The following is a 43,536-nucleotide window of genomic DNA, read 5'->3' as shown; positions in this document are numbered from 1 at the left end:
AGACCTACTGGGCGTTTCACAAGGCCCAAGAGCAGACGCGCAACCACCTTTCCCGGATGGCGAGCCACGACTTTCGAAAGGCCGCCTGACCCGTCCGCGCGTCGTTCTAAAAGAGCCGCACCCAATTCCCTTTCGTGTTTCTCCTCGTGCACGACCCCCGAGGCCGCCGTCATCCATTGCACATCGCCGGGGCCGATCGTGCCGTGATTTCCCGCGGAATCCCGGTGTTCCAGTACGCCTTGATAGACGATGGTTACCGTTTCAAAACCTCGGTGGGGATGTTCGCCCACGCCACGCGGCTGATTTGTCGGTGGGAAATGGGTAGGACCTGCATGGTCCAGCAAGAGAAAGGGACTGAGCTGTTGGTCCAGGTCGTTGCTGGGGAAAAGATTGCGCACGGGAAAACCGTCGCCGACCCAATGTGTGGAGCCGCTCTGGTACACATGCAATACTGGCTTGATGGATTCCATGGTCATGGCCTCGTCGGTGGGTGGCCTGGCGAGCGGTTCTCAATCAGGTATATCAGACCGGACGGGCGATCCCGAAGCGGTACGACGGCGATCCGTTGGCATTTGAACGAGCTGCTCACGGGCCTGCCTCCTGTAAGTTTAGAAGCATCGCGGACACGCCGCGATGGTACCCCTGTCTACTCGACAGGTCTCCCGCCTCGCCGCGCGGGCGGCTTCGCGTCTCGGGGCTGTGCTTACCCGGCGAGCTCCTGCAGCGGCACAAGGCCGGCCAGGAGCCCACTCCGCTCTTTGCGCGAGACCACCCCACCATCGCGAAACAATCGCCGCGCTCGGGGCCGACCGCGCGGCTCTGCCTGGTGAGTCTGGAGTGCCACCCCTCCGATAATGGCATAACACGCTTCCGTGTCTGCCAGGATCCGAGCAAGGGCCAAGAGGGCGGGACGTTTCGTGCGACTTCATCTCACCTTGCAACCGGAACCACTGACGATCCAGGATGAATCCTGTTTCGAGCCCGGACACCATGGTGGATAGAATACCACCCGCATGTCGTTCATGAAACCGCTTCCGGGTAACGCCCGAGCAGACCGCCTCCGAAATTGCCCATACCTCCAATCCCCCGCCCGCATGGGGGGTACAGTGCTCTGCGACCTTGTGGCACACGAGCGTCGTGATCCCGATGAGCCCCGCCTCGCGGCAGAGATCCAGGACATGGCGAGCGGTGTTGGCTGCGCGGATATCCTCGAGGAGCGCCGCGGAACCGCCCAGCTCGGCGGCCACTGAGGCGAGGAATTCCATAGCACGCGCTCGCGCACCAGCGTCTCGGGCACGAAATAATCGGGCGTGGTCCGCAAGCGCATTTCGCGTTCAGGCACCGGCTACCAAGCCCAGAGCCCCCGCCAGCCCACCGGGATCGCCTCAACCGAGCGCACCTGCCCCGCCACGGACCACTTCCAGACCCCAATCACCGCCCGGCCCGTGCGACGATACATTCCCCGTTGACAACTCGCATTGAAATTCCTAGGCTTAGATGAGCCGGTTCATCACAGTGCTCTCCCGTTGAAAGAGGCGGCGCACCCTATTCGGGGGCCCCTTCAAGTCAACGAGGAGTGGCCCCACTCACGCGAGTGGATCCAAAGGCTTGGATCCCCGAGATTGGACCTCGCAACTACATTTGCCTTCTTGTCGAGAACCTCTCCATGACCGCTCCGATCAGCGATGCGTACCGGAACTCCGCCGCGAAGGTGTTCCGCTATCCGTCGGACAAGCAGAACCACTTCGCCGCGTTCGATTTCAACATCGACGGCAAGCTCACCGTGAAGGAACTCGCCCAGGGCTTCGAGGTGCTCGGGAGCTCATCGCTCGCGTCCAAGTACAAGGCCGCCTTCGCCAAGGTCTTCTTCGGCAGCGATCTGGCCAAGGTCACCTCGAAGGGGGACGGGTTCTACGACATGCAAGGCAACGTCAACACCGACAAGATTCACCAGGTCTTCGCGCGCTACGCCGAGAGGGGCGTGCTCACGAAGGACGACGTGAAGGAGGTCGTCTCCGCGTACGGCTTCTTCGACAAGCTCACCAAGAAGGGTCAGTACGACTCGGCCTTCAAGCTCCAAGACAGCTACACCGAGGACCAGTTCGTCTCCATGCTCAAGGGCAACCTGTTGCGCGACAAGTTCCTCGAGCGGCTCGGCGGCTGACCGTCGCTCCCGCGTTGGTGCTGGCGGCCGGCATCGGGGAAACCCGGTTGCCGGCCGTGCCGTTTCTCGGCTTTGTTCCCGGCCTCTCGTTCGCAACCCGCAGGGGGGAACACATGCCGAATCGCATCGACGCAGGCGCTGACGTCGATGAGCCGCCCGGCGAATAGAAAATACGGGACGACCACGATGCAGGCAGGCGGGCACGGGCCAAGAACTCGATCGCCTCCTCGAAGGACGGTCTGGTGATGCCGATGAAGCCCGGCACGGCCCAGGCGAGGTCGCGGCCCTCGCCGAGAAGCCGCACCATCTTGCCGAAATCACCGTTCGCATCCGGATCGCTCGATCCGCGCCCCAGCACGACCGCGCCGTCTTTCGCGGCGCCTCATCTAAAACCGGCCGGGCACGCGCGTAGGCCAGACCGACCAGGCCCGGGTCCACCCCGAGGGCCCGCGCGGCGCCGAAGCGCGTCGTGGGAACGCCCGCCGGCCCTCGGCGCGGGCCAAGGGGAGGTCGTTCTTGACTGCCCGGCCGCGAACAAAAAGAGCGGCAGCACGACGACCTCCCGGCGCCGGGCCAGCGCGGTAATAGGCGCGACTCAGGCCGAAGGGCAACTTCGCGGGCCTCGACGAACGGGCGGATCTTGGAGAGCGGGGAGGGCGGCGATCTGGATCGTGTCGAGCTCTCGGCCATCTGTACAATCTGAGTGGTCTCGGCACGAGACGCTGCCGCGTGACCCTCACCCGTTTGGGATCGCCCGGACTCCCCAGCGTCCGAGCATCTCGGCCATCCGCTCCGTCCGGCCGCCGGGTGTGATGTGGGCGAGGAACCCTTCGTCGGCCAGGGCCGCGACGACCTCGTTGCGGCGCATTGCCGATCCCTGGGTGACGCGTCTGGGTCGCTCGGTGAAGGGGGAGAGGAAGAGCAGCCGATCCGCCTCGAAGGCGGCGCGGCATTCGGGCGGGATGCGCATTCCCTCGATGGCGCGGGCAGGGCAGACGATGATCGGCTGCGTGCCACGCAGGAGGATGCGCAGGCAGTCCTTCTCAATGGGCGAGTGAAAGCCGCTGATGACCGTGACGCCCTCATCGCGCAATCGCCGGGCGGTATCGTGGGTGCGGAGGATGGCGTCGCCGGGTGTGCGGGCAGAGCAGAAGAGGGCGGTCCTACGGGCGGCGAGGAGCGTCACCGGCCCGATGGCCTGCAACACCCGCGGAGCGGACGCTCCGAGCCTCTCACCCAGTTGTGTCGGCCAGTGCGCGTCCGTGGGCTCGAGCAAGGCAAGCTTGGTCGCAGTCATGCGTGCTAGCCATCCGTGTCGCGACCAAGGCGCTGATTTTGCTGCCTCACCGACAGACTAGTGTCGTCGCTCAACAGGAGGTCCGGTGTTTCCGTTCTGATCTGTCGCGATTTCCCCGGCCGCCCGCCCTATCGGCGAACCAGGGCGGGCGTGGTCTCGAAAAGGAGCTTCCCTGCATCCAGGTTGGGCGCACGCTTGGAAAGTTGAAGGAGCTCGATGCCAACCATCTGATGGTCGGCGTTGTAATCCAGCACCACACCGGGGGAGACCTCCTCCGACTCGATGATCTTGGAATCGTCCAGACGCAGATAGAGGGCGTCGGCTTCGCGGTCAACGTTTAATCTCATGGTTCACCCTATTAGTCAGTCAAGGAGATTCAAACAGGCACGTCATTCCGGCATGGATTGCCGGAATCCAGAGCACATGGATGTCGGTGCTGTGCTGCATCCTGGACCCCGGCAATCCCTGCCGGGGTGACGAATCACTTCGATTTAACATGACTGCCTACTAGCTACAGTCGACAAACGCGGTTACGGCCCGCTCGGCGCGGGCTTCCACATTTTCGGCCAGCGCAGGTTAAACGGCGGCCAGTTCGCGGACGTGCGTAATCTCTCGACTGCCCACGGGTCGGACCTGCGAGGCTTCCAGCGTCACGACAGCGGCGGTCTTGCCCGCAAGGTCGTGAACTCCACCTCAAAGGCGAGTCCGTCCCGGTACACGTGTACCACCGTGCCCACGTCGCCAGCTTCCAAACTTTCTGTGGACGCTGGCGTTGTCAGCACCACTCGGTCATGTTCTTTAATCATGGCTCGCTCTCATTCCTCGTGGGGATGCGCCGTGACCAGTCGCGGTGTGTAGGCTACGTGCTCACGTAGATACCAACTCCGCTTCCAATGGCTTGTCTCTGGTGAACCGGCTGACGCCCATCACGCTAAACCCGACGACCTGCCCCTGTTCGTCTACCCGCTCCATGACCGCAGCATTGGCAGTTTCTTTCATATACCCGGGACTCTCGCGAAACTGCACCTCCAGGTAATCCGCTTCCGCGTCGAACCACACTTTTACTTTTTGGGCCATAGGTTTTCTCCGGCTTTCGGTTTGTCCGTCAAGTAGGCCGTGACGACAAATGCATCATTCTCGCTATATTTCACCACAACGCACAGCCACTTGCCACCGACCAGCGTCTGCGCATAATAAGCGTAGAAGAGCCGCACGGGAGCATCCGTGCGCGAGCGTCGCACCAGTCGCGGCTGCCGCAGCACCTGCTCAATTTCCGCCTGCATCTCCTTCAGTTCGGGATGCTCCAAGATGTGCGCCAATCTCTCATCGGTCAGTCGCGCCCGGTGCCCGAAACAATCGGTGACGACTCTCATTTCACCCGCTCGCCCTCCGCGTCGCGGCCCATGCGGTACTTGATGTCGTAGTTGATGATGCAGTCGAGCTTCTCCCCCTCGAAGCCGTAATGCCGAATATGCGGAGAATGGTCCTACGCAAGCTCGAACACGTCCAATGGATGGTCCTGGCGGGGCGGCCCGCGCCACGGACGATCAGACGGATGCGCTCGGTGGACTCCCGCGAGAATGCCGGCTCACTGCAGCGCGTGCAGACCTGCGCTGGGATATGCTCTACCAACACGCGCCGGCCATCCACTTCCAGCACTTCGCTCACAAACTCGTTCCTGGCGGTTTCCCCGCCGCAGACGTCGCATTGGAACGTTGACATGGTTACCTCCGTTTTCGAAGCTCGACCCACGCGATCGGGTCCGGCTCGTACAGTGCAATGATTCTTGTCAGGTCCGAGTCGCTGCCGATACCTGAATATGCAAAGGGCGCCCGGCGGATGTAAAGCCCAGTAACAAGACGCTGGGCGAATACTTGTCCTCTGGATACTCTTCGATGATCTCCGCGCCCGCGGTACGGATCTCCTGCTCGTTTTCATTCGTCCCCACCCTCCGCGTTGCGGCCCATGCGGTACTTGATGTCGTAGTTGATGATGAAGTCCAGCTCCTCTTCGGTGAAGCCGTAGTGGCGGGCGAGCACTTGGTCGATTTCGTCGATGATGGGCTTGGATTTTGAGGGGTAGAACTCCTGGAACTCGACACCATCGTTACGCTTCCGAACAAGCGAGTGCGTCTTGTAATCGGCCATCAGCCTGGAGAACAACGAAACTCGGTCGCGCTTTCGTCGGTGAAGAGACTGTTTGGTCCCGGAAACGTGGTGACGTCACGTATGGCGACATTGCGGCCGTTACCGTAGGCCATAAACCACGTGTAGAAAGTTGTGCTGTTGATGACGCATCCGACAATGGGAGCGAGGCGCTTGTCCCGAAGCCCGAAGTCCTTGAAGTGATGCACTGACCTCGATGCAGCACCGGAGTCGAAATGCGGAAGGAAGTTCATCGAGCGAATCCAGTATAGGGGGCTTCGGTAATAGTAAACCGCGTCCGGCGAACCGAGCCGATGAACCGACTCCATCGTGCTCGGCATTGCACGCGCCCTTCGGATAGTGCTTCCCAACGCGGGATCTCCAAGCTTCGGGAAGCTCCCAGAAATGCAAACGTCCGAGACGGGTCCAAAGCGAAGCAGTTGAAATACACCATCCCGATATTCGCTATACCACCGCAGAAGATTTGTGGTACAGATATGCATTGCCGTCCCTGCACCATGATGGCTCAGGATTATCGTTGCTCGAATGTGCTCCAGCCCATCGAACAGCTTGGCGGGACGATCGTCGTAGCAGGCTGCCCAAATGCTGGTAAAAGAGCGGCGATACACTACTTGTAGGGGTTGCATCCGATCGGTACAGATGGCGGATAGTTGAACGATCATCCCGACGCGGGCGTTCCCGTTGATCATCCGGCAGCAGCGCTCAAGCACAAGCGCATAGAGATTCCCACACTGCAAACAGGAGTAGGTTGATTCAACGACTCGGTAGTCAGCCTTGACCTTTGCATACTCCACGTATGGCGGATTCCCGATAATCACGTCGAACCCACCGCCGCTCATGATTCCGTAGAACTCCACGAACCAGTGGAACGGCTGATGTGACTTGAGCCACTTGGCATAGGCATCTTTCTTCGACGGTTCCACGCCGTATTCGGTCGCGAGGTAGCAGTCGAGCTCATCACCGAGCGCGTTCAAACGCCTGCGAAGCTTCTGCTTGTCCTCGGTGGGCACCGAGCCGTCGCCCTCAACCTGCCGCGCGCGAAAGGCGTCGAAGGGCTGCTGCAGGTCCGCGGCCGTGATCTTGATGCTCTCTATCGCCTGTTCGCGAACCCAGTCGCCTTCCGCTTGCTTCAGAACCTCGTCATAGGTAGCGTAGCCCACAAGCGTGTTACCGGCGCGGATGTTGAAATCAATGTCCGGCAGCGGCTCGATGCCGAGATTACCGCGTGCCGTGTCTGGTTCGACCTGTGCGGCGAGCTTGAGGAAGAGGCGGAGCTTACAGATCTCGACCGCCTCTTCCATGATGTCCACGCCGAAGAGGTTGTTGAGGATGATACTTTTCAAGATGAAATAGCGGCGGTTGGGATGGGCGGCCACGTGCGCCAGCACCTTGCGGAAGTCGGAGAACTTCTCGGGGCGGTGCTTCTCACCGGAGCGTTCGAGGTCCTCGACGAACGCCTGCATGCGGTCGAGACAGGCTTCGTAGAGAGGCTCCAGGATATTGAGCGCGGCGAAAAGGAACGCGCCCGAGCCACAGGTCGGGTCGAGGATCGTGACCTTCTCAATAGCGTGCCAGAAGGCGCGGAGCAATTCCGGGCCTTCGCAGTTTTCGATCACGTCCTGCGCGAACTGGCGGATGTCGAGGTTGAGGGTGATCAGGTCGTTGACGTCGCGGACTTCGCCGGCCCCAAGCTTGGCCTTGATCTCCTCGTAGCGCCTGCGCCGCGCCACGACCTCGCGCCAGGTCTCAGTAGGAAGGCCGTATTCAGCGGGTGCGGTTTTGTTCCAGCCCTTGCGCAGTTCCAGTGTCTGGACGGGGCCGTCGCCCACAGGCTGCTGCAAGCTGGGGGGGTTGAGCCCGGCTGCGATGTCGAGCGGGAGTTCCAGAGGATGGGCAAGGGGCTCACCCTGGTTGGGATCGCGCGGGATGTAGTTCCAGGTCACGCCGTGACGGACAGGCTCGTATATGTACCGGTCGGGGTCGTCCTTCAATATATCCCAGACGGTCGGGCCCTTGGGGTTTTCGAACGCCACCTTGCACTTGCTGCGGGCGGCGTCGAAGAGGAACGGGACCACGGTGTTCTTGCTGATGTACTCGGTGATGTCCTCCTTGGTGTAGTAAGCCCCCATCTGCTTCTGGTTGATGTACTTCTCGAAGATGTAGCCCAGCACATCCGGGTTGATCTCGTTGTCGGCGCGCAGCGGCCGCTCGTCGAGGTGCCACTGGTACTGGTCGAAGTAGTCGAAGATATGCTCGAAGGCATCATCCGGGATCTGAATGCTCTTGCCGTAGCGATCGGGCCGTTCGAGCTCGTGGACATCGAAGATGCCGCCGTCGAGGTAAGGGATGCGGCCGATGAGCTTTTCGAGTTCGGGACTGCGTTGCCTGCCGCCCAGCCCTTCATGGAACAGGCGCAGTAGGAAGTAGCGATAAAAGGAATAGAACTTGTCCTCACCGTGCGCGTTACGCATCCGATTAAGCCGGTTGCGGAGGTAGTCACGGTCGTTGTCGAGGAAGCCCTTGCGCTGGATGAAGTAGACGAACATCAGGCGGTTCATCATCACTGAGGCATACCACTCATGATCGGCGCGATCGGTGATGCCGGTGATGAATCTGAGGAAGGCAGTGTGCTCTTTCTGGAACCGGTCGTAAAAGCGTTTGGTGACGCGCTCGACGTCGAACCCGGCGCGGGTGCGGCGGGTCACGTCGGTCAGTGAAAGGCGTTCCTCCTCTTCCAGCGTGAAGGCGATCGCCTCGAGCTTCTGCACCAGTGCGTCGCCGGGCTGGGAGCGATGAAAGGTACGCTCGCGGCACGCTGCGGGCTTGCCTGGCTCGCGCTTCACCCATTGCCAAATCTGCGTCTGGTTCGCAGCATCGGTGAAGACGATCAGGTGCTCGTGCGCGGCCTTGCCGACCTGGTGCTCGATCTTGCGGCGTTGGGCATAGTCTGCCAGGGACTGGGCGGAAGGCGTTGCACACTGGTATGCCACCATGCCGCGCTTGTGTGCCAGCGCTGGGAGCGTCAGGATCGAGCCATCGATTGTGATGTCCAGCGGGGTGGTGTAGTGATCCCAGCCAAGCGCATCGATGAAGAGGCTTCGGAGGTCGCCGTCGGCGAGCAGTTGGCGAGCACGAGCCCAGTTCAGGCTCATTCCTGAGCCTCAGCTCCAGCATTCGGGGTGGTGGGGGCGAGCCCCAGCGAACAGATGATCTGGGGCTCGTTTGGCCGTTCCTCTTCATGAATGATGCAGAGCCGGTCATCGTCGCGCAGCGCCATCACCAGCTCCGCCAGCGTGTCGTCGGAGATACCGGCACGGAGCTGGCGGTTGAGCGTGTCCGTGGCCGACTGGCGGAGCGGGGATCGGTAGATCTCCTCGATTGCCTTGCTGAGCTCCGGGGAGTCGAAGAGCGTGCCTTTCACCTGGTCGGCGTAGCGCTTCAAGCGCTCGTACGTGCGAAAACGAGCGCCCGAGGGCCGCCCCAGCTGTCCGCCCACGGATCTCTCCTCGGCAGCGATCAACTCGACGGCCTTGCGGACCAGCTCATGATGGCTTTCCTGCCGGGGGAGCGCCGGTGTGTCGGGTGCACACTCGGCAGCCTTCAAAATCTCGAACTGCGATTCGGTGACGGGATTACCGTCCGTATCGACCCAGGCGAGCGCGTCGTTGTCCTGGGCCGTTCGCAAATAGACGAGCACGCCGTACGGCTTGTTGGCGGTCGCTCGGTGCGGGCGCGTGGAGTAGACGACTGGCGGCAAGGCCGGAATGGTCTTCTGCAGCTCGGGGAAACGGTCAATGGCGTTTTTCCAGATCTGGTAGGCGTAGGATGCGAGGTCCACCTCGGTCTCAGCTTCGCCGTCGAGGATGCCCGCTTTCTCGTGGTAGAGATCGAGAAGCTTTTGCCGCTCGCGTTCGTCCTCGAAGAAGGCCTCGTCCGTGCCGACCACCTCGGCATTCTCGTGGAGACGCTGCCGCACGCGGGCACGAAGACGGATCAGATTCTCGACGCCCTCTGCGGGCAGGAAGGAATAGCAGAGGATCTTTTCGGACTTCTGGCCGATGCGATCCACGCGGCCGGCGCGCTGGACGAGCCGGATGATCGCCCAGGGCAGATCGAAGTTCACGATGATGGCGCCGTCCTGGAGGTTCTGGCCCTCGCTCAGAACGTCTGTCGCGATCAGGACCCGAAGTTCCTGGTGCGGCGTGACCTGGTCGCGCTTGTGGTTGCTCTCGGGGCTGAAGCGCCAAGCGTAGCTGGTCGGATCCTCGGCTTTGCCTGTGACACCCGCGAGCCGCTCAACATCCCTGGCGCGAAGTTGCGCCTCCAGGTAGCGCACGGTGTCAGCGAACTGCGTGAAGACGATGATCTTGTCATCTGGATGATCCTCAGTGAGCAGCTCATGGAGTGCTTCGAGCTTGGCGTCCTTGGCCGGATTCCAGTCTCCACAGCGCGTAAGGAGGGCCAGAAGGCTGGCGGCGTCGTCCGCCAAGTCCTTGGCAAGGGACTTGACGAAGAGGTCGGGACGAAGCCACTTGAAACGGCGCTTGAACTGCGTGGCATATCGCTGGTAGGCGTCGGAAGCCCGTCGAGAGAAGTCGGCAGAAGTGCGGAGCCCCAGCGTTCCAGGGGGCTTCTGTTCCTCCCCGCTGTCCTCCTCGAACAGCTCGGCGCTGGCCGCCTCGTCGTCCACATCCTCATCGTAGTTCCCCGCGTCGAGAAGGCCGGAATCCTGCGTGCCGAGGGGCAGTGGCAAGCCGTGCTCAATCGCATGCAAGAAGATATAGTTGCGCAGAATGTGGCGCTCGATGGACTGCTGAAACGCCTCGCCGCCGCTCTCAAGGCGTTTGAAGAGGTTCGTTCGGCAAAACCCCATCAGCCGTTTGCCAGCGCGAGACAGGTCTTGCAGTTGCCTGGCTTCGGCCGGCGTGGGCGGCTTGTGCGGTGTGGCCGCGACGTAGTTGGCCAATCCGTACCGCGGCAGGTTAAGCGCGTTGATGGCGCTGACGACATCGGGCGCGTACAGGCGGGCGTACTGGTCAGTCGGGTCCTGCTCGTCAATCCTAAACTTCACCGTCTTGGGGGTGCGATCCGGGAAGTAAGAGCGCGTGCCGTCCTCGAACGTGAGGAACCTTCGGCCCGTGGCCTGGTCGGTGGCGGCATAGTTGTCTTGAATGAAGCTCCGCGTCCGGCGGACCATATAGAGCTGCATCAGTTCGCGCCAGTCGTCGGCGTGATCGCACTTCTCGAACGCGGCAAGGGAACGAACCGAACATTGATGGCGACGGATGAACTCGGTCTCACCCAACTCTCTCAGCAGCCGCTCGGGGCGAATGCCCAGGTCCTTGTCTTCGGGCACGAACAGGCGGAGCTGGCTCGATAGATCCATGTACGTCTTGTTGTAAGGTGTAGCCGATAGCAGGATGCACTTGCTCTCGTTCTCCTGGATGTACTCCTGAATGGCCCGGTAGCGCTTGCCCTCGCGATTGCGCAGGTTGTGGCTCTCATCGATAAGCACGACGCGATAGCGGCGCAAGTCTGGCAGCTCGCGCCCGGCTCTCGTCACGGAAAGTACCTTGGCAAGGAGGCGGTACTCCGAAACGTAGTCCTCCCACATCTTCACCAGATTCTTCGGGCAGATAATGAGCGTCTCCGTGAAGTGGTCGTCCTGAAAGATCTTCGCAACCGCGGTCGCCATCAGCGTCTTCCCCAACCCGACCACGTCACCGATCAGCACGCCGCCGCGCTTGTTGAGATGGTGGGCGGCAATCTTGACCGCGGCGACCTGGTAATCGAACAGCCGCTGACCGAACTCCGGCGGGATAAGAAACTCGGACAGCCCGTCGCGAGCTTCCTGCGCCAGGTGATAGGCGATTTTGACGTAGATCAAGTATGGCAAGAGCGCATCTTCACGCGCCCAGCTTTCGTCGATGACCTGCACCAGTTCGGTCGTAATGTCCAAACACCAGCGATCGTTCCACCGATCGTCGAACCACTGGGCGAGCTTGCCGGCCGCGTCGTGGTCGAGGATGTCTACGTTGAGTTCACCCTGATGGGAGAGGCCCGAGAGCGTAAGATTGCTGCTGCCGAGGTAGCCGACGATGGGATTGATGGGATCGGCGCGGAAAAGAAGATAGAGCTTGGCGTGAAGCGGATGACCGAGAAATAGTTTGACGACGAGCTTCCCTGCCTTCAGTTGCGCGGCCAGACGACGCAGACCCGCCTCGTCGGCATTGGTCGGAACTCCGAATGTCAACTGGTCGCGGAACTCCTCGGCCAACTGCTTCTTGAGGCGTAAGGCCGTCTGGTTGTCGAGCTGGTCATTGCCCTGAGTCAGACTGACAGCGGCGAGCAGCTCATCCTGCGGTAGGCGCTGCATGCCCACGAGCAGACGGCATTGCCTGTCCGGCCCACCCGTCCATGGTTCGACAAGGTCGTCAATCGCCTTCCATCCGCGGAGATTGAAGTAGCCGACGCAGAAATCCGAGCGGTTAGCAACCTCGAGGGTGGCCCGAAGCGCGGGGAGCAGGTCGAGCTCAATGTTATCGAAGATGCGGGGCATCGCATTCCTCACGCAATGTCGCGATTACTGAGCACGGAGGCGGTTGCGGTAGAGGGTAAGAAGTTCAGTGCGCTTTCGCAAGGCCGTGGCTCATGGGCGGCACGGGGCGGCTGCGGGGTCGCGATGCGGCCGCGAGGGCTCAATCGCAGTCAGGAACGCATAGACCGCTGCACGCGGGCGAGCGAGCGGGCAAAGGCCGAGCCCGACGAGAGACTGGCGTGGTCGTGGGGGCGGCTTCGAGGCGCTCGCCAACTGGCGCTCGGAGCGAACCCAAGGGCAGGCATGGTTTCGCTGGGGAGGCTCCTGCACCCCGTCGTGTTCAAACCTTGTCTCTCCCGGAGGGGATGCACAGTTGTCGAGACAACCGTGACCGTACATGGGTTGGGCTAGGCCCGAGCCCGATAACGCTCCTCGCGGTAGAGGCGCAGCACGAACTGCCCGGCGCGTGTGTCACGCATCTCGCGGACGATGGACTGCATCTCGGCAGGTGCCTGATCGAGTGTCGGAAGCGGCCCTTGCTGGCCCGGTCGCCGCCGTAGCCCTGGGGCAACACCAGCGGCGCGATTGCCACGGCGAAGGCGATGTCGGCGAGCGTCAGACGATCGCCGGCGAGATAAGGCCGGCCGTCCGCGAGGCGCTCGGATACGGAGGCGAAATAGCACCGCAACACCACCAACGCCTCGGCGGCCCTGGGCCTTACAGCCGCACATCGGGGTCGATGTACATCGGAACGGCGCGACCGTGGTTGATCCAGAGCACGGGCAGGAAAAATGGGGGGGCGTGAGGCTCCTCCCGGTAGGCGATGCCGTAATGATCGAGGACCCAGCGGGCGTTCTCGCAGTCGCTGCTCGGCGGGAAGGTGATGACGCGCGGGACGCTCGGTGCGGGGCCGGGGTCGGCCATGGGGGGTTTCTCCGGGATGGGCGGGTACGATAACAGGCCGACGATTCCGCGATCGAACGTCCCGTCAGGAGTTGAACTCCAGGCGCATGTGTACGGGGAACGGGCCGGCGCTCTGCATCTGCCCTTCCGCGCCGGCGGCGCGGCGCAGTCCCTCACGCTTCAAGACCGCCTTGACGATGCGCGGGATCTGCACGAGGTTGATGTAGTACCCGAAGCAGGTGTGCAGCGCGTAGCCGAAGTGCATGTACACATGGTCGGGCCGGTCCAGCAGGAACTCCTTGGGTGATTTCAGTGCCCGCCAATCCATCATCGCCGATTGCGTCGCCGCCAGGACCGGGCCGCCCTTGGGGATCCTGGTCGCCCAGAGGGTACCGCGGGCGACCACGTAGTCCTCGGCACACACGCGCGCGATCCCGGCCGCGAAGGAGTTGAAGCGCAGGCACTCGAGCACGTACTTGGCCATGAGCGCGTCGTCATCCGCACGCGCCGCCGCCTGGGCCTTGGGCAATAGCTCCGCGTGGCTCAATAGATAGTCGAGCGTCAAGACCGCGCTTTTCGAGGTGGTCGGGATCGCGCCGATGATGAGCCCGATGAGGTTATTGCGGATCGAGAGATCGTCCATGCCCGGCAACCCCGCGTCCTGCATCGCCAGGCACCGCTCGATCACATCATCGCGGTGCCCCCGATCGCGCTTGCGCTCGGCGATGAGGGCGTCGAGATAGGCGCGGGTCTTGGCCGCCGCTTCCAGCGCGAGCCGCTCGACGGCCGGGTCATCTGGATAGAAAAGATACTGGAACATGGCCGTGGCGGCATCCGTGAATTCGTTCTCGTCCCAGCCCGGCGTGCCGAAATAATCCCCGAGGAGGCGCGTCGGGACTACGCGCGTCAAGGTCTGCACGACATCGATGTGGCCGCCGCTCGCGGCCAGGATGTCCTCGGCCGTGCGCGTGACGAAGGGCGCGATGCGCTCATCGACATCGGTACGGCGCACCGCCAGGCGCATGTTGGAGACATCGCGCGTGTACTCCGGGGTGTTCTGCATGCCGAGGAAGAAGTTCTGCCCGGCCGTCACGCGCTCCATTTTCTGCCGGTAAGGGACCTGGAAGACCCAGTCGCGCGACAGCACCTCCTGGACATGATCGAACCGGGTGACGATCGAGAGGCCCTTGGTGGCGAGCACGGGTTTGACCCAGCGCAGGACTCCGAAGAAGAGATCGGGGTGGGCGAAGAGCCAGGCGAATATACGTTCTTGCAATGAGGGTTGCGCTGCCGACGCCATCGTGGATTTCCTCCCGAGTCTGGACTTCGCAATCAGACCTGCGTGCAGTGATCAGACCTGCGTGCACAGGGCCGTGGGACAGTCATGCGACATATATAACCGCCGCCGCTGTGGTCTACGATGTAGAGCGGGGGCTGCCCGTCCCCCGCTGCCGACCCCGGCTTGTGCTGCGCCGTGTTGCGAACCGGAGCGGGGGCTCGTGGCGCTTTCGTCAAGTCTACACGATCTCCGCGCGCCACGTACCTCGATGCCGCGTATCGCGTATCTCGATGCCGCCTATCTCGATGCCGCCTATCTTGATCCGGGCTGGCCTTACGACGGTGGTAACATGGGCCTGTCCACACTGCTCGGCGATACCATCGTGCGATGAACACTACCCCGATCCGTCCTGCACCGGCGAGCATGCTGACCGGGCTGTGCCTGCAGTACCTGTTCTTGCTGCGCGCCGTCATCATCTCGGGGCAACTCGCTGCGGTGTTCGCGTCCAACTATATCCTCGCCGTGCCGCCCGCGGGCCTGCCCGTGGTCATCGTGATCGCCGCGCTCACGGTATTGACCTTGGTGAGCGTGCGTTTCATCAAGCCGGGCGTACCGGTCTCGGAACGCATGATGCTCGGACAACTGTCCGTCGATGTCTTCGGGATGGCGGCCCTGCTGTTGTTCGCCGGGGGCGCCGCCAACCCCTTCGCCTCGCTGCTGCTGGTCCCGGTGATCGTGGCCGCGGCGTTGTTGCGGCCGGTCCTGACCGGGTGCGTAGCCGCGGAATCCGTCCTCTGCTATACGGTCTTGATGTTCACCCATGTGCATCCTCTCTACGTCGAGGTGCACCCGCCGCAGGGCGAAGAGATCGGGCATGACTTCACCATGCATATCTGGGGAATGTGGTGGGGTTTTTTGTTCAGCGCCGGGGTTGTCGCCTATTTCGTCGCCAAGATGGGCGCCGCACTGCGCGTCCATGAGCACGAGCTGGCGGCGGCCCGCGAACGGGCACTCGAGGCCAATCAGCTCGTGGTGCTCGGCACCTTGGCGGCCGGGACGGCCCATGAGCTCGGCACGCCGCTCGGCACCATGGCGATCGTGGCCAAGGAGATGGAGCGCGAGCACCGAAGCGAAGCGGTGCTCACGGCCCGCATCGGGCTCCTGCGCGAGCAGATCAATCGCTGCAAGAGCATCCTCGCTAACATGGCGGCGCGCGCCGGTCAGGCGCAGGCCGATGCCGGCCGGCGGGTGCGGTTGGACCGTTACGTGGAAGACCTGATCGGGGAGTGGCGCGCGCTGCGCCCCGGCGTGCCCCTGGTATCGCGTTTCGAGGGCCCGCTCCCGGCCCCCGAGATCGTCGCGGATCGCACGCTCGACCAGGCGATCTTGAATGTCTTGAACAACGCGGCGGACGCCGCGGCACGCAACGTCGACTTGGAGGTGCGCTGGTCTTCCGACGCACTTTCGATTCAGGTGGCCGATGACGGGGCCGGCCTGCCGCCCGAGATCAAAGACCACATCGGCGAGCCCTTCCTGACCACCAAACCGTCCGGCAAGGGCATGGGACTCGGGCTCTATCTCGCGCAGAGCACGCTGAACCGCCTGGGCGGGGAGCTGACGGTGAGCGATCGGCCCGGCGCCGGGGTGCGTGCCCGCATCAGCGTGGCGCTGGCTCCCTTGCTGGCGTCGCAGCGAGTATGATCGAGGGATGATCTCGGAAGCCCTTCCCGGCCCGCGGCTCCTGCTCGTCGATGACGACGAGACCTTTTGCGGGGTCCTCGGTGAGGCCTTGGAAAAACGCGGCTTCGCCGTCCGCATCGCTCACAACGTCCCCGATGCGCGCCGACTGGCCGAGGCGGAGGCCCCCCACTATGCCGTGGTGGATCTGCGCATGCCCGGTCCCTCGGGACTGGAGCTGGTCTCGGCGCTGTGCCAACCGGGCGGCGCGGCCAAGGTCGTGGTCCTGACGGGATACGCGAGCATCACGACGGCGGTCGAGGCCATCAAGCTCGGCGCCACCCATTATCTGACGAAACCCACCGATGCGGACGAGATCGTGGCGGCCTTCGACCGCGACGAGGGCGATCCGCAGGTCAACCCCGCGCCTCGGCCGATCTCGGTGGATCGGCTCGAATGGGAGCATATCCAGCGGGTGCTTAGGGAATGCGCCGGGAATGTCTCGAGTGCGGCGCGGCGGCTCGGCATGTACAGGCGCACGCTGCAGCGCAAGCTGAACAAGCGCCCGTCGCTCATGTGAGAGGCTGTGAAGTTCGACCTGGATCACGGGATGGGGCGCTACGCGATCCGCGGGTATCGCCAGGGCGCCATCGTGGTGAACGACGAGACCCTCACCCAGAGCTTCATCGTCACGACCGATCGCCTGGTACGCGACTGGCCGCCCCAAGGGTTCGAGGAAATAACGGCCGAACATCTGGACCAGATCGCGGCGCTCGGACCCGAAATAGCCGTGCTCGGGACCGGCGCGCGACTGCGCTTCCCGAGCCGCGAGGTCACGGCGCCGCTCGCCCGGCACCACATCGGTTTCGAGGTCATGGACACGGCCGCCGCCTGCCGTAGCTTCATGGTGTTGAGCGCCGAAGGCAGGCGCGTGGCCGCCGCGTTGCTCATGATCACCGCCTGATCCGCCGGGCGCGTGCCTGGCGGCGCGCCTATCTCAGCACCAGCTTATTCCCTCCGTGGCAGGGGGAGTTGAGGGTGGGGGTTGAGCGTCGCATAGTTCTGAGAGACTCAACCCCCATCCTATCCTTCCCCCTTTCCCCAGGGGAAGGGATGGAAAAGAGCCTACAATTCCAAATATCTTTGGCTAGCTAGTTAAGGCTTGCAGGTTCCCGCGAAGCGAGCACGATGCACACGGGGTTTCGCGCGCGGCTCTTGGCCGGCGATCGATTGATCGGCACGCTCATCAGCCTGCCATCGCCCGAGGTCGCCGAATTGCTGGCCGAGGTCGGTTTCGACTGGCTGTTCATCGATGCCGAACACGGGCCGTTCGAGAGCGCCGGCGCATTGCGGCTCTTGCAGGCGGTCGGGGCCCGTTGCGCGCCGCTGGTGCGTGTCCCTGTCGGGGAGGAGGTCTGGATCAAGAAGGCCTTGGATATCGGGGCGGCCGGCGTCATCATCCCCCAGGTCAACACCGCGGAGCAGGCGCTCCGGGTGGTGCGGCACTGCAAGTATCCGCCCTGGGGGACGCGCGGCGTCGGCATCGCACGCGCCCACCGCTATGGCCTCGGGTTTTCGGACTACGTTGCAGAAGCGAACGACGGCCTCGCGGTGGTCGTGCAGGCCGAGCACATCGAAGCGGTGCGCGACATCGCCGCCATCGCGCGCGTGCCGGGCGTCGACGCGGTCCTGATCGGACCTTACGATTTGTCCGCCAGCATGGGCAAGCCCGGACAGATCACGGACCTCGAGATCGACACGGTGCGAAGGGAGTGTCTCGCGGCTGGGGTGCGGCTTGGGATCTTCGGCTTGAGTGCCGCCGCCGTCCGGCCTTACCTGGAGAACGGATTCACGCTCATCACCGTCGGTATGGATACCGTGTTCCTGAGCCAGGCGGCGCGCGCCGCGCTTGCGGACCTCACCCCTCTAGCAGATTGATCACCTCGACGGACGCGGTGGCCTGTTATTGGCCGCCACGCCCTTCAAGGGGATCACTTTCTGAACAGCCTGGCGGCGTGACGCGATAATTCGTGACATGAGGATGCGTGCGTGGCTAGTTAGCTAGAAGGCATGAGTCACGCTGGGATACGGTCGAATATGGACTTCTAGGCACCTCAAGAGTCGGCGCACTGCTCTCGGCAGTGCAGAGAAGGATTGTGTTAGAGACACCAAAGGAAAAAGGCGGCGAAGCCGCCTTTTTTAATGTCTTTCCTCAGGGCTTGGCACCGTGGTCTCGCCCGGCGTCTTGATGATGAGCGCACCCGACGGATCTTCCGGGTCAGCGGCGCGCTCCGATGCCTCTTCGGGCGTACGCGATTCGGCGGGCGCAGGCTCCGCAGGGGGCCGCGCCGATTTCTGTTTCGCCTTCGAGCTTTCCGACTCGCTCGGCGGTGCTTTTGGAGCAGCCGTTGTCTCGGATTCCGCTGACGGAAGGGTGGTCTCGGCAGCCGACGCCGAAAGACCCGTGCCCGCAATGGCGAAACCAAGGGCCATAACCTGTAGAATCACGCGCATCCTACGATTCCTTGGTACCACCGCTGTCCGCCAATTGCTCGCGTCCAAGCGTCGTCAATTGCAAACCACCTTCGACCAGCTTGATCGCAAGCCCTTGCTCGACCAGCCGCGCCGCGATGGATTCCGGCACCTCCGGCTTGATTGGGCTGTCGGTATCCAGGTTTTTCAACCAACTCAACTCTTCCGCGGTCAGCTTGGGATCCATAATCGTGTCGTCTAGCTAGTTAGCGAGTGAAAGGATAGGACGTTCAACACGGCTTTGCAACCGGTACTGTTGGTCGGACGGGCCGATCGGTGATTGGGTGGTCCGCGTGGGGGCGGCAAGGGGCGTTCGGGCTGGGCCCCGGCCACCGACAGGGGGGTGGTGACGCTGGTGAATCCCGGCACATAGGCGAAATCGCGGTGGATGCGCGCGCTGAGCTCGGCCACGGACCGGATGATGTCGGCCGCGGCCTCGCAGAGCGGCGAGTCCAGGATGAACTGGCGGGCCTCGACGCGCTCGGGGTCGAGGTCCTGGCGCAGGAGCTCGGCGGCCTCTTCCCAGGTGACATCCGGCACCTGTCCGGGCCGCTTTGGCGATCCCACCTCGACCTCCGCTCGTGGCCGTGACCAGAGGTGGCTGTGGCCGCGCTGCATGGAGAAGGAGGCGGTCGGATTGCCGAAGAAGTCCTCCCGCTCCGAGACCAGATCGGGCTCCGGGTCGATCACGAGCGCGTGCGGGAGGCAGCGCTGGTGCGCCACCGCCCAGGGTCTCAGGTGCGTCTCGTTGTGACAGAGGGCGACCGGCTGCACGTACCGGTACTCCGTGTGATGCACCAGGCGGTAGCGCACAGACTACCCCTCAGACCCCTGCGTTACCGGCGGAACGCCGGCCGCCCGTTCACATCACCGGTCTCGCTCCTTCGTTTCCAGCGCATCCAGCCTGTCCGTCACCCGGGCCAGCGCCGCCTGGATCTCGCCGAGCTTGCGATAGGCTTTCACGTTGACTTCGTAATCGAGCTCGGCGCGTTGGTCCTGGTGGGCGTTTTGGCGGTTCTGGCTGATGAGGACGAAGCTCGTGATCAGGATCGCCTCGATGGCGAGGATGAATCCCGAGGAGGCTGTAGGGATAGGCGAGGAACCAGAGGACGTGTATCGTGACGAAATGCGGGCGGCCGGTGAAGGCCGTGACCTTATCGGCCAGGCGTTCCAGCAAGCTGCTCTGCGCCGCCAGCTCTTCAATCACATAGCGAAACTCGCCGAGCGCCTTGTGGCATTCGGCGTTGCCGCAAAAGACCGCATCGTGGGGGTTCTCGCACTGGCAGCCGGGGCAGATGATGGGTGTCGGCGCAGCTTGCACGCTCATGTTCATTTCTCCGCGATGACCTATCGCATTTCACTCGGCTCATGCCCCGCGAGCACCGCGCGCAGGGTACCCACGAAGTCTCGGTACAGCGACGTAGGTCGGCGCAGGCCCGAGGGGTCCAGTCCCTCGAAGAGCGTTCTTCGCAACCCATAACTCAGCTCCAACTGCACGCCGCGACCCGAGACGCAGCGGTTGCAGATGTTCGACGGCGAACGCCCCTGGCGGGTCGGGCTCGGGTCGTCGACGGCGAGGAATCCGGCACTGATCAAGGCCTCGGCGATGCGCTCGCGCAGCACGAAGTCGAGCCCGCCGAGATAGGCGACGGCCTCCCGGCCCTTCGCGCCATGGATTGTGATCAAGGCACGTATCCCGCGCACGAGCCTGAGTGCTTGCGGTTCGTCGAAACGATTGCTGGTCAGATGCAGCACGTGATTACCGACGGATTTCAATCCTTCGAAGGCATAAAACCCATGCTCGCGGCCCGCGATGCCATCGGCCACCTCCGAGGTGCTGCGCTCGATGCCACCGCCGTGTGGCGCCACGATAGCGACACCCGAGCCCCCCATCCGCCAGCGGATGCGGTAGTCGCGGCCTTCGCGCTCACGGCGGCTCAGGTGGGCGAAGCTAGTGTAGAGATCCATACCGGCGAGCTACAGGTGTGCGACGTACGCCGGTCCGCCGAGCCGCCGCATCTGCTTGAGGATCCAGCCTTGACGCGCGCGGACGTAGCGCGAGGGGCGGCGCACGCTCAACCCCGTGGGGTTCGGGAGCACGGCCGCGAGCAGGGCGGCCTCATCACGCCGCAACGCCTTGGCCGGCTTGCGGAAATAGGTGCGGCTCGCGGCATCGATGCCGAACACCCCGTCGCCGAGCTCGACGACGTTCAGATACACCTCGAGGATCCGTCGCTTAGTCCACAGGGCCTCGATCAGCACCGTGAAATAGGCCTCCATGGCCTTGCGCAGATAGCTCCGTCCCGGCCACAGGAAGAGGTTCTTGGCCACCTGCTGGGTGATGGTGCTGGCCCCGCGCAGCGCGCGGCCTTCGCGGTTGTGGTCCAAGGCGCGGGAGAGGGCCTTGAAGTCGAAGCCCGAATGGCTCGGGAACAACTGGTCCTCGGCGGCCACGACGGCGAGCGGGGCGTCTCGCGAGATGCGCTCGTAGTCGACCCAGTCGTAGCGTAGCGGGGGTCCGTCCCGGCCCTCCGTGAGGGCGATGACCCAGTGGCGGAGCATGAAAGCCGTGGTCGGCGGGGCTAGGAAACGCAGCGCCAGGACGGAGATCATGCTGAACAGGATGGCCGCCAAGAGGCCCTTGGCGAGCCACCGCCCGATCCTGCCCGCGGCTCGCTTTTTCAGGCCGCTCCCCGGGGCCTATGAAAGATCAGACGCTCGCGACCGCGAGCGGCACATACAGCTCTTCGCGCGTGAGCCCCCCGTGCACGCCGACATGCACGAAACGCCCTTCGCCCGGCAGCCAGTCCTTGATCACATAGCGGTCCTTCATGAGGAGCGTATAGTCCCCGACCCTTTCGGCCAGCCGCGGGTGTGCGGGACCGATCCCGAAATATCCCTGGTCGATGAGGTCCGCGCTGACGCAAAGCCGCACCTGCCGATCGAGATGGGTGCCGACATAGCGCTCGAACTCGCGCCGGCGGCCCGGGCGGACATAACAATAGGCTACGCGCCCATCGCCGCACAGCGGCAAGCGCATGAGCTCGGCCAGCGCGGGGTGCTCGCCGAGCTCGATGCGGTGCTCGGGCCGAATGTCGATGAAGCCGTGATCGCCGGTCGCGATCACCGCCGTGCCGGTGCCACGCAGGCCGTCCAAGAGGGACCGGTAAGCGGCATCGACCTCGGCCAGCCTGCGACGGGCCTGCGGGCTGTCGATACCGCATTCATGCGCGGTCTTGTCGAGATCGGGATAATAGAGGTAGGCATAGTGCCGCCGGCCGCCCTGGCGAAGCGCCTGGCAAAGCCCTGCAACGGCGCCCGGCAACGAGCGATAGGGTCGCACCACCCCGGCGCCCCGGTGCGCCTCGTTGTAGACCGAGCCCGCGATGCGCTTCGGTACGAACACCGCGGAGCGCGCCGGGATGCGGTTCGGCAGGGGGGTCTGATCGAATATCGCCGGGGCGTCCCAGCGCGATGCGCTCGCCCGGGGCGCTCCGGTCCGCGCCCGGAACGGCAGCACGGCCACGACCGTCCCCAGCTCCTCGAGATACACATGCCAGCCGGTCATGCCGTGCTGCCGCGGCGCCACCCCGGTCAGAAAAGTGGTGATGGCGCTCGCGGTGGTGCTCGGAAACACCGAGGTGATCGGGCCGACGGTATGGCGGAACAACGCCGATCCCGGGCCGGCACGCTTGAGCCACTCGTAGCCGAGCCCGTCGATGATGAACAAGACGATGTTGCGATGCGCCCTGAGCCACGCGCCGTCGAGCGCGTCGAGCGGCGGATAGGGCCCGGGATCACCCCCGAAGGCCCCTGCGATCGAGGCCATGAGGTTGACGATGCCGCCCCCCTGGTAATCGGGCAGCGGGGCAGCAGCGTGTTCCTCGCGGATCTCGGCTAAGGCATAGGCCGGCATGGTGCCATTATATAGCCGGATATAGCCGGATCCCCCGCCGCCCCATGCCCCGGTCGTGGCGGAACCATGCGCGGATCACCCCGGCGCTCGTTACGGGGCCATGACGGCGGGCCGGGGTGGCCCGCCTCGAGGTTCGTACGTCTATGCGGGGGGCCCCGCGTAGTAGTTGCTCCCGGATGCGCGCGCAGTAGGGCGGGAGATTGGCCAGCGCCAGGGCATGGTCCTTGAGCGGCGATTCGATGGGTGGCAAGAGGAGGTTCACGAGAAATCCATACGCCACCGCATCGAACGAGGTCGGGGAATCGCCGAACAGATATGGCATGGGCCCGAGCTGTACCGACAGGGCGGAGAGGTCCTGTCGGCCGAGATCGTAGACCTCGTCGCGCGCATGGCGCCCGGTGCCCTGGAGCCACAGGGTTTCTTCACCCGTGACCGGGCGAAGAGGGGCACGAGGTCGCCCAGGACCGGCGGCAGGCCGCCGAAGAACAACGGTTTGATCACGGCCCAGTTCCGATCTTCCCTCCAGCGGGAATAGACCATGGGCCAGTACAGACTTTCTTCCAGCATGCGGCGCAAGGCGTGACCACGCGCACGCTCCTCGGCCGAGAGCCGGCCGTCGAGGGTATCGCCGTACGTCGCCTTCAGGAAATCGAGGATGAAGCCCGAATCCGGGATGATACGGTCGCCGTCCGTGAGGTAGGGCAGCTTTTTCTTGGGGGCCCTGAACATCGTCGCACACTCGACGCGCTCATAGGGCAGGGCCACCATACGCAAATACGTCTCGACCTTTACACAGAACGGGCTCGGATCCGGCAATCCCCAGCAGGCCTTGAATTTATGCAGTTTGATCATGGGCTCGTTTTCGCAACGTCTCGAAGGATGCGCGTAGACGCCTCTTCCTGCCTGCGAAAACAAGACGCCCCTCAACTAACTTGGATTGCAGCAGGCCTGTCCGTCGAGGCCGTGCGGCGCGATTCCCTTTCCACTATATCCACCGGTGCAGGACCTCGGCGCCCGTGAAAGTGTAGCCGGAGCCGAAGCGGTAGGCCCCCAGCACCTCGACAGGCGCGAGCGGCAGGTGCTCCTCGATCTCCGAGGGGAAGAACCTGAGCCCCCCCTGTCCGGCCCACAGGTCGGGGCCGTAACGCAGGTCCTGCCCGCCGAGCCGCACCAGCTCCAGCACCGCGGCCGGCGCCGCCCGCTCGGCGCTCGGGAAGTGGCGGATGTTGAAGATCGGCAGCCCCATGGGCGCGGGCAGATCCGTCGGGCGGATCCGGCGTTCGATGGCCATCGTGCCTTCGATGAGGCGTTCCCCATGGGCACAGACGTAGGCCTTGAGCCGGGTCCCGATGCCGAGCGGCCCCATGGCCGGGTTCAGGGGGTGGTGTTCGGTGAGATGGGTCACGCCGAGTTTCTTCGGGAAGCCCATGAACCAGCCGCGCGCCAGGGTGAAGTCGTTATCGACCCAGCAAAGGACACAGATCTGGCCCGGCGTGCCCCGAAACGAGCAACCGACCCAGAGGGCGCATTCCCGATACTGCGTGCGCTCGGGGTTGGTGTAGGCCATGTCGCGCTCGCCGTCCCACAGCGACCACCACTTACCGAAGGCCACGTAAGCGCGATCGGGCTCGGGCCCCGGCGCCAGCGGCTCGGGCAGGCAGGCGGCGATGGCCGCGGGATCGGTGCGATAGGCGACGTTGAGATACTCGGTGGCGTAGTGCCAGGGTGGCGCACCGCAGAGCGCCGCGCGACCGGCGGGGGTGAGCGGGTGACAGTAACCCTTGAGGTCTTTGATGCTGGTCATTGCCGTCCCAGCCGGTGACAGGCTGGTACCCGGGCATGATGACGCCCGGCTCTAGCGGTGGCAACCCTCGTACGTTGCAACCACCCGATATTTCCAGTCACATCCAGGAAGCGACCGTCACAGGACGCGCCGGGGCTCCAGCGATTATGATGGCCGGCGCGGTGCCAACCGCGAGCCAGACACCCCCACCGGAACCATGCCGACTTTCGACTTCGCAGCCATCAGCCAGGCGTTTTCGATGGAAGGCGAGTACCGGGATGCCCGCCCCCACGGGAACGGCCACATCCACCATACCTTCCTCTTCACATGCGACGCAGACGGCCGGCGTTATCTGGTGCAGCGGATCAATGAGCGCGTGTTCCCGGACCCGGAGCGGGTCATGCAAAACATCTCGATCGTGACCCGCCATTTGCACACGACGCTCGCCGCCCGCGGCGTCGCGGACCGCGCGCGCCGGGTGCTGACGCCGGTGCAAAGCCGCGAGGACCGGCTGCTCCATCGGGACGCCAGCGGATGCTGGCGCGCCTTTGACTTCATCGAAGGGACTCATGGTTTCGATCGCGCCACAGGCGCATCGATGGCCTACGAGGCCGCGCGCGCCTTCGGCGAGTTCGCGCGCGACCTCGCCGATCTGCCGCCCGAGCGCCTCACCGAGACCCTCCCGGCCTTTCACCACACACCTACCCGTTACGTGGAATTCGAGCGCGCGCTCGGGGCCGATCCGCACGGGCGAGCTCGGCAGGCCGGGCCGGAGATCGCCTTTGCCCGCGCGCGGCGTGCGCTCGCTGAAATACCGTGGCGGTTGGTTCGGGAAGGGCAGATCCCGTGGCGCGTGACGCACAACGACACCAAGCTCGATAACGTGCTGTTCGATGAAAAGAGTGGCGCGGCCCTGTGCGTCGTGGACCTCGATACCGTGATGCCGGGTCTTTCCCTGTATGACTTCGGCGATCTGGTGCGCAGTGCCGCGCACCGGGCCGCGGAAGACACCACGGATCTCGACACGGTCGGGATCGAGATCCCGCTGTTTGCGGCCCTGGTCGCCGGTTATCTCGCCGGGACCGGCGGATGCCTCACTCCGGGCGAGCGCGATCATCTCGGGTTCGCGGGCCAGATCGTCGCATTGGAAACGGGGCTCAGGTTTTTGAGCGATTATTTGCTGGGCGATGTCTATTTCAGAACCGATCGCGAGCACCACAACCTGGAGCGTTGCCGGGTCCAGCTCCGGCTCGTGGAATCGATCGAGGCACGGATGGCGGAGCTGGAGGATGTGGTCCGGCGGGCCGGGGGCTGACGGTTTTGTCGGCGTACGTTAGGTATGGATACAATGGCGCCCCCCAGGCCAATCGGAGGTAATCGCGATGCACGAAACCAGAGGGATCCTCGTCGGTAAGGGCACGACGCCCCAGCACCTGCTCTACGCCATGGCCAATCGCCATGGGCTCATCGCCGGTGCCACCGGCACCGGTAAGACCGTCTCGGTCCGGGTCCTGGCCGAGGGCCTCGCGCACGGCGGTGTGGCGGTGGTCCTGGCGGATGTGAAGGGCGATCTCTCCGGGATCGGCCAGCCCGCGCTCGATGACCCCAAGCTCGCGGAACGCGCGCAGGCCACCGGGGTCGGTGAGCTCGTGCCGGCGGGCTGCCCGGTCGTCCACTGGGACATCTTCGGGAAGCGGGGGCACCCCATTCGCACCACGATCTCCGAGATGGGGCCGTTCCTGCTCGCGCGCCTCTTGTCGCTAACCCCCGCGCAGGAGGCGCGCTCAACATCGCTTTCCGGATCGCAGACGAGGAGGGGCTGCTGTTACTCGACCTCAAGGACCTGCACGCCATGTTGGAGCACATCGCGGCGCACGCCGCGCTGCTGACCGGCCGCTACGGCAATGTCGGCAAGTCCTCGGTAGGCGCCATTCAACGGCAGTTGCTGACACTCGAGCAAGAAGGCGGCGGGGCCCTGTTCGGCGAGCCGGCGCTCGATATCCAGGACCTCATGGCGACAGACGGGCAGGGCTCGATCCACCTGCTCGCCGCCGAGGATCTGATCCACCGGCCGCGCCTCTACGCGACCTTCCTGGTGGCGCTGCTCTCGGAGATCTTTGAGGAATTGCCGGAGGCCGGCGACCTCGATCGCCCCAAGCTCGTGTTCTTTTTCGATGAGGCCCATCTCCTCTTCGGCGATGCCCCGAAGGCCTTGCTCGACAAGATCGAGCAGGTGGTGCGCCTCATCCGCTCGAAGGGGGTCGGGGTGTATTTCATCTCCAGAGCCCGCTCGACATCCCCGAGGCGGTCCTCGGGCAGCTCGGCAACCGCATCCAGCACGCGCTCAGGGCCTTCACGCCGCGCGACCAGAAGGCCGTGCGTGCGGCCGCCGAGACCTTTCGCGCCAACCCCGGCCTCGACGTCGCGGAGGCCATCACCGAGCTGGCCGTGGGCGAAGCCCTGGTATCGATGCTGGACGAGAATGGCGTGCCCACCGCCGTCGAGCGCGCGCGGATCCGCCCGCCCGCCTCGCGTCTCGGCCCCGCCACGCCATCCGAGATCGCACAGGCGATCGCGAAGGGGCCGCTTGCCGGAAAATACGAAAAGGCCATCGACCGCGAATCGGCCTACGAACACCTGAGACGCCGCGCCGAAGCCGCGCTGCCGTCCGCGACTGGCGAGCGCAAAGGCCCCACAGGGCGCCGTCCAGCGCAGGGTCGCGAGACGGCCATCGAGGCCCTCGCCAAGGGCGCCGCGCGCAGCATCGGCAGCACGCTCGGCCGCCAGATCGTGCGCGGGGTGCTGGGGGCGATCCTGCGGAGCAGGTAGCGCTTTCGCGTCAGCTCACGTGGATCGGTAGGGACCATCCCGCCTCGCCGCGCCGCCGGCCAACTCAGGTGCAGCGCCGAATCCAGCAGGTTCATGGACATCCCGGGGCTTCGCCTTCATCGGTTAAAAGGCACCGACCAGGCCCGTTGGTCCGTCTGGGTCAATGGCAACTGGCGACTGACCTTCGAATTTCGTAACGGACACGCAAATGTTCTGGACTATGAGGATTATCACTGATGGCCATGCATGATCCGCCTCACCCTGGCGAATTCATCATTCAGATATACTTGGAACCACACCACATCAGCGGTCGGGAGCTCGCTGCAAACCTCGGTGTGACAGCGTCGACGTTGAATCGTGTCCTTAAAGGGACCAGCAACCTCAGCCCTGAAATGGCGCTGCGTCTATCCAAAGCGCTTGGGCGTTCTCCTGAAAGCTGGTTGGCAATGCAATACAATTATGATCTGTGGCATGCCAAGCAACGTGTGGACCTGGGCGGGGTAAGCAAGATCAGAGCTTACAGCAGCCTGACTCACCCTTACGGGGAACCGGCCCGATCGAATGGCTCGGGTCTAAACGGCGTTGCGGACCCCTGGGGGCTTTGCCCGTTGGCCGGTCGCGAGGCGTTCTCACCGCCGCTCAGCGCTCGCCGTGTCGCGCCATCGTCGAATAGGCCATAAGAGCCACGAGGTAACAGGCCAACGCCAAAGCCAGGAGCGCCGAGAGTCCGAGGTGGATGGCGCATAGCATGGCGAGCACGGCGCCAATCACGGAGGCGCAGGCGTTGATGCCGTAGGCCCAGGGGATGAGCGCGGGCGCGCGATGGCCTAGCAGGGCGAGCGCCGTCGGAAAGGGCCTCCCCATACAGAATGCCAGGGGCGCGATGAGCGTGAGCGCCAAGACGGCCTTGGGCCACATCTCGTGGCCCGATGTCCAGCCGAACACGCCCGGCAGCCCGACCAGGTACGAAGACCCGAGCACCACGATCCCCGCGATCGGCCAGGCCATGGCGAGGCGGGTCGGGCGGCCTTCGCGGGACACGGCCGCGCTGCCAAGGCCGGCGAAGACCAGGAACCCCGACAGCGCCACCGCGACCGCGAGGAGCGGATGGCCCAAGTAGAGGCCAAGCTTCTGGATGAAGGCCATCTCGATAAACATGAAGCCGAGCCCGATGGCGGCGAATAGGACCACTACTCGAAAAGGCAAACCCGGTCCGCTGCCGGCGACCAGCCCCCGCCAGCGGCGCACCCCTAGCGGGGCGAGGATCAGGGCCGCGCTCAGGAACACCGCCTGGGACAAGGTCGCGAGGATCACGGGGTAGCCGAGCTCGAGCAGGGACACGCCCCCCGCGCCGCGCATCGCGACGGCCTCGCGCAGCAAGGGCCATCGGAAGAACTGGAAAAAGTACGGCCGATCGTCGGTGGCCGGGGAGATGTCGAACTTGTAACGCCGCATGAAGTCTTGTCGCTCCGGCCCGAGGAGCGCCTGCGCCCCCTCGAAGAAATACGGCTGCCCCAGCCGGTTGTAACGGTCGCTCTCGGCCGCGGATGCGTCTTCGAGGAAAGCGATGTCGAACGAGCGATTTCGACAAAAATCCCGGATGCGGGACCGGTCTTCGGCCTCGAAGGCGCCGTTACGGAGGAGCAGGGTGTGGGTCTTGAATCCCCGTATCCAGGCGAGCCTCCGCGCCGGCTCCCGCTCGCCTTCGGCCTCCAGGGCCGAGACGGCCATGGCAAAGAGCTTGAGCCCGTCGCGGGGCGGGAGCGTCACGGAGCGCGTGATGGCGAGGATGCCGGCGGGTGTGAGGCGGCGCAGATAGGCCCGCAACGCCTCGACCGTATAGAGGTAGTTCGCGTTAGAGGCCTGCAACCCGGCGCCCGAGGCGCCGCCGGCATCGAGGAGCGATAGCTCGATGAGGTCGAAGCGCTCGCTTGCGCCCGCGACGAAGCCACGGGCGTCGGCGCTGTGGACACGTACCTCGGGGCGGTCGAGGATCCCGCCCGTGAATTCCCGGAAGTCCTCGCGCAAGAGCGCGATGATCTGCGGGTTCAGCTCGACCGCGTCGATCTCCCGCGCGCGGTGGTAGACGGCCTGCAGCACCCCGGCCCCGCCCCCCGCCCCGAGCACCAGGACCGCGGGGCGCTCGACCAGATGATAGGGCAGGGCCGACGGCAGGTAGTCCAGATAGGCGAGTGTCGCGCGGTCCCCCCGGTAACGCGTGATCGCGCTCATGCCGTCGGCATCCTGGAAGAGCCCAAGTTGCTCGGGCGGCTCGCGGGGGGCGTTCAGACTCAGGCCGGGGGCGTGGCGGAACGGCACCCGGGGGCTCTCGATCACCTGCAGGATACCCAAGGGGCTCGAGCGCTCGGCGATGACGCGGCTCCCGAGTATTTCGAGTGCCTGGGGCAGGCCCTTGTAGGGCAGGGGCTCTGGCCGCACCCAGGCCTCGGGCAGGACCAAGAGGCCAGCGATGGCAAGCACCAGGGCGGCGGGGCACCACCTCGATCCGAGGCCGCGACAGGCGATGAGCGCGGCGACAAGGCCGAGGAGGGCGACGACTTTGAGCGCCGTCCCCGGAAAAACAAGGTACAAGAGCCCCATCACCCCCATGGCGCCGCCGCTCGCCCCGACGAGGTCGCAGGCATAGACGTGGTGCAGGCGCTCCCGGTAGTGGCCGAGCGCGAGCCCGATGCAGCACGCCGCGAAGGCGAAGGGCAGGCACAGGAGGAGATAGATCCCGCATAACCTGAACACGTGACCCGGGTCCCAGAGGGCTTCGAGGGGATTGAAACGGAGCGCCTGCGCGGCGAGAAAACACGGGATGGTGGCGATCCCGAAGAGCGCGGCCTGGATGGCGAAGACCGCGCCGAAGCGCGTCTCGAGGCGCGCCGCCCAGAGACTCAGGAAGGATCCGCCCGCGCCATAGCCGAGCAGCGCCACGCTGATGATCATGAACGCGAACTGGTGCCACTGGATGATCGAGAAGAGCCGCACCAAGAGGACCTCATAGGCGAGGGCCGCGGCGGAGACGAGTGCGATCGCGAGGAGGATCCGAGGCGAGGGGGGATCCGTGGCACCCCGCATATTGGAGCTAATGGCCGCCGGTGAGCGGCACGAAGCGGACGGGCAGGAGCTGGCGGGTGGTGAGCGCCCCGTCCTGCCCCTTTTCGACCAGCACCAGATACTGTGTCAGGAAACCGCCGCCGACCGGCATGACCAGCCGGCCGCCGGGTTTGAGCTGGGCGGCGAGCGGTGGGGGGATGTGGTCGGCCGCGGCGGTGACCATGATGCCGTCGAAGGGTGCGTGCTCGGCCCAGCCGTAATAGCCGTCCCCGATGCGTGTCTCGACGTTCTTGTAGCCCAGTTGCGTGAGGCGCTCGGTCGCCTGGCGGCCCAGGGGCTCGATGATCTCGATGCTGTAGACCGCCTTCGCCAGACCGGCGAGCACAGCGGCCTGATAACCGGAACCGGTGCCGATCTCGAGGACGCTCGCCTCGGACGGGAGGTCGAGGAGATCGCTCATGAGCGCCACGATGTAAGGTTGAGAGATGGTCTGGCCGTGCCCGATCGGCAGGGGCTCGTTACGATAGGCATCGTCCACGTAGTCGTCCGGCACGAAGCGATGCCGCGGCACCTGCCCCATGACCTCCAGCACCCGGGGGTCGGGTGCGGTCTGGCCGATCATCGAGGCGGTCCAATGGAACTCACGCTCGATCTCGGCGATGAGGCCGCCCCGCTCCGGCGCGTAGGGGTCGGGACCTTGCGCGTGGGCCAAGGTCAGCCAAAGACCCAAGCCCAGCCAAATAGCGCCCAGCCAAATAGCGAAACAATGTGGCATCGCCTCACGGCACCGAGGCCAGCCGGTGGGCGGCCCTTGTGGTCTCCGGCAGGCGATAGCGGGTCGTGCAGGCCATCACGAACCGCACGGCACTCTCTAGACCCACGCGATGGCCGACCGAGACGAAGAGCGGCCGGACCCCCGCGCGGGTGCGGAGCACCGCACCGATCGTCTCTTCCTTGTCCAGTAGCGCTGTCCAGTCTCCGGGCGCTACGGGCACCGGGCCGTGGCGGCCGATGAGCCGGGTCTTGGCGACGCCTATGGTGGGCAGACCGGCCGCCAGGCCGAGGTGGCAGGCCAGGCCCAGACGCCTCGGGTGGGCATAGCCCTGCCCGTCACAGAGCACGAGGTCGGGCCACACCGACAATCGCTCCAAGGTCTGCAGCACAACGGGCACCTCGCGAAACGACAACAGCCCCGTCACGTAGGGGAAGTCGCAGGGCCGCTCGGCGATGGCCTCCTCGATGAGATCCAATCCGGGGAAGCTCAGGACCGCGATCGCGGCGCGCGCGGTCCGCCCCGCGCCGATGAAAGCGACATCGGCCCCGGCGATCCGACGCACTGGCCCATGAGAATCCTCCAGGACCACGGCATGGCGCAGGGACGTTTGAATCTCCCGCGCCTCGCTCGGCGCCACCGTCCAGGCGTGCCGGAGGGGCCGGGGTCTCGGTCCTCGGACGCTCGGCCCTTCGGCCTCGGTCGTGGCGGGGGCACCACTGACAGCCCTTTGCGAAGCGGCTATCATGGACCAAAGAACGACGCGCCGGAAACCCGCGCCTGGGAGAACAGACCGTGGAAAGGCTCGCGGCCAAGATCCGCAACATCCCCGATTTCCCCAAACCGGGGATCCAGTTCAAGGACATCACCCCGCTCGTCAAGGACCCCGCGACCCTGCGGTTGTGCGTCCATCAGCTCCTCTACCCGTTTCTCGGGGAACGGCTCACGGCCGTCGTGGGCATGGAGGCGCGCGGCTTCATCTTCGGCAGCCTGGTCGCCTGGGAGCTGGGGGTCGGCTTCGTGCCGCTGCGTAAGCCCGGCAAGTTGCCCTACGAGGTGCAGGCGGCGCGCTATGACCTGGAGTACGGTACGGCCGCGCTCGAGGTCCATGTGGATGCGCTGGGGCCGGGCGATCGCGTGCTCCTGATCGATGATCTGATCGCTACTGGGGGCACCGCGGCGGCGAGCTGCCGCTTGATCGAGGGACTGGGCGCCGAGCTCGCCGGATGCGCCTTCGTCGTGGAGCTCGACGAGCTTCAGGGCCGCGCGCGGCTCATGCCGTATCGTGTCCACACCCTGGTGCATTACTGATCCGCTCACGGGGTCTCACCACCGGGTCCCACCTATCTTCATCTATTTTGGCCTTCATCTATTTTGGGGTGCCATGAACCGCCGCGCACGCCTTGTCGCGATCGGGGTCCTGACCCTCGCGGTCGTTGTCACACTCGGTTTCGTGTCGCCCATCCCCCAGGACCCGAGCTATCACGCCTTCGCCGATCGGCGTGCCTGGCTTGGGGTCCCGAACCTTCTCGATGTCGCCTCGAACGCCCCGTTCCTGGTGGTGGGTGCCTTGGGTGTCGGGTGCTTGTGGGGGGGTCGGGCGCGCTTCATCGACCCCCGTGAGCGCTGGCCCTACCTCGTGTTTTACGGGGCGATATTTTTCACCGGGCTCGGATCGGCCTATTACCACCTGGCGCCGGACAATGCGCGGCTCCTGTGGGACCGCCTCCCGCTGGCCGCCGGTTTCGCGGCCGTGCTCGCGGCCGTGATCGCCGAGCGCATCGATGTGCGCGCCGGCCTCCTCGGGCTCGGGCCACTCCTCATGCTCGCCATCGGCAGCGTCTTGTACTGGGACTGGAGCGAGCGCGCCGGGCAAGGCGATCTGCGGCCGTACGGCGTGGTGCAGTTCTATTCGGGCGCGCTCATCGCGCTCATCCTGGTGCTCTACCCCTCGGCCTACACGCGCTCCCGCGATCCGTTCGTTATGCTCGGGCTCTATGCCCTCGCGAAGCTCTGCGAGTGGCTGGACCGACCGATCTTCGCCGCCCTCGGTGGGGTCAGTGGGCACACGCTGAAACACCTCGTCGCCGGCGTGGCGGTCTTCTGGTTGCTGCGGATGCTGCGCCTCCGGGCGCCGCTCACCAGCCGGCCGGGAGCTTTTCCTTGATGCGAATGTGCTTGTGCTGCATCTCGATGTAACCCCCGACCACGAGGTCGCGCATGATGCGGCTCACCATCTCGCGCGAGGCACCCACCATGCTGGCGATATCCTGGTGGGTCACACGCTTTTCGATGACGAATCGACCGGACTGCTCGACGGCCAATCCCTGGAGCGTCTGAGCCACGCGCCCATAGACATCCAGGAGCGCAATGCTCTTGACCCGCTCCGTGAGGGTCCGCACCCGCTGCACGAACGCGCGCATGAGCTTGATGCCGAGGTCCGGATGGGCCGCCAGGCAGCACTGGAAATCGGCCTTGGAGACCACCACGAGCTGCGACGGCTCGGTGGTCATAACGGATGCCGAGCGGGGGGCCTCGTCGACCAGGCCCAGCTCGCCGAAATAGCCACCCGGCCCCTCGAGGGTCAAGGTCACCTCCTTGCCCTGGGCCTCGCTGACGAATACCTTGATCTGACCGGTCACGACGATGTAGAGATCGGCGCTCGGCTGGCCTTCCTGGAACAGCATCGTGTTGCGGGGATAGGCCTTGATGGCACCGCAGCGCGCCAGGACGGCAAGGTCCTCGGGGCTCAACGCCGGGAACAACCCGCGATCCAAGGGTAGGGTCAACATGCCGGTGATCCCCATCGGGCGGTGCGCGAACGACCCGGCGGCCTCCGGCAGGAGAACCCGTGCCGACATCGGGTCCTGGCCTGTGTTACCGTCATACCCATACCCTCCACCGTCCCCATATGGTCATTATCATCCCCGAACCGGATGAGGATTGCTGTGAACAATATCACAGGCGGACGGTGAGATAATTACCCGATCGAAGCATCGATCCAGGCAGACTATGGCTCCATCGCCCATCTTACCGGCTGGTGCCAGGCCATTGCAACCCGGCCGTTGTTCCTCAGGCGGCCTCGGCACGGTGCCTTAGCCCGATCAGGCTAGCGATGGGACGATGGCACAAGGCCTGGCTCCTGGGCGTCGCGACGGCCGTCATCGGGATCGCGGCGTCGGGCTTCGCGGTGAGCAGCGACTGGGAGGCCGACCTCGGCCTGGGCCTGCTGTTCAAGCTCCGGGGCGCGCGGCAGAGCCCACCGGATATCCTGGTCGTCGGCATAGACCGCGAATCGTCGCGGGTCTTCGATGTGCCGAATCGCCCGGACAAGTGGTCTCGTCGGCTGCATGCCCGGCTGGTGGATCGGCTGGCGGCGGCCGGCGCGCGGGTGATCGCCTTCGATGTCCTGTTCCGGGACAGACGCGACAAAGAGCACGACAGGGCCCTCGCCGAGTCCGTGCGCAAGGCCGGCAATGTGCTGCTTATCGAAGACCTGGTCAAAGAGCGCGGGACCAGTCGGGGGGGCGGACCCGCGGCGATCGAGCACCGGCTCCAGAAGGTGACCCTCCCGTTCCCGGAGCTAGCCGCCGCGGCGTTCGGCACCGCCCCGTTTCCGCTGCCCTGGGTGCCGGACAAGCTGAGCCAGTTCTGGCTGTTCTCGCCCGAAGAAGGCGAGCCGTGGGGCGACAAGGCCTGCCTGCCGACGCTCGCGCTCCTCGCCTATGCCACGCCCTTCTTCGATGATCTCTTGCGGCTCGTGTCGGAAACGACGCTGGAGTTCGGGGCCGGCGTCCCGGAAGGGCTCGCGCGGCGCGACTCGCTGGCGGACCTGTCTCTCGGACTGCGGCAGCTCTTGAGGTCGCATCCCGATCTGGTGAACACCCTCCGCGCCCGCGTCGCGGGACTGTCCTCCCAAGAGGCGCGAGGTGTCCTGGATGCGGTGATCTCGGCCTATGGCGGTGCAAGGTCTCGGGCCGTCAACTTCTATGGCCCACCTCGTACCGTGACGTCACTCTCCTACCATTGTGCCCTGGGTGTGGATTGCCGGAAACCACACCCAGGGCACAGCGCCCAGACGGAGGCAGGGCTCCGGGACTGGGTTCACGGCAAGGCGGTCTTCGTGGGCTTCTCGGAATGGGTACAGATGGAGCAAAGGGACGTCTTTCACACGCACTATACGCAGGTTCGCGGGGAAAGACTGAGCGGGGTCGAGATCGCCGCGACCGTGTTCTCCAACCTAAGGGAAAGAAACACCATTCAAGCGCCCGGTGCCGCCGTGCACGTATCATTGATTGCGTTCTTCGGCCTCGTCCTCGGGGTCGGGGCGCGCGGCCTCGGGCCCTCGATGATGCTGCCCCTCGCCGCCGCCGTGATGCTCCTATACGTCGCCGCCGCTTACTACGCGTTTTCCATTCATCACCTATGGCTGCCCTTGGTCATCCCCCTCTTGGTACAAGGCCCCATCGCCATCGGGGGCGGCCTCTATTGGGGGTTTCGGGACACGCGCCGGGAACGCGAGCAGCTCCAGAAGACCTTCGGTTATTACCTTCCGCCCGCGGTGGTCGCGGAACTGTGCGGCGCGGCGGGCCGGATCCCGACCGCCAGCCGGGACGCCTATGCCGTGTGCCTCTTCAGCGATGCCGAGCGTTACACGACGCTTGCCGAAGGTCTCAGTCCCCAGGCCCTGCACGCGCTCCTCAATCGCTATTACGACGCGCTCTTCGAGCCGGTGCGGCGCCACGGCGGGTTCGTCTCCGATGTGGTCGGCGATGCCATGCTGGCGCTGTGGGCCACCGCCGGCCCGGACCCGGAGACGCGGGTAGAGGCCTGCCGCGCCGCGCTCGAGATCATGGCCGGGTCGCCGGGCGACTCCGGCCCGTATCTGCCGACGCGTATCGGGCTCCACTGCGGGGAGGTGGTCCTTGGAAACGTGGGCGCCGGCGAGCACTTCGAATATCGCGCGGTCGGCGACATCGTCAACACCGCCCAGCGCATCGAGGACCTGAACAAACGTCTCGGCACCCGCGTCCTCGCCTCCGCCGACGTCATAGAGGGCCTCGCGGGGGGACTGGGCGCGGTGCTGGTCCGCGAGATCGGTCGTTTTTGTCTCATCGGCAAGAGCCGCCCGCTCACCCTGCATCAACTGTGGCTGCCCGGCACCGAGGCAGCGGACCTGTGCGAGCGCCGCCGCGCCGCCTTCGCGGTGGGCCTCGCCGCTTTTCGCATCCAGGACTTCGGGCAGGCCGGCCAGATCTTCGAGGCGCTGCTCCAAGAGCTTGGCGAGGACGGGCCCGCGCGGTTCTATCTCGCACTGTGCAAGCGCTATCGAAGGACGTCAGCGGCCGCCCCCTGGGACGGCACCGTGTACCTGGACGAGGTCCTCGGGGGCGAGCCCACGCACAAGCGGTGAGGTGCCGACTTCTCTACGATGCCCGCTAGGGCACAAGGTCGATTTTGACCTCCGCCGTGCCCTTGTTGTTGTCATAGAAGAACTTGGAAAATCTCGGCAGCACGAGTACCGAGTCGTTGACGAACAGGAACACCTCCCCGCTCGAGCGCGCCTTGAATGTCGCTTCGACGGAGGTTTTCGGGCCCGACTTTGGCGTGAAGGTGAGCGGCTGCTCGTCCAGGCCGGTCGAGCCGACCCGCACGATCGGCTGGAACCAGTTGACGGACACCAACCGGCGCAGCGGAATTCCGCTGATCATCTTCCACGACATGCTATCCCATCCAAAACCATTTGGCCCCGTTGGGATTCCCGCCTCCTCGGGCTTCTCGTACTTGTGCCCGTCTTCCCAGGGAAGATCGCCCTTACTGAAGGTCACGCGGTAGGTCTTCCCTTCGACCACTTTGACGCCTGTCGGCTGGCACAGGTTTCTGGTGTCGAACTTCACGGGATCGGGAGGGGGCTGCTTGGCCGGCTCGCACACATAGCCAAGCATCGTGGCGGTCGGGAATACGATGCGGGTGACGACGACTGCCAGAACATAGACAAGAAGAACGTAGATCACCAACGCAGCGATGAACGGCAGCACCCAATGGCTCAAAACGTAGAGCAAGCCGCGAGGTAGGGGAGACGTGCGCAGGCGGTAGAGCCAATCAGTCGGCTCCCTTGACGGTCCGACGCAAACTGGGCCGGCGCTGATGATCCCTCCCCAGATCGGCCGCATCTTGTCGAAAATACTACGCTGCAAGATTCCGCCGAGATAGAGCAGCACGATGAGAGCAATTCCGCCGACCGCCAACCGCTCGGGCGCAGCCTTGAACGCATCGATCCAGGGCGACACGAAATTCGGCAGAACGTCGCCGACCATGTCGGCGACCGGAATCAGCATCTCCGCCCAACTTGCCTGGCCAAGCCCGGGCCACTTGGTGTTGATCAACGGAAGCGCGGCCAGATAGAGCGACGCGAACACCGTGGCGAAGTAGACGACGCGGCGGACCCACACCCAGTTCCAAGCCGTCTCCTGGCGGTGCTTGCGCATCGTCGCCTGGGTTGGATGCTCATAGATGCCGCTGCTGATCGCGCCGGCCTTGGTCGTTATCCGATAGGTCTCGGGAAGAACGATCGGCGCATAGCCATCCGTGTTGGCCTCGATGCGCTGGAATACGCTCTCGTGGATGGTCGGGCAGGGCGCGAGATCGCCACGCAGGTGCGCCGCACCCTGGTCTCCCTTGAAAAGGTTTTGCACCCCTTGCATGAGATCACTGATGCGTACGCGCTTGACCGGATCGGCGGCATAGAGGTCGGCGAGCTTGCGCGGCTCGTAGCGATAGTAGCCACCGAGACCGTGTCTGGAGTCATGCAGCTTATCGAACGTGTTGAGGAGCAGGCTCAAGCGTGTCCGTTCCGCCGGCTTGATCAGCAAGTCGCAGGCCGCGGCACGGTCCATCATCCAGTCGAGCGCGACGTAGGACAATCCGTCCTCCGGATAACCGCCGCCGACGTCGGAATGCATGCCGACAAACCAGACTTGGCTCAGGCGCTCGCGGTCGATGGCCGGCAAATTCGGATCGACGGGCGGGGACCAATTGTAGTTCATGTCCTGCCATTGGTCCTCGGAATCTTTGACGTGCTGTTCGTCCCACAACACCGGCCAGAACGCGCGGCGTTCGTCGTTGAGCGCCACCGCGTGGCAGGCACGCTTGATCCGGTGGGACATGAGGCGGTCCGGCGTCGACAACGGCCAAACGAAGAAATCGATGCCGCGCGTGATTTCCTCGAGCGGGCCCCCATAGGCGGCGACCGTTTCCCACAGGCCGAGAAAGTGGATCGCGTGCGGCTCGAGGCGGCGCTGCAGTCTTGGATCGAACTGAGGGATTCCCGACAAACGCCGCCACAGACGAATGGCTTTGTCGCGCAGCCACCGCAGCGGTGTTTCGATACGAGGCATCGTCTTGAAGCGATTGCGGTAGAGCCGGTACGCGTCGCGAGCGTCGCGATCGAGCTGGGCCTCGTCCTGCCCGTACGTCGCCAGACCTTGCGAGGCCACGAGGCCGGCAACGACGCGCATGGTGAACGACCCACGGCTGAACCCGAAACCGTAGATGCGGTCGATCTGCTCCGGAGGCGCGCCGGCTTTGTAATTGTGATTGCGACAAAGGAAACGGTAGATATCGAGCACGTTGCGCTTCAGGCCGAAGCCGAAGATGCCGCCGAGGATCGCGAGCGGCTTGAACGACGAGGTGCCGACACCGTCGTCGTAATAGGCAACCTGCCGATCGGGATCGCTCAGATCGAGCGCTTGGTAGAGCCGCCAGACGTTGGTCGTGAACAGTGTCGCCGACGTATTCCCCGTCCCGTCCGACAAAAGAACAATGTTCTTCGCCATGGCTTCCCCTTTTTTCGCCAATACCTAAGAGCCTATCTCAATAGACCAGTTTGTTGATAAGTATGAGTGCACAAGCAAATGGCGCATCGCCAGATCCCGAGCGGTGACCAGTTCAGGAAGCGCGCGCATCTATGCTCCCCCCGTCGATGTGCGGTGATGCCGCCACTATTGTTACACGATCGCTCCATCGGTTTCTGTGAAAAAAGTTACAGTCTCTCGTCGACGCATTCAGTCGGCCATGATCGCTTCCCAAGCGCTCGAGCGGAAAAATCGCAGCCGGCGCGTTCTCGCCGGATGCCAGTACTTTAGCATCCCGCCACCTTGTCACCAACACCTTGCCGATCGGCACCCAAACAGGGCCGCGAGATTTCGCGGCGCGCCGCCACCCGACCTGCAACGCCGATCAAGGCCCCGGGGCCGTGCGTTGGGTTACCAAGGGCATCGACGTCCTCGAAAACCTCATCGAATGTGGTTTTGCGCGTCGAACCCAACGTATCCTTCCGTGAGAGTCAATAGACCGCCGTCGGCCATTTGATCCCGAGTTTTTGTATTCGCTAGCGCAGGGTGGAGGGGCTCACGCCGAGGCGGATCGCGGCGCCTTGTTTACCCTCGATGAGAACGACGCGCGTCTCAGGCACCGGGCGGCACGCTCATCGGTCTCGTCATGAAAGGTTACGCGCAGGGCCCGTAGTGACGGATGGGCCGGTGTGGTACAAAGACGCCGGTACCGATCGCATGTCATGCCGTGCCTAGCCCGCATTTTTCACCACTCTCCTGCTGCGGCCGCCGATCCGGGTAGCGCTTGATGGCTGAGCGCCCGACCGCGTCTCACGACGAGATCCCCACAAGCGGACGCCTGACGGTGCTCTCCGGCGCCGCAACGGGGCTGTGGCTCGTCTTCGGGCTCAAGCTCGTGGCCATCCTCGCCTACGGGATCATGAACTCGACCCTGGTCCTGTGGCTGTCCGCGGACCTTGGCTACAGCGATACCCGCGCCGGATTTCTCATCGCCGCCTGGTCCACGATGCTGTCCCTGTGCACCGTCCTGGTCGGCTCTTTCACCGACGCCGTCGGCCTGCGCAGGGCGCTCCTGCTCGGCTTCGGGATCTGCGTTGTGGCGCGCGCCGTCATGACCTTCGCGCCGACGGGTTCGATCGCGCTCCCCTTCGGCCTCCTGCCGCTGGCCTTCGGGGAGGCCCTGCTGACCCCGGTGATGGTGGTGGCCGTCAAGCGCTACACCACGCCGCGGCAGCGCTCGATGGCGTTCTCGATCTTCTATGTCGCGATGAATCTTGGATTCGCCGGTGCCGGCTTTGTCTTCGATGCGGTGCGCGGCGCTCTGGGCGAGCACGGTGCCTACACCGTCCCACTCCTCGGGCTCCGCTTGAGCACTTACCGCACCCTGTTCCTTTTGAGCACCCTCACCACCCTCACCGGCCTCCTGGTCCTCGGGCTCGGCCTGCGCGGGCCCAACCGGGGGAATTGCGGACCGCCAAGGACGACCCTTTCCGAGGGTCCGCCCTTACGCGCGCTCGTCGATACCGTCCGCGAGGTGCTACGAGAGACTGGCCGCATCTTCGCCGGACTCTGGCGGCAACCGGCCTTTTATCGCTTCCTCGCCTTCCTGAGCTTGGTGGTCGGGGTGCGGCTCATCTTCTACCACATGTTCTATACCTTTCCGAAGTACGCCATCCGCGAGCTCGGCCCCGGCGCCCCCATCGGTCAGCTCTTCGGTGTCCTCAACTCGACGCTCATCATCCTCCTCGTACCCCTGGTCGGCGTCCTCACCCAACGGGCCTCGGCCTACCGCATGGTGACCCTCGGCAGCCTCATCGCGGCCTCGTCGGTGTTTTTCATCGCCCTGCCGCCGGAGATCTACGCGCCACTCGCCCAAGGCCCCTTCGGGCGGCTCATCGGCCACGGTTGGCTCGGCCTCGAAGGCGCGGTCCATCCCCTTTATGTCGGGATCGTGCTGTTCGTCTTTTTCCTCTCGCTCGGCGAAGCGCTATGGTCCCCTCGACTCTATGAATATACGGCCGCCATCGCCCCCGAGGGGCAGGTGGGCTCCTACATGGCGCTCTCGGTCCTGCCGTTTTTCATCGCCAAGCTCTTCGTCGGCATGCTGTCCGGGTTTCTCCTCGCGACCTACTGTCCCGAGGCAGGCCCGCGCGATTGCCGGGAGATGTGGCTCATCATCGGCGCCATGGCGCTGATCACCCCCATCGGGCTCATCGCGTTTCGGCGCTTTCTTGAGACAAGCCAGGCTCGATCCCTTTAGATTCGCCCGGGCTCGACGTCCCGCGTTGGCCCGGTTTCCAAACCCCTCCACCGACCCAGGAGGTCAGGGAATGCTCCATGCGTTGCTGCGGTGCCTGGGCGGCCTTGTCGACGTTCTTCGCAAAGACCCCTGTGCCTATTCCGCTGCTGGCGCAGGTTCGTCTCGGGCGTCGACATTCCGCGCGAAACTAATGGTGTCGCGCGCTGCGGTGCCCGCGGTCATAAGGAATTGCATCGCTTCGTCGAGCGTCCAATCTGTCGAGATGACCTTTGCCAGAGGCACAAATTGTATGTAGCCGCCGGTCGGGTTCGGTGAGGTCGGGACATACACTACCGCCAATTCCTCTCCACTCGCCTCATCGATCATGGTCCGAGTCACCAGCCCGATGGTCTTCATCTCCGGCGACGGAAAATCTATCAGAACCACCCGCTCGACCCCCTGTGGCTTGGTTTGGAAGGCCGCAAGGAATATCTTGATGCCACCATAGATCGTCTTCACTAGGGGAACGCGCTCCAGTAGCACCTCAAACCAGGCCAGCAGGCGCCTGCCCAGAACCTGAGTGGTCGCCCAACCCAAGAAATAAAGCACCACGAGGGTGAGCGCCACGGCCATTAGGTATTCCACCCAAGGGGTAAGCAACCATTCCGCAAACCCGGGGGAGACGCGATAAACGGCCTTGTCAAACGCCGACACGCCGGGTTGCCCCAAATGGAACAAAGTATGAAACAGGAATTCAAACACCAGCCAGGTCAGCAGAAGCGGTGTCAATATCAGCGCCCCGGCGAGGATATATCTCGGCGCGTGGTGCAGGTCAATTTTGTGTTTTTCCTTGCTCATCGGATAACCTCAGAATCGGTGTGTAGTGTGTTCATGCTGTGAGCTTTCTTTGCTGACGCCATGAAGCCCGCGATACTACGGACCAGCCGACGCCCTCGCGTTCGATCAAGATCCCACCCTAGGGGATCGCGAAGCGGGCGGCGCGCGTGAGCGCCATGCCCCGCCCCTAAAGCGAGTCGCTGTTACACCGCTGTCTTGCCTGACCCTGCAAACGGAAGGTTGGTGCCCGAAGGCCAACCGCAGCACGTTCATTGTTTGAGTAGATCAAGCAGGTCGATCACCGCGGCGTCGGCCCGGGAGATATACGAAGCCAACGCCAGCGAATGATTGGCCACCACTCCATATCCGGTCCCGTTCAGGATAATGGGACTCCACATATGTCTTTCGGCCTGGTCCAGTTTGCGTATGATTTGCTTGAAGCTCACCATGGCCTTCTTGTCATGCAAAACCGGCTCGAAATCGATCTGGATGGCGTACATGAAATGAAGCAGCGCCCAGGTCGCACCGCGTGCCTCGTAAAAGGTATCGTCGACCGCGAGCCAAGGGGTTTTGTACGCCCGTTCGGCGCCTTCAGTAGCGGCCGCCAGGTCCCAGACGGCATAGGCATCGAGGTCGTCTACCCCGACGCTCGCGCTCAGCCGATGGGCGAGGTCGCCGAGACGTTTGGCCACCAGCTCCAACCAGGAGCGCAGATTATCGGTTCGAACGAAGAACCGGGCCTCCCCGCGACTCGGGTTCTCGAGCCTCGCCAGGTATCGTTTCAAGGCCTCGACCCCCTCCCGGTAATGGCCTTCCGTGGTCGGAAAGATCCACGAATCTTTGTTGAAGTGCAACCGCGGGTCGGCAATCGCTAGATCCCGGTCTTCCTTCGATTGCGACTGGGCACGGGCGAAATCGTTGCGCAGCACCCGCGCAAAATCCCGGACCTGGACCAGCGCTCCAGACTCCCAGTGGGGCATGTTGTCCAGCCAGAGCGAGACAGGGTTGATGTCATTAGAGAGAAACCCGCCTCTCTTCTCAAGCAGCGTCGTGGTTACTTCGATCAGGGTGGCCGTGGTCACGGCGCCCGGGACGAGTTTTGTCGGGTCGCCCTCCGACTGCCGCAAGGCCACCTCCCTGACGTCAAAGAGCGCCGGCCGTATGCTCCAATACAGTGCCAGCCCAAAAAACACCACCGCAAGCAGCGCGAGCGGTATGACGAGACGCCCCCACAGGCGGTGAAGCTTTTCGGACACGGCCTGTACTGTGTGAGAAACCCGTGGCCATCGTAGTATGAATTCAGAGTCAAACATGCAGTTGCCTCCATCGCATTTGTGCGTTGGTTTGCAGCGTTTTATTGGAAAAACGCTCGGCCGCGACTACCTCGTTCGAGGTGCCGGACCTTGTGCCCGGCCTAACGCGTTGTGCCAATCTTCGCGTTGTCACGATGGTCGCGGGCGGGTTTATCTTTTGATGCGATCCTTTTATCTCTTACGTAGAGGATCGCAAAGGCGATCACCGCCACTGCGGCCAATAAGGCGAATATATGATGCCATTCCAGCATGATCTGTCCTCCGTCATTCAATAGCTTTCTTGGCTAACGCCGCATGCAGTGCGGCGGATCTACGCGCTAAAGGTGTTGTAATTCCGTCGAGGTGCCCTTTGGGGTCGTTCCGCCTTGGGCGGAAC

40 protein-coding genes and 4 pseudogenes are annotated in these 43,536 nt (G+C 64.3%); 14 read left to right on the top strand and 30 right to left on the bottom strand.

The features are described 5' to 3' along the window. The coding region (locus M3461_13970; GenBank protein ID MDQ3775369.1) for a pirin family protein at nt 1–461 on the bottom strand (461 nt) is incomplete at its 3' end. Nucleotides 462–1,666: 1,205 nt separating this feature from the next. Between M3461_13970 and M3461_13965 the strand changes: the two genes are divergently transcribed. Continuing rightward, complete coding sequence (locus M3461_13965) at nt 1,667–2,164, top strand: hypothetical protein (protein ID MDQ3775368.1); 498 nt, start codon at nt 1,667–1,669, stop codon at nt 2,162–2,164. A 14-nt stretch (nt 2,165–2,178) separates the two neighbouring features. Continuing rightward, nucleotides 2,179–2,331 (top strand): hypothetical protein, encoded by a 153-nt coding sequence (locus M3461_13960; GenBank protein MDQ3775367.1) that lies wholly within the window; start codon nt 2,179–2,181, stop codon nt 2,329–2,331. 569 nt (nt 2,332–2,900) lie between these two features. Here M3461_13960 and M3461_13955 read toward each other — a convergent pair. The 11 genes and pseudogenes from M3461_13955 to M3461_13905 form a co-directional block, all read right to left on the bottom strand. After that, a complete protein-coding gene (locus M3461_13955) occupies nt 2,901–3,461 on the bottom strand; it encodes a DNA-processing protein DprA (protein MDQ3775366.1) in 561 nt (186 codons plus the stop codon). Between the two features lie 128 nt (nt 3,462–3,589). Then, nucleotides 3,590–3,808, bottom strand: coding sequence for a DUF2283 domain-containing protein (locus tag M3461_13950; GenBank protein MDQ3775365.1), 219 nt, complete (start codon nt 3,806–3,808; stop codon nt 3,590–3,592). 229 nt (nt 3,809–4,037) lie between these two features. Next, a pseudogene (locus tag M3461_13945) lies at nt 4,038–4,267 on the bottom strand (DUF4926 domain-containing protein). A gap of 61 nt (nt 4,268–4,328) precedes the next feature. Beyond that, nucleotides 4,329–4,538, bottom strand: coding sequence for a DUF2283 domain-containing protein (locus M3461_13940; protein MDQ3775364.1), 210 nt, complete (start codon nt 4,536–4,538; stop codon nt 4,329–4,331). After that, a complete protein-coding gene (locus M3461_13935) occupies nt 4,523–4,834 on the bottom strand; it encodes a DUF4258 domain-containing protein (protein ID MDQ3775363.1) in 312 nt (103 codons plus the stop codon). Before M3461_13935 ends, M3461_13940 begins: the two co-directional genes overlap by 16 nt. 1 nt (nt 4,835) lies before the next feature. Further along, on the bottom strand, nt 4,836–5,183 hold the full coding sequence (locus tag M3461_13930) for a YgiT-type zinc finger protein (GenBank protein ID MDQ3775362.1): 348 nt from the start codon (nt 5,181–5,183) through the stop codon (nt 4,836–4,838). 212 nt (nt 5,184–5,395) lie between these two features. After that, on the bottom strand, nt 5,396–5,608 hold the full coding sequence (locus tag M3461_13925) for a hypothetical protein (GenBank protein ID MDQ3775361.1): 213 nt from the start codon (nt 5,606–5,608) through the stop codon (nt 5,396–5,398). Continuing rightward, nucleotides 5,608–8,778, bottom strand: coding sequence for an SAM-dependent methyltransferase (locus M3461_13920; GenBank protein ID MDQ3775360.1), 3,171 nt, complete (start codon nt 8,776–8,778; stop codon nt 5,608–5,610). Before M3461_13920 ends, M3461_13925 begins: the two co-directional genes overlap by 1 nt. Continuing rightward, nucleotides 8,775–12,185 (bottom strand): phospholipase D-like domain-containing protein, encoded by a 3,411-nt coding sequence (locus M3461_13915; GenBank protein MDQ3775359.1) that lies wholly within the window; start codon nt 12,183–12,185, stop codon nt 8,775–8,777. The genes M3461_13920 and M3461_13915 overlap by 4 nt, the downstream gene beginning before the upstream one ends. A gap of 696 nt (nt 12,186–12,881) precedes the next feature. Then, nucleotides 12,882–13,088 (bottom strand): hypothetical protein, encoded by a 207-nt coding sequence (locus tag M3461_13910; GenBank protein MDQ3775358.1) that lies wholly within the window; start codon nt 13,086–13,088, stop codon nt 12,882–12,884. Nucleotides 13,089–13,152: 64 nt separating this feature from the next. After that, nucleotides 13,153–14,343: a cytochrome P450 gene (locus M3461_13905; protein ID MDQ3775357.1), complete on the bottom strand. Its 1,191-nt coding sequence runs from the start codon at nt 14,341–14,343 to the stop codon at nt 13,153–13,155. A 390-nt stretch (nt 14,344–14,733) separates the two neighbouring features. Between M3461_13905 and M3461_13900 the strand changes: the two genes are divergently transcribed. The 4 genes from M3461_13900 to M3461_13885 all read left to right on the top strand — a co-directional run bounded on the left by M3461_13900 (nt 14,734) and on the right by M3461_13885 (nt 17,961). Continuing rightward, nucleotides 14,734–16,047: an ATP-binding protein gene (locus M3461_13900; protein MDQ3775356.1), complete on the top strand. Its 1,314-nt coding sequence runs from the start codon at nt 14,734–14,736 to the stop codon at nt 16,045–16,047. A 7-nt stretch (nt 16,048–16,054) separates the two neighbouring features. Further along, nucleotides 16,055–16,603, top strand: a complete 549-nt coding sequence (locus tag M3461_13895; GenBank protein MDQ3775355.1) for a response regulator transcription factor — start codon at nt 16,055–16,057, stop codon at nt 16,601–16,603. A gap of 6 nt (nt 16,604–16,609) precedes the next feature. Continuing rightward, on the top strand, nt 16,610–16,987 hold the full coding sequence (locus M3461_13890; GenBank protein MDQ3775354.1) for an Mth938-like domain-containing protein: 378 nt from the start codon (nt 16,610–16,612) through the stop codon (nt 16,985–16,987). Nucleotides 16,988–17,211: 224 nt separating this feature from the next. Next, nucleotides 17,212–17,961, top strand: a complete 750-nt coding sequence (locus tag M3461_13885) for an aldolase/citrate lyase family protein (protein ID MDQ3775353.1) — start codon at nt 17,212–17,214, stop codon at nt 17,959–17,961. A gap of 261 nt (nt 17,962–18,222) precedes the next feature. On the opposite strand, the gene M3461_13880 is transcribed toward M3461_13885, so the two are convergent. From M3461_13880 to M3461_13835, 10 genes are all read right to left on the bottom strand, one after another. Then, nucleotides 18,223–18,537 (bottom strand): hypothetical protein, encoded by a 315-nt coding sequence (locus tag M3461_13880; GenBank protein ID MDQ3775352.1) that lies wholly within the window; start codon nt 18,535–18,537, stop codon nt 18,223–18,225. Nucleotide 18,538: 1 nt separating this feature from the next. Then, nucleotides 18,539–18,742, bottom strand: coding sequence for a hypothetical protein (locus M3461_13875; protein MDQ3775351.1), 204 nt, complete (start codon nt 18,740–18,742; stop codon nt 18,539–18,541). Between the two features lie 11 nt (nt 18,743–18,753). Then, entirely contained in the window at nt 18,754–19,368 is a 615-nt protein-coding gene (locus M3461_13870) for a hypothetical protein (GenBank protein MDQ3775350.1), read from the bottom strand. Between the two features lie 54 nt (nt 19,369–19,422). Next, the gene (locus M3461_13865) at nt 19,423–19,758 is read right to left on the bottom strand and encodes a DUF1003 domain-containing protein (GenBank protein MDQ3775349.1); all 336 of its coding nucleotides are present in this window, start codon (nt 19,756–19,758) and stop codon (nt 19,423–19,425) included. A gap of 144 nt (nt 19,759–19,902) precedes the next feature. Next, complete coding sequence (locus M3461_13860) at nt 19,903–20,523, bottom strand: poly-gamma-glutamate hydrolase family protein (protein ID MDQ3775348.1); 621 nt, start codon at nt 20,521–20,523, stop codon at nt 19,903–19,905. A 9-nt stretch (nt 20,524–20,532) separates the two neighbouring features. Continuing rightward, the gene (gene mtgA / locus M3461_13855) at nt 20,533–21,189 is read right to left on the bottom strand and encodes a monofunctional biosynthetic peptidoglycan transglycosylase (protein MDQ3775347.1); all 657 of its coding nucleotides are present in this window, start codon (nt 21,187–21,189) and stop codon (nt 20,533–20,535) included. Between the two features lie 76 nt (nt 21,190–21,265). Continuing rightward, a complete protein-coding gene (locus M3461_13850) occupies nt 21,266–22,471 on the bottom strand; it encodes an alkaline phosphatase family protein (protein MDQ3775346.1) in 1,206 nt (401 codons plus the stop codon). 7 nt (nt 22,472–22,478) lie between these two features. Further along, the gene (locus M3461_13845) at nt 22,479–22,793 is read right to left on the bottom strand and encodes a hypothetical protein (GenBank protein MDQ3775345.1); all 315 of its coding nucleotides are present in this window, start codon (nt 22,791–22,793) and stop codon (nt 22,479–22,481) included. Then, nucleotides 22,730–23,323, bottom strand: a complete 594-nt coding sequence (locus M3461_13840; GenBank protein MDQ3775344.1) for a glutathione S-transferase N-terminal domain-containing protein — start codon at nt 23,321–23,323, stop codon at nt 22,730–22,732. The genes M3461_13845 and M3461_13840 overlap by 64 nt, the downstream gene beginning before the upstream one ends. 133 nt (nt 23,324–23,456) lie before the next feature. Further along, nucleotides 23,457–24,275 carry an acetoacetate decarboxylase family protein gene (locus tag M3461_13835; protein ID MDQ3775343.1) on the bottom strand — a complete coding sequence of 273 codons (819 nt, stop codon included), beginning with the start codon at nt 24,273–24,275 and terminating at the stop codon, nt 23,457–23,459. A 196-nt stretch (nt 24,276–24,471) separates the two neighbouring features. On the opposite strand from M3461_13835, the gene M3461_13830 reads away from it, so the two are divergent. From M3461_13830 to M3461_13815, 4 genes and pseudogenes are all read left to right on the top strand, one after another. Further along, nucleotides 24,472–25,569: an aminoglycoside phosphotransferase family protein gene (locus tag M3461_13830; protein MDQ3775342.1), complete on the top strand. Its 1,098-nt coding sequence runs from the start codon at nt 24,472–24,474 to the stop codon at nt 25,567–25,569. A gap of 130 nt (nt 25,570–25,699) precedes the next feature. After that, a pseudogene (locus tag M3461_13825) lies at nt 25,700–27,083 on the top strand (DUF853 domain-containing protein). A 93-nt stretch (nt 27,084–27,176) separates the two neighbouring features. After that, nucleotides 27,177–27,320 (top strand): annotated as a pseudogene (locus M3461_13820) (type II toxin-antitoxin system RelE/ParE family toxin). After that, a pseudogene (locus M3461_13815) lies at nt 27,320–27,607 on the top strand (HigA family addiction module antitoxin). Before M3461_13820 ends, M3461_13815 begins: the two co-directional pseudogenes overlap by 1 nt. A 115-nt stretch (nt 27,608–27,722) precedes the next feature. On the opposite strand, the gene M3461_13810 reads toward M3461_13815, so the two are convergent. From M3461_13810 to nfi, 3 genes are all read right to left on the bottom strand, one after another. Further along, entirely contained in the window at nt 27,723–30,167 is a 2,445-nt protein-coding gene (locus M3461_13810; protein ID MDQ3775341.1) for an SAM-dependent methyltransferase, read from the bottom strand. Nucleotides 30,168–30,174: 7 nt separating this feature from the next. Continuing rightward, nucleotides 30,175–30,768 carry a protein-L-isoaspartate(D-aspartate) O-methyltransferase gene (locus M3461_13805; protein MDQ3775340.1) on the bottom strand — a complete coding sequence of 198 codons (594 nt, stop codon included), beginning with the start codon at nt 30,766–30,768 and terminating at the stop codon, nt 30,175–30,177. Between the two features lie 157 nt (nt 30,769–30,925). Then, on the bottom strand, nt 30,926–31,666 hold the full coding sequence (nfi, locus tag M3461_13800) for a deoxyribonuclease V (GenBank protein MDQ3775339.1): 741 nt from the start codon (nt 31,664–31,666) through the stop codon (nt 30,926–30,928). Between the two features lie 47 nt (nt 31,667–31,713). Between nfi and M3461_13795 the strand changes: the two genes are divergently transcribed. After that, nucleotides 31,714–32,229, top strand: a complete 516-nt coding sequence (locus M3461_13795) for an adenine phosphoribosyltransferase (protein ID MDQ3775338.1) — start codon at nt 31,714–31,716, stop codon at nt 32,227–32,229. Nucleotides 32,230–32,302: 73 nt separating this feature from the next. Next, complete coding sequence (locus tag M3461_13790; GenBank protein ID MDQ3775337.1) at nt 32,303–33,085, top strand: alkaline phytoceramidase; 783 nt, start codon at nt 32,303–32,305, stop codon at nt 33,083–33,085. On the opposite strand, the gene M3461_13785 is transcribed toward M3461_13790, so the two are convergent. Beyond that, nucleotides 33,057–33,779 (bottom strand): Crp/Fnr family transcriptional regulator, encoded by a 723-nt coding sequence (locus tag M3461_13785; protein ID MDQ3775336.1) that lies wholly within the window; start codon nt 33,777–33,779, stop codon nt 33,057–33,059. The two genes, M3461_13790 and M3461_13785, sit on opposite strands and share 29 nt — an antisense overlap. Before the next feature lie 254 nt (nt 33,780–34,033). Here M3461_13785 and M3461_13780 point away from each other — a divergent pair, with 254 nt between their 5' ends. Next, nucleotides 34,034–36,331: an adenylate/guanylate cyclase domain-containing protein gene (locus M3461_13780; GenBank protein MDQ3775335.1), complete on the top strand. Its 2,298-nt coding sequence runs from the start codon at nt 34,034–34,036 to the stop codon at nt 36,329–36,331. A gap of 25 nt (nt 36,332–36,356) precedes the next feature. Here the strand turns inward: M3461_13780 and M3461_13775 are convergent, their stop codons facing one another. Beyond that, nucleotides 36,357–38,753 carry a DUF2235 domain-containing protein gene (locus M3461_13775; GenBank protein ID MDQ3775334.1) on the bottom strand — a complete coding sequence of 799 codons (2,397 nt, stop codon included), beginning with the start codon at nt 38,751–38,753 and terminating at the stop codon, nt 36,357–36,359. An 805-nt stretch (nt 38,754–39,558) separates the two neighbouring features. Here M3461_13775 and M3461_13770 point away from each other — a divergent pair. Further along, nucleotides 39,559–41,031 carry an MFS transporter gene (locus M3461_13770; protein MDQ3775333.1) on the top strand — a complete coding sequence of 491 codons (1,473 nt, stop codon included), beginning with the start codon at nt 39,559–39,561 and terminating at the stop codon, nt 41,029–41,031. Between the two features lie 135 nt (nt 41,032–41,166). Here the strand turns inward: M3461_13770 and M3461_13765 are convergent, their stop codons facing one another. The 3 genes from M3461_13765 to M3461_13755 all read right to left on the bottom strand — a co-directional run bounded on the left by M3461_13765 (nt 41,167) and on the right by M3461_13755 (nt 43,411). Beyond that, on the bottom strand, nt 41,167–41,868 hold the full coding sequence (locus M3461_13765; GenBank protein MDQ3775332.1) for a DUF502 domain-containing protein: 702 nt from the start codon (nt 41,866–41,868) through the stop codon (nt 41,167–41,169). Nucleotides 41,869–42,116: 248 nt separating this feature from the next. Then, nucleotides 42,117–43,103 carry a DUF2333 family protein gene (locus tag M3461_13760; GenBank protein MDQ3775331.1) on the bottom strand — a complete coding sequence of 329 codons (987 nt, stop codon included), beginning with the start codon at nt 43,101–43,103 and terminating at the stop codon, nt 42,117–42,119. A gap of 158 nt (nt 43,104–43,261) precedes the next feature. Beyond that, the gene (locus tag M3461_13755) at nt 43,262–43,411 is read right to left on the bottom strand and encodes a hypothetical protein (GenBank protein MDQ3775330.1); all 150 of its coding nucleotides are present in this window, start codon (nt 43,409–43,411) and stop codon (nt 43,262–43,264) included. Nucleotides 43,412–43,536 lie beyond the last annotated feature (125 nt).

It is taken from the genome of Pseudomonadota bacterium (assembly GCA_030860485.1).
Classification (GTDB): Bacteria; Pseudomonadota; Gammaproteobacteria; order JACCXJ01; family JACCXJ01; genus JACCXJ01.
The sequence above is the reverse complement of the archived record's forward strand: the minus strand, read 5'-3'. Positions and strand labels throughout refer to the sequence as shown.

Coding starts and splice junctions, on each gene's coding strand:
- M3461_13835 (MDQ3775343.1), bottom strand. CDS start 24,275: ATGACCAGCATCAAAGACCTCAAGGGTTACTGTCACCCGCTCACCCCC.
- M3461_13925 (MDQ3775361.1), bottom strand. CDS start 5,608: ATGGCCGATTACAAGACGCACTCGCTTGTTCGGAAGCGTAACGATGGT.
- M3461_13770 (MDQ3775333.1), top strand. CDS start 39,559: ATGGCTGAGCGCCCGACCGCGTCTCACGACGAGATCCCCACAAGCGGA.
- M3461_13785 (MDQ3775336.1), bottom strand. CDS start 33,779: ATGTCGGCACGGGTTCTCCTGCCGGAGGCCGCCGGGTCGTTCGCGCAC.
- M3461_13805 (MDQ3775340.1), bottom strand. CDS start 30,768: ATGATCGGCCAGACCGCACCCGACCCCCGGGTGCTGGAGGTCATGGGG.
- M3461_13765 (MDQ3775332.1), bottom strand. CDS start 41,868: ATGAGCAAGGAAAAACACAAAATTGACCTGCACCACGCGCCGAGATAT.
- M3461_13930 (MDQ3775362.1), bottom strand. CDS start 5,183: ATGTCAACGTTCCAATGCGACGTCTGCGGCGGGGAAACCGCCAGGAAC.
- M3461_13845 (MDQ3775345.1), bottom strand. CDS start 22,793: ATGCCATATCTGTTCGGCGATTCCCCGACCTCGTTCGATGCGGTGGCG.
- M3461_13780 (MDQ3775335.1), top strand. CDS start 34,034: ATGGGACGATGGCACAAGGCCTGGCTCCTGGGCGTCGCGACGGCCGTC.
- M3461_13830 (MDQ3775342.1), top strand. CDS start 24,472: ATGCCGACTTTCGACTTCGCAGCCATCAGCCAGGCGTTTTCGATGGAA.
- M3461_13810 (MDQ3775341.1), bottom strand. CDS start 30,167: ATGCGGGGTGCCACGGATCCCCCCTCGCCTCGGATCCTCCTCGCGATC.
- M3461_13915 (MDQ3775359.1), bottom strand. CDS start 12,185: ATGCCCCGCATCTTCGATAACATTGAGCTCGACCTGCTCCCCGCGCTT.
- M3461_13850 (MDQ3775346.1), bottom strand. CDS start 22,471: ATGCCGGCCTATGCCTTAGCCGAGATCCGCGAGGAACACGCTGCTGCC.
- nfi (MDQ3775339.1), bottom strand. CDS start 31,666: ATGATAGCCGCTTCGCAAAGGGCTGTCAGTGGTGCCCCCGCCACGACC.
- M3461_13775 (MDQ3775334.1), bottom strand. CDS start 38,753: ATGGCGAAGAACATTGTTCTTTTGTCGGACGGGACGGGGAATACGTCG.
- M3461_13955 (MDQ3775366.1), bottom strand. CDS start 3,461: ATGACTGCGACCAAGCTTGCCTTGCTCGAGCCCACGGACGCGCACTGG.
- M3461_13935 (MDQ3775363.1), bottom strand. CDS start 4,834: ATGAGAGTCGTCACCGATTGTTTCGGGCACCGGGCGCGACTGACCGAT.
- M3461_13910 (MDQ3775358.1), bottom strand. CDS start 13,088: ATGGCCGACCCCGGCCCCGCACCGAGCGTCCCGCGCGTCATCACCTTC.
- M3461_13875 (MDQ3775351.1), bottom strand. CDS start 18,742: ATGGATCCCAAGCTGACCGCGGAAGAGTTGAGTTGGTTGAAAAACCTG.
- M3461_13840 (MDQ3775344.1), bottom strand. CDS start 23,323: ATGATCAAACTGCATAAATTCAAGGCCTGCTGGGGATTGCCGGATCCG.
- M3461_13755 (MDQ3775330.1), bottom strand. CDS start 43,411: ATGCTGGAATGGCATCATATATTCGCCTTATTGGCCGCAGTGGCGGTG.
- M3461_13900 (MDQ3775356.1), top strand. CDS start 14,734: ATGAACACTACCCCGATCCGTCCTGCACCGGCGAGCATGCTGACCGGG.
- M3461_13895 (MDQ3775355.1), top strand. CDS start 16,055: ATGATCTCGGAAGCCCTTCCCGGCCCGCGGCTCCTGCTCGTCGATGAC.
- M3461_13885 (MDQ3775353.1), top strand. CDS start 17,212: ATGCACACGGGGTTTCGCGCGCGGCTCTTGGCCGGCGATCGATTGATC.
- M3461_13940 (MDQ3775364.1), bottom strand. CDS start 4,538: ATGGCCCAAAAAGTAAAAGTGTGGTTCGACGCGGAAGCGGATTACCTG.
- M3461_13880 (MDQ3775352.1), bottom strand. CDS start 18,537: ATGCGCGTGATTCTACAGGTTATGGCCCTTGGTTTCGCCATTGCGGGC.
- M3461_13965 (MDQ3775368.1), top strand. CDS start 1,667: ATGACCGCTCCGATCAGCGATGCGTACCGGAACTCCGCCGCGAAGGTG.
- M3461_13790 (MDQ3775337.1), top strand. CDS start 32,303: ATGAACCGCCGCGCACGCCTTGTCGCGATCGGGGTCCTGACCCTCGCG.
- M3461_13860 (MDQ3775348.1), bottom strand. CDS start 20,523: ATGGATCTCTACACTAGCTTCGCCCACCTGAGCCGCCGTGAGCGCGAA.
- M3461_13920 (MDQ3775360.1), bottom strand. CDS start 8,778: ATGAGCCTGAACTGGGCTCGTGCTCGCCAACTGCTCGCCGACGGCGAC.
- M3461_13950 (MDQ3775365.1), bottom strand. CDS start 3,808: ATGAGATTAAACGTTGACCGCGAAGCCGACGCCCTCTATCTGCGTCTG.